Raw genomic sequence first — 50615 nt, forward strand, 5'->3', positions numbered from 1 at the left:
TCTTCACGCAAAATTTCCTTAATCCGGTCAGGAGAAAATTCTACTTCTGATGCGTACTTTTTTCAGGGGGGATTACCCGTAGACTTTTTCAAGGATCAGGGTTATCGATATATCCAGGCGATGACTTCCGACGAGATCAGCACTTGGCATGAGATGGGAATCAAAAAGAGGTGGGATTGATCACTGGAGTCCATCGCGCGTGCGGCTCAATCGAATGACTGCGTGAGCTACGCGTGGGTAAGCCACGCAGTTGACTCGGGATGGTAAGCCACTGACGTGGGCGCCATGGTTTCAGTGAGTCGAGCTTCGTCGGACACCTTTTTTTGCCGTTCTGAAAGCATGCTAAATGGCGGTGGCTGCAAGCAGGTTGCTTACACGCTGCCGTTATTTCTGAACCAGATCTTTGTATAACTCACGGGCCGCAAGGATCTGATCCCTGAGTTCCTCGGGGTCAATGCGCATGCCGCCGCGAGGCGTTACCTGAAGCGTCTTTAGGCGGTTCGCAGCTTTGATGAAATCTCGTTCTTCCGCTTGAACCCATTCAGGGCGTTTATCCTTCCAAAATGACCATGCCATTTCGCCTAGCCTCACTCCACGATGGATGGAAGCTAGTATGTGGTAGCCGCAGGGAATGTCCAAGCTAGGTGGTGACTTTGATCATCATGCAAGCGGAGCGCGCAGACCAGGAGGGTCGAAGGGCATGAGGATGGAAGCCCGGAGGGCCAAGACCTGTCGTAGACAGGGCTTGGTTAACGACAGCCGTCCCTGCTAGGGCATGCCACGACAACCGCAGTGTCGAATACTACCTCAAGGCGCGCTGTTCAAATGACCGAGGAACAACCCCCTGCGCGCAAAGATCATACGTTTTGCGCAATGCTACCTCATCGCCAGAAGACACCCTCGCGTGGGTAAAGATCGTCGACAAAAAACGCTTCCGTTCGGCATTGCCGAGTTCAGACCAGACCCTTGGCTGACCTTGTGCATCTGGCACCGCAAGACGATCAAGGAAATACTCTTCAAGGCTGTGAAGCCGTTGCTGACCATCAACCAGAATCTCGCTGTTCTCCGCCAATGCCCTGCCAGTGCTCGCTGGCTCCGACCAGTCGTTTGTAAGGTAGCTTCCCAGGTCTCCCCCTGACCACACAGAGGTAATGAAACGAGCCTGCTGGCCAACGTTCCACTTCACGCCGCGCGCCCACTTGGGTATTGGCATGCCCATGGCAAACCGCTCAGCCCACTGAGATCTATCGCGAGCGGAGGACGGGTCTACCAAATACTTTTCCCAGTGACTTACCAGAACATCAATTGGGTAATGACTGACGGTTGTAGCCAGAACCCGCTGCGGCATCTGGATGCGTAATTCAGACGGTTCGTCGTCGGCATAGCGTTGAAAAATAGAAGTCATGGTACTCACTGGTGGCTACAAATAGGTAGAGGTGCTGGAGCCAACACGGGCGCATCGCCATGCGTCGACAGTCTCGATGATCAACACATCTCGTTCGATGGAAATGTCGATCTGGTCGCTGTCGATCAGCGCATGTGCGTAGCCCTCTACATAGGCTGCTGCTTTATCAAATTCAGAAAGGGTTTCTGAAGACTTGATGACGCTGATCAGACGTTGCCAGGCACCGTGCTGGCGGTTGCCCAGGATCGTCTTGGGAAACGGAATGGAGGCACTCAAACGCTGTGCGTAATCATCGGTTGGCGGGATCAAAGCGGTTCGCTCAAAGGGAGTACATACCTATGACAAACGGTTGGTTTTGGAAAACCTTGAGCCTGATGCGAAATTTTTTGTAGGCGAGGGGCCATCCGAGCCAAAGGCTGATCACTAAAAGCAAGCGGAGCGCGCAGACGTGAGGATGGTAGCCCGGTAGGGCCAGGACGGTGGCGAGTATCGCCGGGCCTGGTTCACGACAGCCGTCCCGGTAGGGCACGCAAAAGCTGCATTCTCCACTTCGCAGGCCAACATCAGTGTCCTACGGGATAGGCTTGGAACCGTTAGCCGTCTCTCGCCACGAATCCAAGTCCTCGTCAAAGAGATCCGGCCCGTCTCGCAGCTGTTCCGGCTCTGCTTCGGGTTCCTCATCAGTTGGTGGCCCGAAGACTTTTTCAGGCGTCCAGTCATCATTAAACAGGAACATTTTGGGCGTGAACTCGAAGATTCCGATTTCGTTGTCGTCAAGAATGTCGCGAACGAACTTTCTGAAAATCCTACCCCCATCAAAGCCTAAACCTGCTGCGACATCTTTGATAAGTAGGACAGTCCAATCGTCATACATGACACCAGCAGCAATTTCTTCCCAACCGAGATGAAACAGCTCAAAACTCTCACCGACTAATACGTCGTCATACACGACGACGAGCATACCTTTGGAGGCATTCAGCAGCTTCACCGGGGAGAGGAGGTTCAAGATGATCGACTGTTCGATCAATTCGATCACCCTCGTATCAGGTTGACCCTCCCACAGCACAGCGAATTTTTGAATGCCCGTAACATCAAGTGGAACGCAGTCATGGCCGAACAATTGCTGAGTAGAAAAAATCGTAAATGCGCCCTCACCATCATCGTTGTGAGCTACCTTGATGACTACAATCAGAAGCTCATCGAGGTCTTCCAGGCCGAGGAAGAAAGCGCCTAGGCCTGCCCCGTTTAGCGGTCTAGACGGCAATCGCCGAGACAGCATAATGCGTACAGATCTGAGGGAGGGCGGGACGTGTCAGGGGTCGTTGGAAAGGTGTGAGGAGGCTTAGGCAGGACTGTTTTGCAACCAGCAGGTCTGTATGCCATCTTGTCAGCCATTGTGCTTTTCCTGCAAGCAAGTCTGGGGATTCAGGTGCTTCAGGATAATGAAATTGTAAGAATCTACTAAGGGTGAAATGAAATGGCTGGCAGCAGTTTTTTTGCGTTGTTGGATGATATCGCGGCCTTGTTAGATGACATCTCTCTAATGAGTAAGGTCGCTGCAAAAAAATCGGCCAGCGTCCTGAGTGACGATTTGGCCGTAAATGCTGAGCAAGTAACCGGCATGAAAGCAGACCGTGAACTCCCTGTTGTCTGGGCAGTGTTCAAGGGATCACTCGTTAATAAAGCGATTTTAGTGCCATGTGCGCTGTTACTTAGTGCTTTTTTACCTTGGTCAGTAAAGTGGCTGCTAATGGCAGGAGGTATCTACCTGTGCTACGAGGGATTCGAAGCCATCAAGGGTAAGCTGTTTCGAGGCAGCCATGAGCCCGACGCTAGCGATGCCAAGTCCGCACCTAAGACTAAGGAGGAATTGGCTGCTTACGAAAGGCGTAAAGTTAAGGGGGCTATCCGGACGGATTTTATATTGAGCGCGGAAATTACGATTATAACTTTGAATGTTGTATCGTCTGCCCCTTTGCTTCAGCAGATAGTCACGCTAGTTGTTATTTCAGTGGCTATGACTGTTGGTGTTTATGGTCTGGTTGCAGGAATTGTCAGGCTGGATGATGCTGGCCTCTCTTTACTCAAATCTAAGACTAAAGGCGGCATCGGAGCGGTTTTGAGAAAAATTGGCAGCGTGTTGGTAGTGTCAGCTCCAGTTCTTATGAAGGCACTGTCGTGGATTGGAACTATCGCGATGTTCTTAGTTGGTGGCACTTTTGTGGCAGAGGGTATTCATCCAGTCGAGCAGTTTATTGAAACTATCGTGAGCACGCTTGGAGGATGGGGGGGGGGCGCTAAGATGGGAGCATATGGTGTGGTTGGGGCTCTAGCTGGAATGATCGCCGCAGTTGCGATGGGCGCGATTTCGCGAGTTGCGGAAGCAGCCAAGAAAAATTAATGCCTCAGGCCGTTTGATAGCATGTCCGTCAATTTATTGAAAATCCACTGGATGCGGTGACGCTGGAGGGGGGGCTCCTCCTGCCCGGCTCTTGGGTAGTTCCTTCACGATGGAATGAGTCCGTGTTGTGCAGATTCAGGCGATGCACAAGCATAATTAGCACGGTTAGGCCAAGTGGTTCAACGCATTGTGCAAGGTAGTGGTGGTTAAAAGGTGCTCTCGGCGGAAATTATCGCAATCACCCTGGGCACCGTGGCGGACGCGCCGTTGATGCAACAAGTGGTGGTGTTGTCCGGGATTGCCATTGTGATGACGGTCGGGGTGTATGGCGTCGTGGCCGGTATCGTGAAGATGGATGACGGCGGTTTGTACCTGACCCAAAAGACCGGGGAGGGCAGTTGGCCGCGTTTTCAGCGCAGTTTCGGCCAAGGGGTGTTGAATGCCGCACCGTACATGATGAAAGCGCTGACGGTGATTGGCACGGCCGCGATGTTCATGGTCGGTGGCGGGATACTGGTGCACGGGGTGCCGCTGTTGCATCACTGGGTTGAAAGCGTGGCCCTGAGCAGTTCGCCGTTTGTAGGGCCGCTGTCGGTTATCGTGCCAACCCTGCTTAACGCCGTGGCCGGCATCCTGGCCGGCGCGGTGGTGTTGGCGGGTGTGACGGCGGCCAGTGCAGTATGGCGCGCCATCAAGGGCTGAGGATCAGTGGCTGAGGTTGTCGAGCAGGGCGCTGACGTTCAGGCTGGCGCTTTCCATGTCGTTGATCTCCAGCAGCACCTGGCTCCAGTTTTTCTCCTGAGCCGCGTGCAGGGCGTTGTGCGCGGTTTCATGCACAATCCGGTGCGGCTCGTTGAGTTGCTGGAAGTCGCGGTTGTCGCCATAGCGCGCCTGGGTTTCAGGCGCCAGGTACCATTTGCCGAGGCGGCATGTGGTGTGGGTCGACAGGTGCAGGTTCTCGTCCTGTTTGAACAGGCGCTGGTAAACCATCAATTTGAACAGCAAGTGATCGAGCTTCACCGACTCGCAGAACGAGCGCAGGGCGATGCCTTCAATCAACTGGCCCATGTGTTCGCCCAGGGTCATCATCTCGTCGAGGGTTTCGGCCGAGCGCGACACATCGCCTGACAACCGCGAGGCTTCATCCGACAGCACGCCAATGGCGTTGCTCGCGGCTTCGGTCTCCTGGTTGATGCTCGACACCAACTGGCTGATTTCCTGGGTTGCGCCGTTGGTGCGTTGGGCCAGGGCGCGCACTTCGTCAGCGACCACGGCAAAACCACGGCCCTGTTCTCCGGCGCGCGCGGCTTCAATGGCGGCATTGAGGGCCAGCAGGTTGGTCTGGTCGGAAACGGCCTTGATCAGCTCGACAATGCGGCTGATTTCCCCGACTCGTTGGCGCAGCACGCCGACGCTTTCGACGCTGCTGACACCCTGACCGGCCATATGCCCCAGCGAACTGGAAAAGCCGGCCAGCAGGGCCGAGGTTTGCGCAAACACGTTGCTGTTGTCGCGCAAATGAACGACTTCGCCTTGCAGGCTTTCGGCCTGGGCCACCACGCCATCGCGGGTTTTTTGCAAGGATTCGTCAAAACGCTCCAGCTTGCTGTGCAAGTCTTGTTGGTAGCGTTCGTAGTGTTCCAGCACTTGCTGCTGGTCGTGGTCTTGAATCACCTGTGCACGCAGGGCTTGAACCTCCTGTTCAAGGGCCTGTTTATCCTGCTCTAACGCATTGAGTTGCGTTTCAAGGTTGGCGCAGCGTTGGCGCCATCGGCGGTTGAACATCCGTTTGTACTCCCGAGGCTTGAGACAGAGCGTCTGATAAAAAAATACAGCACCCTGTTTATCGGCCGTTTGGGGGTAAACATAATAGCCACAGTAAACGCATTGTCTTTGTTGAATCGATGCGCCTGACAGCGCGCAGGCGCATCGGTGTGTATCAGGCCAGACGGGCACCCTGCGGCACGGTGCTGTTGCTGAGCAGGCGATAGCCCAACACGGCGAACACCAGCACCCCGCATCCCGCCCCCAACGACACTGCGAACCCGGCTTGCGCCCCGTAAGCGTCAATCACCCAGCCGCCGAGTACGGCCCCCAGCGCAACACCGATGCCGAGCCCGGTAATCATCCACGTCAGGCCCTCGGTGAGCTTGGCGGCAGGTACGATGTTTTCCACCAGCCCCATGGCCGTGATCAGCGTCGGGGCGAAAAACAGCCCGGCGACAAACATGGCAGCGGCCAGCGTGGCGATGCTATTCACCCACATCAGCGGCAGCACGGTGATCGCGGTGGCCAGGGCGCCGAACAGGAACTGTCTGGGCAGCGGCATCTTCAGTTTCAGTGTGCCGAAAACCAGCCCTACCACGCAGGAACCCAAGGCATACACCGAGAGCACGATACTCGCAGCGGCGGGCTGACCCTGTTGTTGGGCGAAGGCGACACTGACCACGTCCACCGTTCCGACAATGGTGCCCATGCCCAGCAGTACCATCAGCAAAATCACCACGGCGCCCTGACGCAGCACGGTGCCACGCTGTTCAGTGCTGCGTGGGTGAACCGGCGGTTCGGTGCTGCGTTGTAACACAAACGTGGTCACGCCGATGGCCAGTAGCAGGGCAGCGGCCAATGGCCCGGCCTGAGGGAATACTGCGACGCTCAGGCCAACGGAAATCGGCGGGCCAATGATGAAACTGACCTCGTCGAGCACCGACTCCAGTGAAAACGCCGTGTGCAGTTTGGGCGAACCCCGGTACAGCTCGGTCCAGCGCGCCCGCACCATGGCCGGCATGCTGGGGATGAAGCCTGCCAACGCGGCAAACACGAACAGCGTCCAGTCGGGCGTACCCAAGTGGCTGCACAGCAGCAGGGCCAGCAGCGAACTGACGCCCACCGCCGTGACGCCAGGCAACACGCGGCGTTGACCGTAGCGGTCAACCCAGCGGGAAATCTGCGGGGCGATCAATGCCATCGCCAGGGCAAACGTCGCGGCCACGGCACCCGCCAGCCAATACGATCCGCGCAGTTGCGCCAGCAACGTGATGATGCCGATCCCGGTCATGGAAATCGGCATGCGTGCGATCAGGCCCGCGGCGCAAAAGGCCAAGCTGCCGGGGGCGCGGAAAATCTCGCGATAAGGGTTAGCCATACACGCTCCGAAACAAAAGTGAGCCGCGTGTTCCTGCCCGCTGCTTGATGCAGCGGCACTGTAGACATCTGACATACGCGGCGTATGCAGAAATATACGCATACGTGACGTATGTCAATTAACATACGCGGCGTATCTAAAAATGCAGGAGGCCGACATGGCGCCCAAAGCGCGTTCACAAATGATAGAAGAAACCCGCAACAAGTTACTGGAGGCGGCACGCCAGGCCTTCGGCGCAGTGGGGTACGCGCAAACATCGATGGATGAACTGACGGCCTCGGCAGGGTTGACCCGCGGTGCGCTTTATCACCACTTTGGTGACAAAAAGGGGCTATTGCAGGCGGTTGTGCAGCAGATCGACGCTGAACTGGACGCGCAATTGGCAACAACGTATGAGCAGGCGGCCAGTCCGTGGGAAGGCTTCAGGGGGCGCTGCCGGGTGTTTCTGGAAATGGCCACGCAAATCGAGGTGCAACGCATCATGTTGCGCGATGCACCCTCGGTGCTGGGCTCGGAATACTTGCAGAGTAGCCAGTCGGCGTGCAGCGCATCGCTGGCGGCGATGTTGCGCGACCTGATGGACACCCACGTGATTCAACACACTGACCCTGAAGCGCTGGCGCGTTTGATTCAGGGTGGGTTGATGGATGCATCGTTCTGGATCGCGGCCGATCAGCAACCGCCGCAGCGCCTGACCTCGGCGCTGGACAGTCTTGACTTGATGTTGCGCGGGGTATTGCGGGCGCCTCAGCCGTGAGGGCAGGCTGAGGCCCGTGTATTAGAAGTGGTACTTGACCAACAGGCTGGCAGTGTCTTGGTTGGTTTTGAATGAACCGCTGTCTTCGATGCCGTACTTGTTCTTCCAGTAGTCGTACTCGATACCGACGTACAGCTGTTTGGCGCCCCAGTTCAACGCTTTGCCCAGGTCGTATTTGACCTGCGGGTTGAAGTGCAGGTTGGCGTGGTAGGTGCCGCGCGAATTCTGGTCGTTGTCGACCACCCAGTCCATGTAGCCGTCGATCACCACATCGGAATTGCCCAGCGGCAAGGTGTAGGACCATACCGGGGTGATCTGCCATACGCCCTTGCCGGGCCGATTGCCTTCGGGGAAGCGTTGGTAGAAGTTCAGCTGGAAATAGTCGAAGCCCGGCACATTGAGGTCGAAGCCCGGGCCGATCAGGTAAGCCTCGGTGTCGCCTTCGCCGTACTCATACGTCATGGCCAGCAAAACATCTTTGATCGGGCCGAACTCAAACTTCTGGTCGAAGATTTTGCCGAAGGACAAGCGTGGCGTGAACTCGCCGTAATAGGTGTTCGGGCCGACGTTGCCGTCTTCCTTGCCGTTATAAAAGATACGGTCGAGGAAAAAGAAGTTATCGCCGTACTTCCAGCTGTCTGCGTGTTCGAACGTCAGGGTTTGTTGAATCGACGGATTGACCTGAAAGTTCTTGCCCCACAAGTAAGTCAGGCTGTTGGTCTGCCATTGCAACAGGTCGCCGGCAACGGCCGGGGCCCCGCCCAGCAAGCTCCCCGCGAGCATCAGGCCGGTCAGTGTGCGCTTCATTCGGTTGCTCCAAAAAATAAGTGTTCCGCAGTGAATGGAACGCAGTGCTCGGTGTTGGCACTTTGGTTCCGTGTTTAAAAGTTGGCTCTTCGGTCAACTTTAATAGCCTGAGCAAGTCTTGGGCCACGCCTGACAATTGGCCAAGGAAAATCCCTCGGCTGCTATGGGCAGTTGAGTCCTAAGTTGCGTAACTACTTGATCTGACTGAATAAAGTTGGCTTTAAAGTCAGCTTCGAAACAGCGCCCATATGTGAGCGCGGCGCAGAATACTGGCTCTGCCTGCGGTACTCAAGCGTTGCGTCACCACCGTTGGGCGGACGGTGACGCAATGTGCATTGAAAAGGCGCTAGAAGTGGAACTTGATCAGGGCACTGGCGGTGTTTTGGTTGGTGTCCAGGCGGCTGCTGTTCTCAATCCCGTATTTGTTCTTCCAGTAGCTGTATTCGAGCCCGACATACAGCTGCTTCTCCCCGATATTCAGCGCTTTGCCCAGGTCGTATTTCACCTGCGGGTTGAAATGCAGGTTGGCGTGGTAGGTGCCGCGTGAATTGCGGTCATTGTCGACCACCCAGTCCATGTACCCGTCGATCAGCACGTTGGAGCGGCCGGCGGGGATGGTGTAGGAAAACGACGGCGTGATCTGCCATACGCCTGTACCCGGCCGTGGGCCTTCGGTGTGGCGCCGATAGAAGTTCAGGGTGAAATAGTTGAAGCCGGGCACGGCCAGGTCGAATCCGGGGCCGATCAGGTAGGCCTCGCTGTCGCCTTCGCCATACTCATAGGTCATGGCCAGCAACACGTCCTTGACCGGGCCGAACGCCAGCGTGCGGTCGAGGATCTTGCCGAATGACAGGCGCGGGCTGAACTCGCCGTAATAGGTGTGCGGGCCTTTGTTGCGGTCGGGTTTACCGTTGTAAAAGATGCGGTCGACGAACAGAAAGTTATCGCCGTACTTCCATTTGTCTGCGTGTTCAAAGGTCACGGTTTGCTGGATGGACGGGTTAATCGCAAAGTTCTTGCCGTAGAGGTAAGTGAGGCTGTTGGTTTGCCACAGGAACACATCCCCGGCCATGACCTGACCGGCAACCAATAACCCACCCGCGAGCGTAGCGCCCCAGTATATGCACTTCATGAGTAACTCCTTTTTTATTATTTTTGCAGAGCTCAAGCCCTTCACCCTGAGCGTCTGCGGCATAGAAACGCTCAGGGTGAAGGTGGGTACATCAATGCTGGTGCACGTGGCCACTCAAGGCAGCGCGCTCTGCGCCGCCCAGCACGTTGAACAGCAAGTTGAGGCAGACCGCGCTGACGGCGGCCATGGCGATACCGCTGTGGGTAATAGGACCCATCCACAATGGCAAGTGGGCGAAGAACTCGGGACGGACCACGGGGATCAGGCCCATGCCGATGCTCACGGCCACCAGCAACTGGTTGCGGCGGTCAGCGATGTCGGCTTCCTGAAGGATCTTGATACCCGTTGCGGCGACCATGCCGAACATGGCAATTGCCGCGCCACCCAGTACAGCAGGGGGGATCGACGCCACCAGAAAGGCTGCTTTGGGCAGCAGGCTCAAGGTAATCAGGAACGCGCCGGCCATGATGGTCACTGATCGGCAGCGCACCCCGGTCATTTGCACCAGGCCGATGTTTTGGGCGAAGGAAGAGTGGGTGAAGGTGTTGAAGAAACCGGCGATAAACGAAGCGCCCGCGTCACACAGCAAGCCGCGACGCAACATGCGCGGGGTGACTTCCTGACCGGTGATTTTGCCCAGTGCCAAAAACATCCCGGTGGACTCAACGAAGATGATCACCACCACCAGGCACATGGAGAGAATGGGTGCCAGATGAAACTCGGGCATGCCGAAATGCAGGGGCGTTACCACTTGGAACCACGGCGCGTTGCCAATACCGGTCAGGTCGACCATGCCGATAGCACCCGACAATACATAACCCAGCGCCATGCCGATCAGCACCGAGATATTGACCCAGAACCCGCGCATAAAACGGTTGATCAACAAGATCGTGCCCAGTACCAGCGCGGCGATGCACAGAAACACCGGCGAACCGAATTGCGCGGCAGCACTGCCGCCACCGGCCCAGTTCACGGCGACCGGGAACAGCGACAAACCAATCGATGTGATCACGGTGCCTGTCACCAGTGGCGGGAAGAACCGCACCACTTTGGACATGAACGGCGCGATGACCATGCCGAAGAAGCCCGCCGCAATGGTGGCCCCGAAGATGCCGGTCATGCCAATCCCCGGCATCCCCGCCATGGCCACCATACTGCCGACGGCCGCAAAACTGGCCCCCATCATCACGGGCATTCGGATGCCCATGGGGCCGATGCCCAGCGATTGAACAATGGTTGCGATCCCCGCCACCAACAGGTCGGCGTTGATCAGAAACGCAATTTCTTCACGACTCAGGCCCGCAGCTTGTCCGATGATCAGGGGCACGGCGACAGCGCCACCGTACATCAGCAACACGTGCTGCAAACCCACCAGAATCAACTGTAACAACGGCAGCCGCTGGATGGGCGGCGGGGCGGTCACGGCGGGTATGCGCGGTTCGGTTAGATCGGACATGCAACACCTCGGTCATTTTTATTGTTGTGAACTAGTGGTGTGGTTTTGTAGCCGCTACCGAAGACTGCGACAGACCCGACAGACTGCAAAACGCATCGGATCGGGCACCCGTCAAGGGCGGTCGCAGCCTTAGGTAGCGGCCACAAAGTGTGTGTATCAGTTAGTTTGGGCTCCTGTGTTAATCCAGGAACCGATGAGTTCACGCTCTTGCTGGGTCATTTGCGTAATGTTGCCCAGCGGCATGATTTGACTGGCGACAGCCTGTGCCTGAATGCGCGGTGCCATGAGCTTGATCTGTTGCGCGGTGTCAAACATCACCCCGGCAGGCGCTGCGCTGAACAGCGGGCTGGTGGGTTTGGAGGAGTGACACACGGTGCAGCGCTCTTGAATCACGGCATGCACTTGTTCGAAGTCAACTGTGGCAACCGGGGTAGCCGGGGCGGCGGGTGCAGTGACCGGTGCCGGGGTGGCGTCGGGCTTGGCACCGCTGACAGCGGTTTCCGGAATCGGTTGGTACTTGATGACCTTGGCGGTTTCGGGGGCTGTCGGCGCCGTGTTCGGGCCGGTGACATACGCCAGGCAGATCATGCCCAATGCGGCGACCGGCAAGGTCCAGGCATATTTATGGCTGTCGTGGCGGGTGTTGAAGTAGTGACGAACCAACACGGCCAGCACCGCGATACCGGCCAGAATCAACCAGTTGTACTGGCTGCCATAGGTGCTCGGGAAGTGGTTGCTGATCATGATGAACAGCACGGGCAAGGTGAAGTAGTTGTTATGACGTGAACGCAGCAAGCCTTTGGCCGGCAGGGCCGGATCGGGGGTGCGGCCTTCCTTGATCGCGGCCACCAGTGCACGTTGGGCCGGCATGATGATGCGGAACACGTTACCCACCATGATGGTGCCGATGATGGCGCCCACGTGCAGGTACGCGCCACGGCCACTGAACACCTTGCTCAGGCCGTACGCCGCCGCTACCAGCAGCACGAACAGGATGAAACCGAGCAACGCCGGGCGTTTGCCGAGGGCGGAGTCGCACAGAAAGTCGTAAACAAACCAGCCGGCAATCAACGAGCCGATACCGATGGCCACCGCTTCAGGCCCGCTCAGGGTGCTGCCGGGGGCGATCAGGTACAACGCCGGGTTGAAGTAAAACACCAGGCAAAGCAGGGCGATCCCTGACATCCAGGTGAAATAGGCTTCCCATTTAAACCAGTGCAGGTTTTCCGGCATGGAGGGTGGCGCCAGCTTGTATTTTTCGAGGTGATAGATACCGCCGCCGTGGATGGCCCATAAGTCGCCGGACAGGCCGTCCTTGGGGTTGTTGCGGTTAAGGTTGTTTTCCAGCCATACAAAGTAAAACGACGCACCGATCCAGGCCACGCCCGTAATCATATGAATCCAGCGCACGCTCAGATTCAGCCATTCCATCAAATGTGCTTCCACAGTCTTTACCTCTACCCGTCGCTCTTTTTTGAGCGTTTGGGCCTTCTCTTATTGGTGGGGGGCGAGGATCAGCAACTCATCCTCTTTAAAGAAATGCTCATCGCAGTTATTGCCTGTGCCACTGCGATCAACCACCAGGAAGTCATCCCGCTTTTCGATCGTCAGCACCGGGTGGTGCCAAACGCCGCGATGGTAATTAATGCCCTGCCTGCCGTTGGTGACGAAGGCGCGGACCAAGCCTGATACAGGTTCATCGCCAAGTGGCGCGACCACGATCAGAAAAGGGTGGCCGAGCAGCGGAATAAAAGCCTGGCTGCCCAACGGATGTCGCTCCAGCATGCGCACGGTGAACGGCATGTCCTGCGCATCGGCGCGGAAGATGCTGATGATCGCCTTGTCTTCTGGAGTGGCTGTTTCAACTTCGGCCAGACGATGAAAGCGCATGGTCGAACCGTTATTGATCATGAAGTGGTCGCTGCCGTCGGTTTCGATCACGTCACCGAACGGGGCAAAAGCTTCTTTGGTCAAGGGTTCAATCGTTAATGTGCGCATGGTCTGTCTTCTTGTTCTGGTTTCTGTGGTGTGTAGCGTGTGCCGTCGCTGCCGCGGGTGGCGGCAGCGACGGCAGGTCAAGCCTTACTTCGCGACTTTGCCCAGTACGCGCAGGCGGCTTACACCGCCGTCCGGGAACAGGTTGAGGCGAATGTGGGTGATCGGGCCGAGGTCTTTCAGTTGCTCGCTGTAAGTGTGCTCAGCGTGCATTTCCATCTTCTGGCTCGGCAGCAGCTCACGCCAGAACAGGCTCTGGGTTTCGATCTGGCTGTCGGTACCGCCTTTGACGTAGGCGCCCTGGATCGAGCAGCTGTCCGGGTAGTTGCCCTTGAAGTGCAGGGTGTCGACGATGATTTTTTCGATCTCGCCCGGATGGCCCAGCGCCACGATGACCCAGTCATTGCCCGGTGTGCGACGGCGCGCAGTTTCCCAGCCATCGCCCATGTTGATGCCGCGGCCCGGGTTGAGGATGTTGCTCATGCGGCCGAAGTGTTCATCGGAGCAAGCCAGGGCACGACCGCCGTTCAGGGCAGCAGCCAGGTCAACCTGTTCGTTGTCGCCGATCGAAGACCAGTCGCGGAACGGCACACCGTACACGCGCAGACGGGCTACACCACCGTCCGGGTAAATGTTGAAGCGCAAGTGGCTGAATGCCTGATCGTTGCTGATCTCGTGGTAGTGATGGCTGTTGCCCTGCAGCTCAACGGCGGACAGCACTTCAACCCACTGGGTGGTTTCAGTCGGCTCGCCTTCGGCCAGGAAGCAGGCTTCCAGCGAGGCAGACGGCGGGAAGTTGCCGGTGAAGAACGAAGTGTCGATGTCCACGCCTTTGATCGAGCCGGGAACGCCCAGGCGGATCACTGCGCTGTCGTAGCCTTCAAAGCGCTTGCGGCGTGACTCCCAGCCGTCCATCCACTTGCCGTTGTCATCGAAAACGCCCTCCTTCCATACGGCCGGGGTCGGCTGGAACATGCGGTTGGCGTCAGCAAACCAGTCATCGGTCACGGAGATGATTTTGGTACCCAGGCGGGCGTCGGCCAGGTTGACGAACTTCTCGAACGGTACGGCGTAAGCTTTCATTCTTCTTGTCTGCCTTTGAATAAGTGGCTGGAGATGCCTGACCGGCAAGTGCCGGTTCGGCTTAGAGCTGGAGTAATCGGAACAGGGCTATTTTGTTGATTTCTGCCAACGCGCACGTGAACTCGGCGTCTGCCTCGTTGTGGATGCGGGTTTCGAACGCGGCGAGGATCTGATGCCGGTCGCTGCCTTTTACCGCCATGATGAAGGGAAACTTGAACTTGGCCTTGTAGGCGTCGTTCAGCTCGGTGAAGCGTTGGAACTCTTCGGCCGTGCATTGGTGAATACCGGCGCCAGCCTGTTCATGGGTGCTGGCTTCGGTCAGTTGGCCCTGAACGGCAGCTTTGCCGGCCAGGTCCGGGTGAGCGTTGATCAGTGCCAGCTGACTGGCGTGATCGGCGCTCAACAAAATGTCACTCATACGCTGGTGCAGGCTTTCGATCTGATCGACGCTGGCATCCAGGCCCAGGTCGTAAGCCTTTTCAGCGACCCACGGCGAGTGCTCGTAAATATCGGCAAAGGCCTGGACGAATGCTTCGCGGCTCAGGGTTGAAGGCGTGAGGGTCTTGAAGGTGCTCATCGGGCATTCTCTGCTTTAAACGGGTGTGTGGCTTGCCAGTGGCGGGCGATGTCGACACGGCGGGTGATCCACACGTGGTCATGGCCTTTGACGTACTCAATGAAGCGCTTGAGGGCAGCCAGGCGGGCAGGGCGGCCGATCAGGCGGCAGTGCAGGCCAATGGAAAGCATTTTTGGCGACTCGGCACCTTCGGCGTAGAGCACGTCGAACGCGTCCTTGAGGTACTGAAAGAACTGCTCGCCGTTATTGAAGCCCTGCACCTGGGTGAAGCGCATGTCATTGGTATCCAACGTGTACGGGATCACCAGGTGCGGCTTGCCGGTCGGGTTGTTGGGTTCCCAGTACGGCAGGTCATCGTCATAGGTGTCGCAGTCATACAGAAAACCGCCTTCTTCCATCACCAGACGGCGCGTGTTCGGGCCGGTGCGACCGGTGTACCAGCCCAGCGGACGTTCACCGCTGATTTCAGTCAGGATGCGGATGGCTTCGAGCATGTGTTCACGCTCTTGGGCCTCATCCATGTACTGGTAGTCGATCCAGCGGTAGCCGTGGCTGCAAATCTCATGGCCGGCGGCAACCATGTCTTTGATGACTTGCGGGTGACGCTGGGCTGCCATGGCCACAGCAAACACTGTCAGCGGCAGGTCGAATTCCTTGAACAGCTTGAGAATCCGCCAGACGCCGACACGGCTGCCGTATTCATAAAGCGATTCCATGCTCATGTTGCGCTCGCCTTGCAGCGGTTGCGCAGAGACCATTTCCGAGAGGAAGGCTTCAGATTCTTTGTCACCGTGCAGGATGTTGCGCTCGCCGCCTTCTTCGTAATTGAGGACAAACGACAGGGCAATGCGGGCGTTGTTCGGCCAGTGCGGGTGGGGAGGGTTGGGACCGTAACCGATCAGGTCGCGTGGGTAATCAGCGCTCACTACAGTCTTCCTTATTATTCGTGTTGACAGTCGATCGGCCACATCTGGCTTCACTGCGATGGCCTGATTGTATACAACTTAATAAACACTTTGTAAGCCTGATTTTTTGCTTTTTTAACATGAATTGTGCTCGATGTGTACAAGCAAGAAACCTGCCTGATCGGTCATGCCGTGAATATAAAGTCGTGGAGAGGGGCGTCGTTGACAGGAAATTGCTGTGAGGCCGCGTGAACCGGGGCCTGCGTAAATGTGTGATTTTAATTGTGTACAATTTTTTTGATAAATGTCTTAATCATGGCTTCGCTGGTGCCCAATCGTGCTCCATACGGGTGCAGCGGCCCTTTTAATCAACTGACACCGGGAGGCGCGAGGCCTGCACGATCGACGATTCGGCAGGCGCGCAGAATCAATGGGACGTTTGACCACTCACGTTTTGGATGCCGCACACGGTTGCCCTGGTAGCTCGATCAAGGTCGAGTTGTTTCGGGTTGAAGGTTCACAGTTGGAACTGGTTGCCACGGCCCTGACCAACAGCGACGGTCGTTGCGACGCGCCGCTGCTGGAGGGTGATAATTACCGCTCCGGGGTCTACCAGGTGCAGTTCAGTGCCGGCGATTACTACCGCGCCCGCGGTGTGCAATTGCCACAACCGGCCTTTCTGGATGTTGTGGTACTGCGCTTCGGTATTGATGCCGAACAAGCGCACTACCACGTACCGTTGTTGATTTCCCCTTACAGCTATTCCACGTATCGCGGAAGCTAGTTTCACCCTGCGCATGTGGTTTTTTGCCCGCTCACACTGCGGGCTTTTTTTATTTCACGGCCCAATCATTCGTATGCCTTGAACACGCACCAGTACGCGTATCGGGCAGCGCCAGGCAGGGCACAGACTGTCGCGCGCTTCGAGTTGGAATTCCCCCCAGTATTCGCCCATGCGCAAAGAGCCATTGTCACTCAGGTGGTACTCCAGGGTGAAAAACAGACTGGATCCCTCAGGGCAAGGCTGGTTGTTATTCATTGGGCTTTTAGCGCACCCGCCTATAGATCTGGAGGCTCTGAGTTTAACGCTCGTTTGGGCGCCTGAAGGTCCTGTCACGCTAACGTTCAGCAAGGTGAAATTTTGCTCCTCGGCCCGATCAGTCAACTGGGTGGGGCCGACTCCCGAATTTAAGGCAACGACACCGGATTCGCTGAGTGCAGGTCGGGGAATCTTGATTTGAGCAGCGCTTAGAGAGCTGTTATCTGTGCTGAGTCGCGAGAGCACCATCAATTCTGTGGTGCTTTGATTCAACGGCTGCCATGTGCTGTTGAGCCGGGTGAAAACCACAGAGTCATTGTTACGTAATGCATAGCGAGCGCCTTCCGGGGCCACGATGTCGGCAGGCAATTGGGCGGAAGAAACCGCATGGATAACGGCATGTTCAGGCGTATTGGCCGGTAGCAGGACTTCTCGCGAATAGTGTCGATTCGACATCTTAAACGCGAGGGTTGGGTAGCGTGATGTGAGTGCGTGCACAGTATGGCGATCTGACTGGGTCGGATTCTCCACGGGGGAATGTAGTTTCCACCGCCGCAGTGCACCGTCATAGATAAAGAAAAAACAAAGGCCATTACTTAATGGCAGGTGCTCAACATTCAGGTCCAGATTGCTGCCATTGATAAGCGTGACGCGTTGGGCCGTTGACGTGATAACGATCGTGTCATTGTGTGATGCACTGCTGGAGAAGAATACTTCCCGGCACCATTGACCATCGTGGAGCACTATCGTCAGTGCCCGGTGCTCGCCGGGCATAATCCCTTTAACAAAATGACTGCTATCGGGGCTTAATTGCACCGCTGGCCTTAATGCAGCCACCTTTATCAGATTGGCATGTCGGCAATTACCCACGATGTAGCTTCTTAATGTCCAGTCCGTATTGATTATTCTAAATGTTTGAATGTAGCTGTTGATATCCTTCGAGGCGAACCATTGACCGACTTTGTCGGAGAAATCATCGGGTGTGGGTGGGAATTTATTATATTTTGCGCATTGGATGGAGCGTAATTCTCCCTCGGGTATGGTCTCCTGCGCGACGCTGTCCATGAACGTTTTCAACGCATCGGTCGAAGGGGAGAAGTCACCTTTCCAACGCTGATTGACACCCCCCCAAAATAGCGCGTCGCGCAGGCCTCTGTTATAGGCAATTACCGTATTCATGGGGCCTCTGGATTGAATCTGTTTTAGCGTAAAGGATCTGTAATGCGCAGGAATGAGCGCGTCAGTTCCCAGAGTCGTTTTAATAAGCGTAGCCAGTTCGGCATGTGCATCAGGGGTGAAATGTTCAAAGGTGTGGAAGTCCAGAATAACCAGTTCTTTGCCACCGGTGCGCTGGTGGAAACTGTTCAGTGCATCCAGAATGTCTCTTTTAATATTTCTTCCGGACCTTATGTGGTGAACCAGTAAGAAACGCTCTTGCTGCGTGCGTGCGGTCGGGTCGAACTCCACGCGCAAATCCAGAACGCGAACACCCCGGATAAGTTGGTTGAAGGGAGAATAATCTTGGCAGGTTCCGAAACTGGACGTATATAAAGCCTCACTGTCGACGCCCGAATTATGAGTGCCTGGCAATATAAGGTCTTCGATTCTTAAGTTCTGAATATCTGGCGTTTCTGAAATCCAGCGGTCCCAGCGATCAAGTTCAGTAATTTGAACACTTTGTGGTGTCATGGTTTCGCACGTCCTTGTGGAGAGAAAAACCATCATGGAAATGCGTGAGCGATTGCTCAACTGCCAATATGTAAGTTTGACGTGATTATAAGTCACAGCATATGTATTGCACGGTTAACGAAAAAAACCGTCGGGTTCAGGAAGGAGGGCACAAGCCAGACAATCTATGTTCTGGCTTGTTTGAAGTACTTAATGAATCAGCGGCTCAACAGTGACGCTGTTCCCGCGACACTGAACAGCCCTGCACTGACCCGGTTGAACCAGCTTTGGCCCTTGCCGCTGCGCAAGTACGACGCAGCCCCGTGGGCGCCCAGGCCATAGGCCAGTTTGCAAAGCAAGTCGAGTACGGTCCAGGTCGCAATCATCACCAACAACTGATTAAGGAACGGCAAGTCGGGATTGAGAAATTGCGGCAGAAAGGCGGCAAAAAACAGGATGTCTTTCGGGTTGCTCGCACCCAGCACAAACGCGCGCCCGAACAGTGCACTGAAGCGTGGCTTAGGGGCGGCTTCAGGCACAGTGGCTGCTTGTGCGGGCTGGCGCGACTGCTTCCAGCTTTGCCACGCGAGGTAGAACAGGTAGAGCGCGCCCACGATCTTAAGCGCGCTGAACAGTTGCTCCGAGGCCAGTAGCAATGCGCCCAACCCCAGCGCCGATGCGCTCAACAGGCAAATCGAGGCGAATACCCCGCCCAAAAAGGCCGGGTATGAACGGCGCAGGCCGTAGTTCAAACTGTTGCTGATCATCAATAACGACAACGGCCCCGGAATCAGGATTACCACTAATGCCGCGCTGCTGAACAGCAGCCAGGTTTCCAGACTCATCACTTCCTCCATGTCACATGCGCCCCGCACAGCGGCGGGGCAGGTTGATATCACCCCGTTTACAGGTAAATAAACTTGGCGACGAAAATGGCGCACAGCACCCACAGGCTGATAGAGATTTCACGGTACTTGCCCGTACCGGCCTTGAGTGCCACGTAGCTGATGAAGCCCAGGGCAATGCCATCCGCTACTGAAAAGGTCAAAGGCATCATGATCATCGTCACGATGGCCGGAATGCAGTCAGTCGGCTCGTCCCAATTGATGTGTTGCATGCCGCCTACCATCAGCATGGCGACGTAGATCAGCGCACCGGCTGTGGCATACGCGGGGATCATGCCTGCCAGTGGGGCGAAAAACATGGCGGCAACAAACAGCACGCCCACGGTCACGGCTGTGAGTCCGGTACGTCCGCCTGCCGCCACGCCGGCAGCACTTTCAACGTAACTGGTGACGGGGGGGACGCCCACCACGGCCCCGAAGACGCTGGAGGCGCTGTCGGCCTTGAGCGCGCGGGACAGGTTTTCGATTTTGCCGTCAGCGTTCACCAGCCCGGCGCGTTGGGCCACGCCCATCAACGTGCCCGCAGTGTCAAACATGTGCACAAACAAAAAGGCCAGCACCACGCTGATCATGCTGATATTGAACACACCCTTGAGGTCCATGGCCATCCAGGTCGGCGCCAGGCTCGGTGGGGCAGAGAGAATGCCGTTGTAATGCACCAGATCCAGCCCCCAGCCGGCCAGCGTCACGGCGATAATGCTGATCAGGATCGCGCCAAACACGCGGTGATAACTGAGCACGGCAATCATCAAGAAGCACACGGCGGCCAGTAGCGGCGCGGGGTCACGCAAGGACCCAAGTTTGATCAGGGTCGCCGGGCTGTCGACAATAATGCCCGAGGTTTTCAGGCCAATCAGGCCCAGAAACAGGCCGACGCCGGCACCCATGGCGTAGCGCAGGCTAACGGGAATGCTATTGAGCAGCCATTCGCGGACGCGCGACAGGGTCAAAATCAGAAAAAGTACCCCGGACACGAACACGGCGCCCAGCGCGGTTTCCCAGCTGTAGCCCATGGTCCCGACCACGGTGTAGGTGAAAAACGCATTCAAGCCCATCCCTGGGGCTAGGCCTACAGGCCAGTTGGCATACAGGCCCATGAGCAGGCTACCGAGTGCGGCAGCAATGCAGGTGGCGACAAAGGCCGCGCCATGGTTGATGCCAGCGTCAGCCATGATGTTGGGGTTGACGAAGATGATGTACGCCATGGTGATAAACGTGGTCAGCCCGGCGATCAATTCCGTTTTGACTGTGGTGCCATGCTGCGACAGTTTGAACAGGCGTTCTAGCCAGCCACGTTGAATGGGCGGCGATAGATCCAGGGCAGGGGCGTGCGGTTTAGGGCTGTCCACAGTGATTTCCTCAGGCTTTTATTGTTTTTGAGTGCGCTGGTTGAGGCAAATGACGCAAGAAACAACAGCTTCCTGACTGAAGGGTCAAGAAAGTGCGTGAGGTGAATTATGCTTTTGTATACAAATAAAGCAAATAATGTTTTCAAAATTGTGCGGGGGGATTGAGCGGGCAGGTGTGGGGTCGCGATGACTCAGGCCCGGGTTTGACCCAACGCATGATTGATGGCCAGCCATCCATTAACGGCGTCTTCACCCTCTTGGGCGAAGACACGCTGCAAAAGTTTGACTTGTTCGCGACGCAAATTTCTTTCAAAACGCACACCGTCCGGGGTCAGTTCCAGCAGACGTTTGCGTTTGTCGGTTTCGGGCGCGACGCTGCGGACCAGGTTCATTTCAATCAACTGACGCAATGGCGTGTTCAATGCTTGCTTGCTGACCCCTAGCAGGGTCAACAGCTCTTTGACGCTCACGCCGGGGTAATGGGCGATAAAAAACACGATGCGCTGATGCACCCGGCTCAGCCCGCGACGCGCCAGCATTTCATCCGCCTTGGCGGTAAATGCTTGATAGCCAAAGAAGAAGGCTTGCATGGCGGCACGCTGGGTGGTCGGATTTTTAAGGTCAAGCATATTGACGTATCTAGGCTGCGCGGCGTAATTTCGGTCAAGCAGTTTGACTTATTTCTAATTACTTCCGCTACCGGTGATCTGTATGGCCTTCTCCGAACGTGTTTCCCGCCTGAAAAGTTCTTTGATTCGCGAAATTCTGGCTGCGGCCCAACGTCCGGAAGTCATGTCGTTTGCAGGCGGTCTACCGGCTGAAGCAATGCTGCCCAAAGTCGACTGGGCCGACATGCCGGCCTCGATGGGTCAATACGGCATGAGCGAAGGCGAGCCGGCGCTGCGTGAAGTGCTGGCGGCCGAAGCGCGTGCCTTGGGCGTTGACTGCGACGCCAGCCAGGTCATGGTGCTCAGCGGTTCGCAGCAAGCCCTTGATCTGGCGGCCAAGCTGTACATCGACAAGGGCACTGAAATCATGCTCGAAGCGCCGACCTATCTGGCGGCCTTGCAGATCTTTCAATTGTTCGGCGCGCAGTGCCTGACCTTTCCCTTGCAGGCTGACGGCCCCGATTTGGCGGCACTGCGCAGCGAGCTGGAAAAACACACCCCCGCCTTCATCTACCTGATCCCGACGTTCCAGAACCCCTCGGCCGTGCGCTATAGCGAAGCCAAGCGCGATGCCGTAGCAGCGCTGCTGGATGAGTTCGGCGTGACATTGATTGAAGACGAACCCTACCGCGAGCTGAATTTCGACGGCGGCAGTGCCACACCGATTGTCAGCCGCTTGAAAAAGGCCAGCTGGATCTACACCGGTACGGTCTCCAAAACCCTGCTGCCGGGTCTGCGCGTGGGTTTCCTGATCGCCAGCCCAGATTTGTTCCCCCACTTGCTGCGCCTCAAGCAATCGGCGGACCTGCACACCAACCGTGTAGGGCAGTGGCAGGCGTTGCAGTGGATCGGCACTGAAAAGATGCGCAATCACTTGGCCGAACTGCGTGACTTTTACCGCGTGCGCCGCGATGGTTTTCAGTCTGCATTGCAAGAACACTTCGCGGACCTGGCCGACTGGCACGTGCCGCAGGGCGGGTTGTTCTTCTGGCTGACCCTCAAGCAGCCGCTCGACACCCGCACCTTGCTCAAACCGGCGCTGGACCAGAATGTCGCGTTCATGCCGGGGGAACCGTTCTTTGCCGAGCCTGACCAAAACATCGGTAGCTTGCGTTTGAACTTCAGCCACATCGATCCGGAGCGTTTGCACGAGGGCCTCAAGCGTCTGGCCAACGTCATTCGTCAAGCACAGGCCGCCGAGGCGGCATAGAGGGTTCGGGATGCTTAAGGTTTATGGCGATTACAACTCGGGCAACTGCTACAAAATCAAGCTGATGCTGCACCTGTTGGGGCTTGAGTACGAGTGGCAGTCAGTGGACATCCTCAATGGGGAGACTGAAACCCCGGCGTTCCTGGCGAAAAACCCCAACGGCAAAGTGCCGGTCCTTGAGCTTGAGGACGGGACGTGCCTGTGGGAATCCAACGCGATCCTCAATTACCTCGCGGACGGTAGCGAGTTTCTGCCGACAGAGCCGCGTTTGCGCACCCAAGTGTTGCAGTGGCAGTTTTTCGAGCAGTACAGCCATGAACCCTACATCGCCGTGGCGCGCTTCATTCAGTTCTATCTGGGGCTGCCTCAGGCGCGTATTGAGGAATACCGCGCATTGCAAAAGCGCGGTTATAAAGCGCTGGACGTGATGGAGCAGCAACTGGCCCGCACCCCGTATCTGGTGGGTGAGCACTACTCGATTGCCGATGTGACGCTGTATGCCTACACCCACGTCGCGCATCAGGGTGGCTTTGATCTCGCGGCTTACCCGAGCATTCAAGCCTGGTTGGCACGCGTGGCCAGTCACCCGCGCCACGTGACCATGCTGGGTTAAACAACCGCGTACAAAAAAACCGGCCCTGTGCCGGTTTTTTTGTGCTCGTCGGGAGCCGCCGGTGTTGGCGTGTTACACGTTGGCGAAACGGTTGTTGAGGTAATCAATGATGACGTTGGACTCGTACATCCAGGTGGTCTTGCCATCTTCCTCGATACGCAAGCAAGGGACTTTGATTTTGCCGCCTTGTTCCAGCAGGGTTTGACGGTCCTGCTCGTTGTTTTTTGCATCCCGCAACGCGACCGGTACATTCAGGCGGCGCAACGTGCGACGGGTCTTCACGCAAAATGGGCACGCGTGGAACTGGTACAGGGTCAGGCCTTGGGCGGCTTGGTCGACCTGCGCCTGAGCGGTGGCGGGGCGCTGTTTTTTGCTGGGGCGGGTCAGGAAATCGCCAGCGATAATCAGCTGGCCCAGGCCTACGCGGAGCGCTTTGATAAACACAGTAATAGCCTCATGGGCAAGAAAGAAGGCCCGCAGCTTACCTGAAAACCGGGTGCGAAAAAAAACCGGCGATGAGCGCCGGTTTCTTCAGGGAGCGGATTTCACTTGATCAGGCTGAGAAACTCGCTGCGCGTGGCGGCATTGTCGCGAAACTCACCGAGCATCACAGACGTGATCATCGACGAGTTCTGCTTCTCGACACCGCGCATCATCATGCACATGTGCTTGGCTTCAATCACCACGGCCACGCCGAGTGCGCCAGTGACTTGCAACACTGCATCAGCAATCTGGCGGCTCAGGTTTTCCTGAATCTGCAAGCGGCGCGCATACATGTCCACGATACGTGCGACTTTCGAAAGCCCGAGCACTTTGCCACTCGGAATGTAAGCCACATGTGCTTTGCCGATAAAAGGCAGCAAGTGGTGTTCGCACAGCGAATACAGCTCGATGTCCTTGACCAGTACCATTTCGCTGTTGTCCGAGCTGAACAGGGCACCGTTGGTGACTTCTTCCAGCGTTTGCTCGTAACCGCGGCAAAGGTACTGCATGGCCTTCGCTGCACGCTTTGGCGTGTCCAGCAGGCCTTCGCGCGAGACGTCTTCGCCAAGCTGACCGAGGATGGCGGTGTAGTTTTGTTCCAATGTCACAGGGCTATATTCCGTGCGGATTTCATCGTGGTACCTCATCGGGTTGTACCAAATTTGTACCAATCATGCTGTTGGCGAGTGTCCCGAGCTCGCTCCAGGGTGTACTGGAATTCAGCCATATTGCGGCAGTGGATCACACACTTTGTACGCGGTGGCCCAGATGATTGGCGATAAACGCAGGGTTCATGCCTGCCAGGGGGCACATGGTAGCCCAGGAGTGCGTGCAGGTGTATTGGCGGTGTGACCTGATTTTCATTTTGCGGGGGCGTGCTACGTAATCGAAGGGTGTGAATGCGTAGAGCGAGGGAGAAAAGCTTCACGCATTCAGTGCAAACCCGCTGGAGTCCACTAATCTGGTGCATCAGGCGTTGATTGCCCCTCGCGCATGTCCGGGCTGTATGGGGCCTGGAGCCGAGTGACGAGAGAATGACTCACAGGAGGATGCCCATGAAAAAACGAATAAAGGCCGGGCATATCCTTGCGCTGGTTGTGGTCGGGTTTGCTGTGTTCAGTTTTCTGATGATTAATTGGGATCAATCCCTGTAACCCTAAATGTCCAAGGTATGAGGTACGGCATGTCTGCTTGTTCTCATCTGCGCGCGGCGTGTTTCATCGAGCGTGAGGAACACCCTGTCTGCACCTGTCATTCGCCCCAGATCCAGGCATTTCATGATCGAATCATGACTGATTGTGCCCGCAAGCAAGCGTATGGCGGCACGGGTGCAAACCGCGTTCAATACCCCGCGCTGATTCCCCTGGGGCACCTCGCAGGTGCCGACGCCTCAATCAACCCCATGATCCGGCTCACCCGACTGCGCTTATTTGATGGCACGTCCACGCTTCGCGAGCACGTGGACGTCCTCATAAAGGGGGCGGCCATCGAGGCGATAGTGCCGGCAGGGACGTCGATTGAGGACGCGGTTGTCATTGATTGCCGGGGACTGGTGCTCATCCCCGGGCTGATTGACGCGCATTGGCACACCACCTTGGCAGGCATCACCCAGATGGATGCGATGACAGCCGATCCTGCTTATGTGCACCTGGTCGCTGCACGTGAGGCCGAGCGCACCTTGATGCGCGGTTTTACATCTGTACGCGACCCGGGTGGGCCTGCATTCGCATTGAAACGTGCAATCGACGAGGGGATTGTGGTGGGCCCCCGTATTTACCCTTCAGGTGCCATGATTTCGCAGACTTCGGGCCATGGCGATTTCAGGCAGCGGTCGGAAGTGCCACGCAGTGGTTTGACCCCTGTCAGCGTTGCCGAACAGATGGGCGCCGCCTCGATAGCAGATGGCGATTCAGAAGTACTCCGGCGTGTGCGTGAGCAACTCATGCTCGGCGCGTCGCAGATAAAGCTCATGGCGGGCGGCGGGGTGGCATCCTTTCACGATCCTCTGGACAGCACTCAGTTTCTGGAGTCGGAATTGCGCATGGCGGTTGAGGCCGCTGCGGACTGGGGGACGTATGTCATGGTGCATGCCTATACGCCGCGCAGTATTCAGCGCGCCATACGGGCCGGGGTTAAATCCATCGAGCACGGACAGCTCGCGGATGAGGACACCGTGCGAATGATGGCCGATCACGACATTTGGTGGAGCCTTCAGCCTTTTCTTCAGGATGAGGATGCCAATGTGTACCCCGACCCGGCGCGTCGGGAATCACAGCGGGTGGTGGCCACCGGGACACTGCGTGCTTATGAATGGGCGCAGCGGTTTAATATCAAAACGGCGTGGGGAACGGATGTGTTGTTCAATCCGCAAAATACCGTCACCCAGGGCAGGCAACTTGCAAAAATGACCCGCTTTTATGCGCCGCATGACGTGCTGAACATGGCAACGCGCGACAATGCTGCGCTGCTGGGCATGTCGGGAGCGCGTAATCCTTATCCTGGCAAGTTGGGCTGTATTGAAGTGGGTGCATTGGCCGATTTGTTAATCGTCGATGGCGATCCCACCGTGAGCCTGGATTTTTTGAAGACGCCGCAAACCAGCATCAAATTGATTATGAAAGGCGGAAAGTTATACAAAAAAGACGTTTAGGGCATCGGGCCTGGGCGCGTGGTGTGTCGCGCTTGCGGCCCTTTTGTTGAGCGCCTACTCGTCGCGGCCTTCCATCATGGTGCGCTTGAGCATGACGTAAACTGCACCTGCGCCGCCGTGTTTGGCCTGGCACGAACAAAAGCCCAGTACTTTGCTGTGCTGGCGCAACCACGTGTTGACGTGGCTTTTGATCATGGGGCGTTTGCCGTCAAGGCGCACCGCTTTGCCGTGGGTGACGCGCACGCAGCGCACTTCAAGCTGGGTCGCTTCGGCCAAAAAGGCCCACAACGTTTCGCGGGCTTTTTCGACCGTCATGCCGTGCAGGTCAAGGCTGCCTTCAAAGCTGATCTGGCCCAGTTTGAGCTTGCGCATCTGGCTTTCTTGCACGCCGTCTCGCGACCAGTGCAAGTGGTCTTCAGGCCCGACATCGATCACAAACTGATCGGACAAACCGTCAATGATCGTTTCATTGCTGCGCACAATCGCGTGTTGGCGCAACTTGGCCAGTTGCGCGCGGTCAGCTTTGGGTTTGCCTGTGTCAGCGCGATCGTGCTTGATCGGCTTAACGCCGCGGATCTCGTTTTTGAACAGGGAAAAATCGTCGTCTTGCATGTCAGCCTCCGCGAAGGGCCGCTAGTTTACCCAAGTCGACACCCTGCGTGCGGCAGATCTGGCCTAATCGTGCTTTTTCATCAAGTGTGCAGACATACTCAACCCGAGCGGTTGGCGCATGTAGCGACGGCGTCGACGCCACATCCAGGTCCCCAACCAGGTGACCAGCAGGCCCAGCCCCGTGATCAAGGCAGCGCCCGCCGGGCTGGCGTTGAGCTCACCCAGCGCCGGTGAGTGCCCGACCAGGCTTGCCATGCCGGTCAGTGCCATCAGCAAGCCACATACCGTGATCAGCGCAGCAATCGTCAGTACGACGCGAGAACGCCAGTTGCTGGGGCTTTTGGGGCGTAAACGTCGCGCATCAAAACCATCGGAGATCTTCATTCCGATCTTTCCTTAAAGAGTATCGGGCCTTCGACAGGGAGAGTCGCATCTTGTTCCTGAGTGGGATAGGAAATAGATGTTATACGTGTAGGAAAGGAGGCTTACAGATAGGCGGTCAGCATCCGCCGCCTATCAGCAGAACGTCAGATCAAATCAGATCAAGCGTGCGGGCAAGGGTGGCGAAGTTGTCATTCATGATGGCCATTTCGGTGCGTTGCACGTCGGCGGCCGGGATGATGCCGTCGCGGGTCGGCAGGTCGCGGGTGGCGCAGGCGTCCTCCACCAGCGTGCAGCGAAAGCCGTAGTCCTTGGCCGCCCGCACCGTGGTGCTGACGCTGGAATGACTCATGAAGCCGCAGACGATCACGTCCAGAGACCCCAGGTTCTCGAGCGCTTTTTGCAAACCGGTGTCGTTGAACGCATTGGGCATGCGTTTTTCGATAATGACCTCGTCACCTTGCGGCTCCAGGCCTTTGATGAATTCACCGCGCTCGCCTTGCGGGTCAAACATGCCGCCAACCGTGCCCAAATGGCGAATATGAACCACGGGGCGTTTGGCTTTGCGGGCGGCGTCCAGTAGAAGCGCGATGTTGGCGGTGGCAGCGGGCATGCCGGACAAGGCCAGCGGACCGCTCAGGTACTCGTTTTGCGCATCGATGATCAGCAGGCTGGCATTGTTCAGAGTGGCGGCGGCATAACCACGTCCAGTCAGTTGAAACATCGTTTTTAAAGCAGGCATTCGGGGCTCCTTTGAGTGGGGCTTTTGCGACATTCTCCACTGGCGGAGCGTTTATGTGAATGGCCATTCTTGAAAGCAGCGTGGTTGCTGGGCTGTAGCCAAGTCAATAGCTACATTCCCGGCCACGCAATGTGCAAAACAGGGCAAGGTTGGGTGTGGAGACGGGCAATTGCGCAAGTACGTTCGACCGCCGGGCACAACTTTGGCCGCGCCGTGTTTTGGCTGATAGAATCGTCGGTCGATTTTGAGGAGTAAGTCCGTTGATCACTTCCCGTCTGCGCACACTGCGCGACCATATTCGTTGGGCCGTCAGCCATTTTCATGGGGAAGAGCTGTTCTTCGGTCATGGCACCGATAACGCGTGGGACGAAGCCCGCCAACTGGTGCTGGGTGCGTTGAACCTGCCGTGGGAAATCGCTGACAGCTACCTGGACTGCCGTCTTGAAGACGACGAGCTGGTCAACCTGCAACATTTGTTGAAGCGTCGTATTGAAGAGCGCGTACCGACCGCTTACTTGTTGGGCGAGGCCTGGTTTTGCGGAATGTCTTTCATCGTCGACGAGCGCGTCCTGATCCCGCGCTCGCCGATTGGCGAGTTGATTGAAAAACGGTTTGAGCCATGGCTGGCAGCCGAACCTGCGCGCATTCTGGATCTGTGCACGGGCTCGGGCTGTATCGGCATCGCTTGCGCCTATGAGTTTCAAAAAGCGGAAGTGGTGCTGGCGGATCTATCGTTCGAAGCCCTTGAAGTGGCTAATCAGAACATTGAACGTCACGGCGTCGATGAGCGTGTCTACACCGTTCAGGGCGATGGCTTCGACGGCCTGCCGGGTCAGCGCTTCGACCTGATTGTGTCCAACCCGCCGTATGTGGATGCGGAAGATTTCGCTGACATGCCAGCGGAATACCAGCACGAACCCGAGCTTGGGTTGGCATGCGGAGACGATGGCCTGAATCTGGTGCGGCGCATGCTGGCCGAGGCTGCCGATCACTTGACCGAAAAAGGCCTGTTGATCGTGGAAGTGGGCAACAGCCAGGTTCACGTTGAGTCGCTGTACCCGGAAGTGGATTTTGCCTGGCTCGACTTTGAGCGCGGCGGTCACGGCGTGTTCATGCTTACTGCCGAACAGTGCCGCGATCATCAGGCGTTGTTCGCCTCGCGGGTGTAACCCGGCCCAAGGGTTGCTGGCGGCATCAGGCGGGGTGTTTCCCCGCCGATGTGGCCGGCATTCACAGGGTGTGCTCAGCGGTGTGTTGCAATCCAGATCAACAGCCCCGCCTGAAACACCGCGAAGGCCACCAGGCAGGTGATGGTGAAACGCAACCCCGTGTCTTCGCGCTGGAACTTGCTGACTTTCTCTTCTTTCTCCCGCAGTTTGACTTCCTGTTCCTGCAAGGTTTGCTCGGCCTGTTGCAGCATTTGTGCGGCTTCAAGGATTTCCACGAACTGCACTTTTTCAGTGTTCCAGTTGTTCAGCAACTCGCCCACCTGTACGTCTTCGATGCTGGCTTTCAAATGCTGGGCATCGGCATACACCACATCAAATCCATGCATGCGTAAAAAATGGTCACGACGCAGACGCGTGTCTTCGTTCAGCGCGTCTTTGCTGGCCAGCGGCATGCCGTCGACGCGGTATTTCGACCATTTTTTCTGGCTCCACAAAATGCCTTGGGCCATGAGGAAGCGGCCGATGCCGCGGTTCCACGGCTCCACTTGCAGGCCACTGTCAGGGCTGATGCTGACACGCTGGGTCTCATGGTTGACCCAGATGTCGAGCTGGTTTTGTTCTTTGCGCGCGCGTTGCCCCGGCAACAGGATGCTCATGCGTAACAGGCTGTGTTCTTTGTTATGGCGCTCGGCATAGCCGAACTGCACGAAGCGCAGCGGCCGTCCGCCGGTGTTGCGGTCCGTTTGCAGGGGGGCAAGCCGCAGCATTTTGAACTGCTCGGGTTGCACCTCTGCCCACGGCAATGGCGGCGCTTGTGGGGGCGCCGGCTCTTGAGTTTCAGCGGGTTTTTGTGGGGTGTCGGTCATAACGGCAAAATCCTGTGCAAGCCCGGTATGCCGGCAAAGCAAAGGCTGCCGACATAAACGTATCGGCCGTTATGCGCAGGACTGGAGGGCGGTCGGCTCAGCGATCGATGACTTTAGTGACAAAGCGCACAATTTTGTCACCCAGTTCGCTGGATAATCGCTGGTTGGGGTCGTTGTAAGACTGCACTTGACGCTTGATGTCCATCGGGACGATGCGCATCACATGGTTCATGCCGTCGATCAGTGCCAGATCGGCATCAGGCTTGGCCGCTTTTAGCAGGCGCGCATCGTTGACGTCGACCTGAATGTCGTGGGTGCCCTGAATAATTAACGCAGGCATTTTCAGTGCGGCGAATGCCTTGGCCGGGTCGTAGCGCAACAGGCTGATCAGGTAGGGCTGCACGCTGGGACGGAAAATCACGTGCAGGGCTTCAGGCACATTGTCGTCAGTGCGTCCGCTTTCGAGGGCGTGAATCAGTTCGAAGCTACGTTGCAGCAAGGCAGGGGGCATATTGTTGCGTTGCAATTGTTCGCGCAACACCTGGCCCACAGGCCGCGCCGTGCCGGCAATGGAGATGACCCCTGCGGCGTCCATGCCGGGTGCCGCGAGGCTGGCAATCAGTGCGCCTTCGCTGTGCCCGAGTATAAATACATCGGCAAAGCGAGGATCGGCCTTGAGCTTGTTGCCCCAGGCCACAGCGTCGGTCACGTATTGGTCAAGGTTGAGGGTGCGCTCGTCTGGGGCGGCGGGCCGGCTTTCGGCGATCCCGCGCTTGTCGAAACGCACGCTGGCAATATTGTTTTGCGCAAGGTGCCACGCCAGTTTCTTCAGGCTGTCATTGCGACCGCCCTGGGTATTGTTGCCGTTGCGGTCAGTGGGCCCCGAACCGGCAATGATCAGTACCACGGGCACCGGCTTGTCGCTTTTGGGCAAAACCAGCGAGCCATACAGCGTGCCGGTGGGCGTGTTCAGCTCGATAGGGCGCAACAGCACCGAGGGGGCAGCGGCAGTTGCCACGCCACTGAAAAGGGTGAGTACCACTAGCAGAATCCTGAGCATCATTTCGCCATCTATAACGGAGTGCCGGTTGGACAAACCCGGATGAATAAGGTTCGAGGATGAACTACTGGGGCAGCCTGCGTATACTGGCGCGCTTAGTTATCCCGGCTGAGTCCGATCGGCTGATTTTCACGGAGCGTCCTGCATGTCCGGCAATACCTACGGCAAGCTGTTCACTGTCACCACCGCTGGCGAAAGCCATGGCCCGGCGTTGGTCGCCATTGTCGATGGCTGCCCGCCAGGGCTTGAGCTGTCCCTTGAAGATTTGCAGCGTGACCTGGACCGCCGCAAGCCGGGCACCAGTCGCCACACCACGCAGCGTCAGGAAGCAGACGAAGTCGAAATCCTCTCCGGCGTTTTTGAAGGCCGCACCACCGGCTGCGCCATTGGCCTGCTGATCCGTAACACCGACCAGAAGTCCAAGGACTACTCGGCGATCAAAGACCTGTTTCGACCGGCCCATGCCGATTACACCTATCACCACAAGTATGGCGAGCGCGACTACCGTGGCGGTGGCCGCAGTTCGGCCCGCGAAACCGCCATGCGCGTGGCTGCCGGTGCTATCGCCAAGAAGTACCTGGCCACTCAGGGCATTGTGATTCGCGGCTATATGAGCCAACTGGGTCCGATTGAAATCCCGTTCAAAACCTGGGATTGCGTTGAAGAAAACGCCTTCTTCAGCCCTGACCCGGACAAGGTGCCCGAGCTCGAAGCCTATATGGATCAGTTGCGCCGCGATCAGGACTCGGTCGGGGCTAAAATCACCGTCGTGGCTGAAGGGGTAATTCCGGGCTTGGGCGAGCCGATCTTTGACCGTCTGGATGCTGAGCTGGCCCATGCATTGATGAGTATCAACGCCGTGAAGGGCATTGAAATTGGCGCCGGGTTTGCCAGCGTCGCCCAGCGTGGCACCGAACACCGCGACGAGATGACGCCTGAAGGGTTCCTCAGCAACAATGCCGGGGGCATTCTGGGCGGCATTTCCTCCGGCCAGCCCATCGTCGCGCATTTGGCCCTCAAACCGACGTCGAGCATTACCACGCCGGGCCGTTCGATTGACGTGCACGGCAACCCGGTGGATGTCATCACCAAAGGCCGTCACGACCCCTGTGTTGGCATCCGCGCCACGCCCATCGCAGAAGCAATGATGGCCATTGTGTTGATGGACCATTTGTTGCGTCATCGTGGGCAGAACGCCGACGTGCGTGTCAGCACGCCTGTGTTGGGCCAGTTGTAATGCCGGAACTGTTGAGCGCCACGGTCTGACGACGGTGGCGACACTTCCTTACTGGCGACTGTCCGGTTTCTATCTTTTCTATTTCGCGTTACTGGGCGCCACGGCGCCTTTTTTGGCGTTGTATTTCCATTACCTCGGTTTCTCCAGCGCGCGCATTGGCGAGCTGGTGGCGATCCCCATGCTGATGCGCTGCGTAGCCCCCAATCTATGGGGCTGGCTGGGGGACTACACGGGCCAGCGCCTGTTGATCGTGCGCGTGGGTGCACTCTGTACCTTGCTCAGCTTTGCACTGATTTTTGTCAGCAAGAGTTATGCCTGGCTGGCGCTGGTCATGGCCCTGCATGCGTTCTTCTGGCACGCAGTGCTGCCGCAATTTGAAGTCATCACCTTTGCTCATCTGCGTGAGCAACCCGAGCGCTATAGCCAGATCCGCTTGTGGGGGTCAGTGGGTTTCATCCTGACGGTGGTGATTCTGGGGCGGGTGTTTGAAGGCCTAAGCCTGGATGTGTACCCGGTGACGCTGATCGTGGTGATGGCCGGGATTGTGCTGTGCAGCCTCTGGGTACCCAATGCGCAACCGTCCAGCGCCGGCCGCACGCCGTTGGCTGGCGGTTTTTTGAAGCAGTTGCGCAGCCCCGGGGTACTGGCCTTTTATGCCTGTGTGGCGCTGATGCAATTAAGCCATGGCCCGTATTACACCTTCCTGACCCTGCACCTTGAGTCGCTGGGCTACAGCCGTGGAATTATCGGGCTGCTGTGGGCGCTGGGTGTCGTGGCCGAAGTGCTGATGTTCATGGCCATGCGCCGGATCCTGTTGCGTTTTTCGGTACGCCGTGTGCTGCTGTTCAGTTTTTTGCTGGCTGGCGCACGCTGGCTGTTGCTGGGCTCGTTTGCGCAATACCTTTGGTTGCTGTTGCTCGCGCAGGTTCTGCATGCCGCGACCTTCGGCAGTTTTCATGCGGCGGCCATGACCTTTGTGCAGCGCAGTTTCGGGCCGGGCCAGCAAGGGCAGGGGCAGGCACTCTACGCGACGCTGGCCGGTATCGGAGGGGCCGCAGGCGCGCTCTACGCCGGGTACAGCTGGAACAGCCTCGGCTCGACTATCACCTTTAGTATGGCCAGCGTCGCAGCGCTGGCCGCAGCCGTTATCATTGCCACTCGACTGCAAGAGGACAGGCCATGAGCCTTACCCGTGAACACCTGAGCCTGGAAATCATCGAAGCCGGGCGCTTTTTATATGGCCGCGGTTGGTCCCCAGCCACCAGCAGCAACTATTCCACCCGGCTCTCGGCAAGCGAAGCGCTGCTGACCGTATCAGGTAAACACAAAGGCCAGTTGGGCCTTGACGATGTACTGGCGACAGATATGGCGGGCAACAGCCTCGAACCCGGTAAAAAACCGTCTGCCGAAACCTTGCTGCACACTCAGTTGTATAACTGGCGACCGGAGATTGGTGCGGTGCTGCATACCCACTCGGTGAATGCGACCGTGCTCTCGCGCTTGACGCCCGGCGGCAGCATCACGTTTGAAGATTACGAACTGCAAAAGGCGTTCAGTGGGGTTTCGACTCACGCTTCACGTGTGCGGGTGCCGATCTTCGAAAACGATCAGGACATTCCCCGCCTGGCCGGTAACGTTCAGCCTTGGCTGGATGCGCATCCGGACTGTGTGGGTTACCTGATTCGCGGGCATGGGCTCTACACCTGGGGGCCTTGCATGAGCGACGCCCTGCGCCAGATCGAAGCCTTTGAGTTTTTATTTGAATGTGAACTGAAAACCCGCGCCGTGCTCCACCGTTGATGCGACGTCGCCCATTAGCGCCGTCCCCCAGATTTGAACGGCACGCCGAACGGTTTGTAAAAGCTGTGCGCGTGCCGCAGCCGAGGAATTACACCCTATGAGCAGTCTGTCCGTTTATCACGTTTCAAGCCCTGAGCTGCCGAACAAAGTGTTGACCCACTTTGATGACATCGCCGCCACGCTCGCCGAGCAGGGCGTGCGATTCGACCGCTGGAAAGCGGCGGCGCCTATTCAGCCGGGTGCCAGTCAGGACGAGGTGATCAGCGCCTATCGTCCGCAGATCGATCAGTTGATGAGCGAGCGGGGGTACATCACCGTCGATGTGATCAGCCTCAACAGCGATCATCCGCAAAAAGCAGAACTGCGCGCAAAATTCCTCGATGAGCACCGCCATGCTGAAGATGAGGTTCGCTTTTTCGTTGCCGGACGTGGCCTGTTTACCCTGCACATCAATGACTATGTGTACGCGGTGTTGTGCGAAAAGAATGACCTGATTTCGGTCCCGGCAGGCACGCCGCACTGGTTCGACATGGGTGAACACCCGCATTTTGTCGCGATCCGCCTGTTCAATAACCCCGAAGGCTGGGTTGCGAACTTTACCGGTGAAGACATCGCCAGCCGCTTTCCGCGCCTCGAAGATTAAGGAGTTCGCATGCCCATCAAAGCCATCCTGACCGATATTGAAGGCACCACCAGCGCAGTGAGTTTCGTCTTCGACGTGTTGTTTCCCTACGCGGCCAAACACCTGCCTGCCTTCATTCGCGAGCACGCAGAAGACCCGGATGTCGCGATGCAGCTGGGGGCTGTGCGCCTGGACAGCGGGGAGCCCGAGGCCGACGTGGAACGGGTGATTGAAATCCTGCAGCAGTGGATCGCCGAGGATCGCAAGGCCACGCCGCTTAAAGCGTTGCAAGGGATGATCTGGAAGCAGGGCTATGAAGCGGGCGAGCTGAAGGGGCACGTTTACCCTGACGCCGTAGCGGCGCTCAAGGCCTGGCACGATCAGGGGTACGCGCTGTACGTCTATTCGTCGGGTTCGATTCAGGCGCAGAAATTAATTTTTGGCTGCTCGGAGGCGGGCGACCTGACCCCGCTGTTCAGCGGGTATTTCGACACCACGTCGGGGCCCAAACGTGAGGCGCAATCGTATCGCCACATTACCGAAGCCATTGGCTGCCCGGCGGGGAAAATTCTGTTTCTCTCCGACATCGTCGAAGAGTTGAATGCCGCGCAAGAGGCAGGCATGCAAACGTGCGGCCTGGCGCGTGACGGTGGCGAGCTGACGGGACATAAAACAGTGCGTAGTTTTGCCGAGATCGACCCGCCAAAGGTCTGAAGACGAGCGGGGCAATAAAAGCGAGGCAATAAAAAGCCAGCAGGCGCTTTGTTAGCGTGTGCTGGCTTTTTAAGTTCTGAGGGGGACTCAGGCGTTGTGGTACGTCGGCAGAGCAAAGCGGTTCTGGCTTTGCAACAGCGAAATCGTTGGCAATTCACTGGCCTGGCCCGCGAGGTCACGGCGAATCGCGCTGATCACCCACGTCAGTTGCTCGGCTGTGTGCAGTTGAGCGTAAGAAATAGAGCGCTGGGTCTGCTTGCCATCACTGTCACACAGCGTCAGCAACACACCACCATCCGGGCGGGCTTTGGTGGTGACGGTGTAGTTCGAGAACAGCGATGCGAATTTTTCTTGAATCATGCTCATGTCTTTCAGCTCCATTAGCTCATGAAGGGCTTGCATGGAGTAGGTATTGCAGTGATTGTGCCACTATCGATATTTTATAAATTCCTTATAAATCAATAGGTTGTGATTGTGTCAAAAACTGCTCGTCGTGCATTCTGCATGAATGGCCATCGTGCATCCTGCATTTTGCCCAATTTCTGAAGGGGTAACCCGATTCAGATTTTTGCTGAAGGGAAAATGACGGCTGATAATTTTTGCCTATCGCTGCTTTGCGTAAAAAAGGGATGACACACCCGGCACGTCTCAGGAAACTACATTCTTTTTGTAGCGCATCTGGAGCCTCAAATGTCAGACACCACCCCAGCAGATCAACCCCGGCAGATGACCCCGGAAGAAGCAGCCGATTTTGCCGAACAGGTGTTCAATAAAGCCCGCGAAGGGGATGCGGCCATGCTGGCGGCACTGCTGAGCAAAGGCTTGCCGGCGAACCTGCGCAATCACAAGGGCGACACCTTGCTGATGCTCGCCAGTTACCACGGGCATGTGGATGCAGTGAAAGTGCTGCTCGAACACAAGGCCGATCCTGAAATTCGCAACGACAATGGTCAGAGCCCGATTGCCGGTGCTGCGTTCAAAGGCAATCTGGAGATGGTCAAAACATTGGTCGAAAACGGTGCTGACATTGAAGGTGCTTCGTTCGACGGACGTACTGCGCTAATGATGGCGGCGATGTTCAACCGCACCGAAATCATTCAGTACCTGATCGGTAAAGGTGCAGATCCAAAAGCCAAGGACGCCAATGGCATCACCGCGCTGGATGCGGCCAAAACCATGGGCGCGACCGATTCGGCTGCCCAACTTGAAAAGCTGTTGGGCTGATGCCCTGCCTTGAGGGCCGCAATTGATATATCCTGCGCGCCCTCAAATTTCCCTGCGACAGGCCGTGCCCATGAAAACCACACTCGTTGAACTCATCAGCAAAATCAGCTCGGGGTGTATGGGCGAGGACGAAATCATCAAGATCGCCGACGAAGCGGCTCAGGCTTACGCCGACCCTGAGGCGTTTCTGGCTGCTAATCCGGATATCAACTACGACGACACCTTCCCGATTCCGCTGGGTGAATGGGTGGTGATTGGCAGCCTGCCAGAGACTGTTTTGTTTCAGGCTGACACCTACATGGATTTGTTCGCACAGATCGTGGCGTCTTTTGGCCCTGGCGTGGCGTTCAACATCAAGCCCAAGCAGTTGGCTAAGACTGAAGCGTTGACGGCCTTGAATCGTATTCAAATACAAATGGGCAGCATGAATCCGGAAAACGGCGGCTATGTGCTGATGAACCTCAGTCAGTTGCTGGATGACGAAATTCAGGTGGTGCTGGTCTACGGCAATGATGTGCCACGCGTACTCGCCTTGTGTGCCGAAATCGGTATCCATGCCGAGCCGTCGCTCGAAGCACTGAAAGTGGCGGTTCACGTTTAAGCCCTGAGAGGGAATAAATAACGGAACCCTGGCCAAGCCTGACTATCCTAAGTGAACAAGCCCTTCACTCAGGAGCGTCATCATGGGTTCCACGTTCAACGGCCTGATTGGCCTGATCATTCTGGCTCTGGATATTTGGGCCATCATCAACGTGCTGAAAAGTGGCGCTGAGACCGGGATGAAAATTCTCTGGGTGTTGCTGATCATCTTCCTGCCGGTGCTGGGGCTGGTGATTTGGGCCATTGCCGGTCCGCGTGGCAATGTCAGGATTTAACCCTGGCTGAGTGAGCTGTCGCACAAAAATGCGGCAGTTCACTGCGTTTGTCCGCGTCAAGGTTCGACCTGTCATCTTCCCCGAAGTAGAATGCGCGCCTTTCTTGGGCAATTGAACGTGTGTGCCGCAGTGCGGCGTGCAGTTTGACTGTCGATCATGGGCGGGTGACCGTCCGTTGCCACCAGCATTCAAGGGGACTTCCCATGACCGAAGTTAAAAACGACTATCTCGAAACGCTGTACGAAGGCTATGGTCAGCGTTTCCGTATGGACAAGTTGCTGCACGAAGTGCGCACTGAACACCAGCATTTGGTGATCTTCGAAAATCCGGTTATGGGCCGCGTGATGGCCCTGGACGGCGTCATTCAGACCACTGAAGCGGATGAATTCATCTACCACGAAATGCTCACCCACGTGCCGATCTTGGCCCACGGTACGGTCAAGCGCGTGCTGATCATTGGTGGCGGTGACGGCGGCATGTTGCGTGAAGTGACCAAACATCGCGGCATTGAACACATCACCATGGTCGAGATCGACGGCACGGTCGTGGACATGTGCAAAGCGTTTTTGCCTAACCACTCCAAAGGCGCCTATGACGATCCTCGCCTCAATCTGGTGATCGACGACGGCATGCGTTTTGTGGCCACCACTGAAGAAAAATTTGACGTGATTATCTCGGACTCCACCGACCCGATCGGTCCGGGTGAAGTGTTGTTCTCGGAGAATTTTTACCAGGCTTGCCATCGCTGCCTGAACGAAGGCGGTGTTCTGGTCACGCAAAACGGAACGCCCTTCATGCAATTGGATGAAGTGAAAACCACAGCCGGGCGCATGCGCAGCCTGTTTGCTGACTGGCACTTTTATCAGGCCGCCGTACCAACCTACATTGGTGGGGCGATGACGTTCGCGTGGGGCTCCACCGACAGCGCGTACCGCAAGCTCCCGCTTGAAACCCTGCGTCAGCGTTTCGCAGGCAGCGGCATCGTGACGCGTTACTACAATCCCGAGGTCCACATGGGCGCATTTGCCATGCCGCAGTACGTGTTGCAGGCCATCAACAAGCCCAGTAACGATTAAACATCTGAAACACAAGAAAGGGCCTTAAGGCCCTTTCTTGTGTTTCAAAATATGCTTTAAACGAAATTTTCACGTTTCATTTAAGAGAATCCGCGCCAGTATTGCCGCGCCTAAATTTGCTTGCAGGGCTCTGGGTCGGTGCTTTTGCACCGCGACGGAGCCGGATTCTGCGCTGCTCCCGCACCTCTCCAGTGGTAAACCACCGGGGATCGTGCAACATTTGCCCACCGCGCATGACCACTCCACGGCACTGCCTCGCGGCAGCGTTGCCATGGGGCAAGATGCGCACTCGATGTCACACCAACCGAATCAATGGGTCCTAAAACGACATGGCAAACCCGGACGCCCTAAGACAACCCAACGCTGGCATGCGTGTGTTGCAACCGACCGTCAAATCGCATCTGGCTTTTACGCTGTTATGCGCGTTGGTCATGATGGTGATGTTTACCCTGCTGAGGGTTGCATTGCTGGTTTATAACCGTGAAATGATCCTCGACACACCCGCGTCGACTTTCCTGGAAGCGTTCGCTAACGGCTTGCGTTTTGACCTGCGAATCGTGGTGTACCTCAGCATTCCGCTGCTGTTGGCTTTGCTCAGCGTGAAAGCGATGGCCCTGCGCGGTGTGATGCGCTTCTGGTTGACGGCGGCGTCAAGCCTGGCGCTGTTTTTGGGCCTGATGGAGATGGACTTCTACCGTGAATTCCACCAACGGCTTAACGGTCTGGTATTCCAGTATGTGAAGGAAGACCCCAAAACCGTGATGAGTATGCTTTGGTATGGCTTCCCGGTAGTGCGTTATTTGCTTGCGTGGGCGGTGGGCACTTGGGTGCTGTACGTTGCATTCCGTGGTGTGGACCGCGTGACGCGTCCGCCAATGCCTGCCGCGGGTACAGGCGCGGTTCGCGCTGCCGCCCCTTGGTATGCGCGCATTGCTGTGTTCGTTGTGGTGCTGTTGGTGTGCGTGGTCGCAGCACGCGGCACGTTGCGTCAAGGTCCTCCGCTGCGTTGGGGAGATGCCTACACCACGGATTCCAACTTCGCTAACCAGTTGGGTCTCAACGGTTCGTTGTCATTGATTGCCGCAGCCAAAAGCCGGTTCTCAGACGAGCGCACCAACATCTGGAAGGCCACGCTTGAAGACCCCGTCGCGGTAGGCACAGTGCGTGACATGCTGCTGACCGAACACGACAAGCTGGTCGATCCCGATACCGCCCCTGTGCGTCGCGACACCACGCCACCGGCAGAGCAAACGCTGCCGATCAAGAACGTGGTGGTGATCCTGATGGAAAGTTTTGCAGGCCATTCGGTCGGTGCGCTGGGTCGTCCGGGCAATATCACGCCTTACTTCGACGCGCTGTCGAAAGAGGGGCTGCTGTTTGAGCGCTTTTTCTCCAACGGTACGCACACCCATCAGGGCATGTTTGCCACGATGGCGTGCTTCCCGAACCTGCCGGGTTTTGAATACCTGATGCAGACCCCTGAGGGTAGCCACAAGCTGTCGGGCTTGCCGGAGCTGCTGGGCGCCCGTAACTTTGATGACGTGTATGTCTATAACGGCGACTTTGCCTGGGACAACCAGTCCGGTTTCTTCAGCAACCAGGGTATGACGACCTTCGTTGGGAGGAACGATTTCGTTGATCCAGTGTTCTCTGATCCTACATGGGGGGTGTCCGATCAGGACATGTTCAACCGTGGGCTTGAAGAGCTGAAAAAACGTGAAGGCAAAGCGCCTTTCTATGCACTGCTGCAAACATTGTCCAACCACACGCCTTATGCGCTGCCAACCCCCTTGCCGGTTGAGCCCGTTACTGATCGCGGGTCGCTGAACGAGCATTTGACGGCCATGCGCTACTCGGACTGGGCGTTGGGCCAGTTCTTTGAGAAGGCCCGCAAGGAACCGTACTTCAAGGAAACCCTGTTCGTGATCGTAGGCGACCACGGCTTTGGTAATGAGCAGCAAATTTCCGAAATGGATTTGGGTCGCTTCAACGTGCCGCTGCTGTTCATTGGCCCGGGCATTCAGGAGAAATTCGGTCCGCGTAGCGATATCGTCGGTACTCAGGTCGACATCGTGCCGACCATCATGGGGCGTCTGGGCGGCGAGTTCCGCCAGCAATGCTGGGGACGTGACCTGCTGACCCTGCCGGCGGGCGACAAGGGCAGTGGTGTGATCAAACCTTCGGGTAGCGATCAGACGGTCGCCATCATTAGCGATGACCATCTGCTGGTTCAGCCCAAAGACATGCCGGCCAAGGTGTGGCAATACACGCTGGGTGCCAATCCTGAGGCCAAGGTAGTGACGGACTCTGCACAGGAAGCCGCGCTCAAGCAAAAGCTCGAATCATTCTTGCAGACAGCAACCAAAAGTTTGCTGGATAACACTGCTGGCGTAGCAGATCCCAAGTAAACGATGACGCAATAAAAAAGAGGCCCAAGGGCCTCTTTTTTATTGCGCGTGTCGCAGGGTGAAGCGCTAGATCTTGCCCAGTAACAACAGAATCAAAAGCACGACCAGTACGGCACCAATAATCCCTGAAGGTCCATAACCCCAACTTTTCGAGTGAGGAAACACGGGCAGACCGCCTACCAACAGCAGAATCAGGACGATGAGAAGAATCGTGGTCATGATGAATTCCTTATTAATGTGATCAAGCAACATGCAAGGTTCAAAGGGCGCTGCTTGAGAAACAAGGTTGTGCAGTGCTTATAACGTCCGACTGTGGCGATGGTGGATTAATTCAAACTTATTTAAGTTGATTCAAAAGAAACGGGTATTGCCCAGGCCCGGGCGCGCAGGTAGGGTGGCGCGCCTGCCCATCGACAGAGGTTGCATATGCTTAATTACGTCTGGTTTTTTTTGGCCGCGCTGTTTGAGATTGCCGGTTGTTATGGCTTCTGGATGTGGCTGCGGCAGGGTAAGAGTGCGTGGTGGATTGTGCCTGCGGTGTTGAGCCTGACGCTGTTCGCCTTGTTACTGACCAAGGTGGAAGCGTCGTATGCAGGCCGCGCTTACGCCGCTTATGGCGGTATTTACATCATCACGTCCATCGCCTGGTTGGCAGTGATAGAAAAAGCCAGGCCGCTGACCACCGATTGGGTCGGGGTAGGGCTGTGCGTAATCGGTGCGACCGTCATTTTGCTGGGGCCGCGTTTCACCAGCGCTTGAGCGGACGTTCAGGTGGGTGCTTTACGAGCCGGTGTGTAGGTCTTTGGGTTTTTCTAGGTAGGAATTGTTCGGTGTAGAAGTAGGGCGCGGATGTTTTTTGTTGTAGGGATTGAAGCGTGTTTTTGCGCGATGCAGTCTTGATGGCCACCCATCAAGCAGAGATGAGCGCCATGCTGATTTTGAGCCGTTCAGTCGGCGAATACATTTCGATCAACCAAGACATCACGGTCCGGATTGTTGCCGTCAATGGCAATCATGTGCGCTTGGGTATAGAAGCGCCTAAAGACGTGAATGTGCATCGGTCCGAGGTCTATGAACGTATTCGTCAACAGCAGGATGGTGGGGTATCCAGTCACCCACCGCACAAAGGTTAATCAAAGAACTCTTTGGGCACGGCATGCTTGACCATTAACTGGCATTGCTGGCTTTCAAGGTCAAAAAAAATCACCGCCTGACCTTTGTTCAAAGCTTGTCGAACGCGCAGCACGCGGGTTTCTTGAGGGGTATCGTCGCCATTGTCAGTGCCATCGCGGCTGACGAAATCTTCGATAAGGTGGGTCAGTGTGTCGGGTTCAAGCTGGTCGTAAGGGATAAGCATGAGGTGTTCTCTTGATCAATGCGCAGATGCTACTGGCACCCGCCGCCCGGTGCCAGTATTGAAACGTGCTTAGGCGCTAGCGAGTAAAAATTCCGCTTCCCTTCAAGTGCTCACGGTCGTGGGCTGCGGTAATACCCAGATCTGGCCCTTTGGGGATGATTCCTGTGGGGTTAATCGTGCGGTGGCTGGCGTAGTAATGACCTTTAATGTGAGTGAAATTAACGGTTTCACTGATACCGGGCCATTGGTACAGCTCGCGCAGCCAATTGGACAGGTTGAGGTAATCGTCGATTCTGCGCTCATTGCATTTGAAGTGGCTGTAATAGACCGCGTCGAATCGGATAAGGGTGGTGAACAGACGGATGTCTGCTTCCGTCAGGTATTCACCGACCAAATAGCGATGTTCTGCCAGGTGCCGTTCGACGTGGTTGAGTTCGCTGAACACATCGTCGAATGCGGTTTCATACGCCGCTTGGGACGTGGCAAAACCGGCGCGATATACGCCGTTATTGAGAGCCGGGTAGATACGTTCATTCCAGCCATCGACGTCGGTAGCCATTGAGATCGGGTATAGGTCCAGCCGGTTGCCCGTCAGGTGGTCAAAGGCGTTGTTGAACATGCGAATGATGTCCGCCGATTCGTTGCTGACGATGCGCTTTAGATGGGTGTCCCAAAGCACCGGTACGGTTACGCGGCCCGTGTAATCGGGGGTATCCCGGGTGTACAACTGATGCAGGAAGTCAGCGTTGTACAAGGGGTCGCCGCTGGAACCGAACGCAGGATCAAACGTCCAGCCATTTTCCAGCATCAGCCAGCTGACGACCGACACGCCGATCAATGATTCGAGGCCCTTAAGTGTGCGGGTTATCAGCGTGCGATGAGCCCATGGGCAAGCCAGGGAGACATAGAGATGATAGCGACCTGCTTCGGGTATGAAACCGCCAGTCCCAGTTGGGCCGGGCGCACCATCAGGCGTGATCCAGTTTCTGCGCTGTGCCTGCTCTCGTTGGAACGCGCCGTCTTTGCTGCTCTCATACCATTGGTCATGCCAACGGCCATCGATCAATAAGCCCATGTGAAGCTCCTGGCGGTTTGGCTTTGGCGTTCAGTCTAAAGGTCTGAGTTCGAGCGAATAGCGCAAAACCTGGGCTTTACCTATCGATTAAATCGATTTGTTGCGGTTTTCCCAGTACGTGTTGGCTGTCACAAAAGCCTGTTCTCGGGGCATACCAAGGCCGCGCAACGCCAGAGCCATGGTCGATAACAGTGCCTTTTTCGCATAGCTGTCTTCTAGGTCGCCGCGCCAAAACGCGTTGAGCTGTCGGGTGTCCAGAAAGGCGGGTTTTACGTGTCGCTGTGCCGACAACGCTGGCCATTCTTCGTCCCAGTGGACGCCCGACTCCGTGCCGTAAAGGTGGCTGATGGCGTCGGGGTTAATCTCGATTTCACCGCCATCGCCTTTAACCACAATGCAGGTATCCCCTAGCAGCGCGCTGGCTTCCCGATGCACGCTTTGATAGCCCGGATGGAAAATGCTTTGCAGTCCACAGCGGGCCTCGAGGGGATTCAGCAGGCGCGCCAATGAGTGGATTGGCGAGCGAAGGCCTAGCGTGTTGCGCAAGTCGATCATGTGTTGCAACTGCGGTGCCCAGTCCTGCAAAGGGAAAAAGGCCAGATTGCACTGCTGCAACGCGTCCTGCACCTGTGCCCAGTCACGGCACAACGGGATGTTCAATTCGTCGAGCAGCTGCTCGCTGTAAAGTCGGCCGGCCGTGTGAGCGCCACCGCCATGCATCAGGATGCGCACACCGTTTTGTGCCAGGCATTTGGCGCAAAGCAGGTACCAAGGTAGGTGACGTTTTTTGCCCGCGTAGGTGGGCCAGTCGATATCGACATGAATTTTCGGCGCGCAAAGCCGCTCGCGCACAGCGTCCACAAAGCCAGCCAGCTCTTGAGGGCTTTCTTCCTTATGCCTGAGCAGCATCAGGAAGGCGCCCAACTGTGTCTCTTCGGTTTTCTTGTCGAGTAGCATCCCCATGGCTTCACGCGCTTCATCGCGGGTCAGGTTGCGCGCGCCGCGTTTGCCTTTGCCCAAAATGCGTACGAATTGAGCGAAAGGGTGTTCGGCGGGCGTGGTGAGCGTCAGCGGAGCAAGTATGTTCATAGGCAATTGGTCGGTTTGGGCAGGCCCGCCAGTTTTGCGGCGAGTTTGGCAGGGGTGCCATTGAACAGGCGATTGAGGTGCAAACTGTTGCCTTTTTCAGCACCCAGTTTGAGCGCGGTGTATTTGATTAAAGGCCGCGTGGCGGGCGAGAGCTGAAACTCTTGGTAGAAGTTGCGCAGCAGCTGCAGAATTTCCCAGTGTTCCGGGGTCAACTCGATGTCATTTTGCACCGCCAGTGCCGTGGCAACCTCGGGCGACCAGTCATTCAAATCGGCCAGATAACCGTCCTTGTCCAGCTCAATGGTTCTGTTATCGAGAGTGAGGACCGTCATAGCCAGGTGTTGACCTTGTCATAGTGAAGGGACAGCGCGACAAATGCCGGGTAGTCGATGCGGGTGACCCACTCCGGGTGCAGGAGGTTGCGCGCTTGAAGGTCTTCATCGAGCACGTACAGCTTGAGCGCCGGGCTCATTTTATCGAGCGTCTCGCGTGGAAGGGTGCCCGGTTGCAGGGCATATACCGCATCGCCGCAGAGCAAAAGGCCGTCATTAGCCGAGAGTAGGCGCAGGCAACTTCCGAGACGCGTATCAGAAAAGGGAGATTGGCTCAAAACGTGTAAGGTCGACATCAAAGGGTTATCACCTGGTCATGACGGGCGATGAGATCGCTGATTTGTGTCGGGGACAGCGTCTGCACGCCCTCCACAGCCAACGTTGTGTTTACGAGTCCGCGCTCGTTCAGGCTGGAATCGCATGCGAACAATTCGTCAACGCCGAACATCGACAAAGCCTGCAAATTGGCCGTCAGGTTCTTTTGCTCAAGGGCGGTGGGGTGTTGCCTGGGCAACAGTTGAAACACGCCGTCGTCGAGAAATAGAAGTCCAATAGGGAGGTCGAAGGCGCCGCCCGCAAGCGCGATGTCCAAAGCTTCGCGCGCTCCCAGACCAGACCACGGGGCTTGTCGGCTGATAATCAGTAAAGACTTGGGCATTTTAATCCCCTCCGAAGCAAATCAGTCGATCCGCGGTCTGAATGGCATCGTGCAATTGCCCCAGGCCGGACAAATCCCAAGGCGCTTTCAAGTTCACTGCAGAGCGCTGATAGCGGGTGGCCTCTGCATCATTCAACACACCTCGACGCAAGGCGGCGGCAATGCAGACCACGCCATCCAGTTGGTGCCGAGTCACAAAAGCGGCCCATTGCTGTGCGAGATCAGGCTCATCTTGGGGTGTCACGATGTTGCTCGACGCGCTGTGCACCCCGTCCTGATAGAAGAAAAGACGCACAATTTCATGCCCACCCGCCACAACGGCTTCGGCAAAGCGCAGGGCTCGACGGGAAGATGGGGCATGGGCCGCAGCATATAGGGCGATAGCAAATTTCATGGGTGGCTCTCTGCAAAACTCGCACAATGATAAAGCCCCAAAGCTAAACATGCTTGCACAAGGCAACAAAAAGCCCGCCGAAGCGGGCTTTTGCCAAACGTTGGTTCAATCAGTCGTCGCGGCTCATGATGCCGAAAATTTGCAGCAAGCTGATGAACAGGTTGTAGATCGAAACATACAGGCTAATGGTCGCCATGATGTAGTTACGCTCGCCGCCATTAATGATGGCGCTGGTCTGGAACAAAATGCAGACCGAAGAGAACAGAACAAACCCGGCGCTGATAGCCAACTGCAAGCCGCTAATCTGAAAGAAGAAGCTTGCCAGCGTTGCGCCCAGCAGAACAAAGAAACCGGCAGTGATGAAGCCGCCCAGGAAGCTCATGTCTTTACGGGTGATTAATACGTAAGCAGACAGACCGCCGAAAACCAGTGCCGTCATCGCAAAGGCAGAAGCTACAACCTCAGCGCCGCCTTGCATGCCCAGGTAACGGTTAAGGATCGGACCGAGCAGGAAACCCATAAAACCGGTCAGTGCAAACGTCGACACCAAACCCCATACCGAGTCACGCAGCTTGTTGGTGAGAAAGAAAAGGCCATAAAAGCCGATCAATACAACGAAAATGTTTGGGTAGCCGACGCGCATCTGCTGCGCTACGAACGCCATCACACCGCTGAAAGCCAGGGTCAAAGCCAGTAAACCATAAGTGTTGCGCAGGACGCGGCTAACCTCTAGCTGCTCGGCCTGCACGCTGTTATTAACTGCGTAATCCTGTTCGCGCATGGCGATACTCCTGTGTATTGAAATGTTAAGTAGCAAAGATCATAGCAGAGGCTCTGCAACAAGCGATCAAGAGAGTTTGACAACGTGTTTCGTTCAGGTATTATGGCGCCCGCAACAACGTTAGGAGGTGTGGCCGAGTGGTTTAAGGCAACGGTCTTGAAAACCGTCGACTGTAACAGGTCCATGAGTTCGAATCCCATCGCCTCCGCCATATTGCTACACCGACAGAGCCCGCCCTTGGCGGGCTTTGTCGTTTCTGGGGTTTGGGGAAGACGGCGCCGGACTGCTAGGCGTTCCGAAACTAGCGCTATTTTGAAGGCTTCGCGGTAGTACCAAGCCGCCTGTAAACCCGTTTTGTAATGTCGCTTTTTGTGTGTCCCAAGAGCATGCTGGCGTCTTCAATATTCTTGATTTCAGAGGCAGCTTTAGGGCGTATGTCCCGGAAATGGAAAGCAGCAATCCTGCCGGCAAGCAATAGATCCTCTCTCTCAATCGCAGCTTTCTTGGCTTGCTCTCTCGCTTCATCCCATCGCTTACGCAACATGGCTGCGGTCATGCGCTTGCCATGCTTGCTCACTACAAGGTAGCTCGAGCTGTGCTAAGCATTGCGCTCAGCAATCACGCGAAGTAGGGCTCCCAGACTATTCTCCATCCCGTCATCCCTCCGCATCATGAGTACGTCATCAGGCCTTTGCCCTGTGAGGTAAGCCAGATCCATCGCTTCCTTCAGTGCTGGCGGCGCTTTTTTTATACACCGCGTCCCACACAGCATCGTTGGCATAATAGTCGCGCGGTTTCTCGCGGTTCTTGCGCACGCCTTGGCACGGATTTTCTTTGGTGGTGATGCCCCACTCTCAGGCCATGTTGAACACGTGGGACAAAGTGGCGATCTCGCGGTTGGTCCGAACCTTGGCAGTCCGGGCGTCCCGGTATCCGGCAATTGTCGCCGGCGTGATCGAGTCGATCGGGGCATCATCGAACAGCTCGCGCAGCTTTTTCAGTTCTGCCAAGTTGTCCTTCTGCGTTCGGGGAGCCTTCTTCAGATTGATGTCGCGGGTGCAGACGCTGTTAGCGTTGGCGGTTCGATGCCCAGCTTCATGCGGGTGAACATCCTGCCCACCAATGGCCGGCCACCACGGCTTTCTAAGAACACCCAGCCGCGACCTTTCAACCATTAGCGCTAATAGCCCCGAGTTTTATAGCCTGTCAGCTCGGCCAACTCTTTCTCGGACAGGAATTCAGTTTCCATCGAAGCCCCTTGGACGCCGGACTGTGAAAAAAGACTGATCGTTGCGAGAACGCATAATCTCGGGAGCGTGCCCATACCCCACCACAAGCTGCGCGAGCGGGCGGTTTTGAGTGTTTAGCGTTGCATCAACACGCGCTGCCCGGCGCCGCGTTACGTGGGGTATAAGCACTCTCGCAGTGGCGCGAAGGGCTTTAATAACGCCGGTGATGACAATAAGGAAGGCGGCAAGGGCTCCTAGGTCCTGGCCCTCGCTGAGATCGGGTTGAAAGTGTTCGGCGGTAAAAAGGACGGTGATGACGATAACGAGCAAGGCGGCAGCGAAGACTCGGGGCCGTAAAAGGTGTTTGTGGTCAACGCCGCCGCCATGGCCTACATGGAACATCTGCAGTCGGGGTTGAAGTACCTGACTACAGCGGGGGAAACCGGGCGTCGTAGCCTGGACGGCATGCTTGGGCCGGTGAACGGCGCCATTGACGAAATCACCGGCGCCGGCTCCGAACTGAGCGACTTGCCGTTCATTGGCCCTGCGGTCGGGGCCAAGGTCGGCGCGGTGGTGGCCACCTACAATAAAGCCACACGGGCGGCCTCGCAAATTGAGGAGCGCCTCGGCGTGCTGAAAGAGCAGGTGGGCAAGGCCGCGACTGCGATCAACAAAATCGCAGGCAAAGTCAGCCCGTCACTGAATAACAACCTACCCACCGGCGCGCTGGGCGCAGACGCGACCCCGGGCGCCGAGGCGGTGAAGCCATTCCCGCACCTGCTGATCATGCAACCGCTCAAGCCCGGGTCGACACCGTTCTACTTCAACCTGGACACCGCCGCGTTCGACGAACTCAAGCGCTCCAGCGAATACCGCTGGGCTTCACAAGAGCGCCTGAACCGTCGCCCGGCACAGCAAGCGGTGGGCATGGGCGAAGAACGCATCACCCTGACGGGCGCGATTTTTGGCGGGTTCAAAGGCGGCATCCAACAACTCGACACCCTGCGCAGCATTGCCGCCCAGCTTCAACCACTGGGCCTGACCACCGGCTATGGCGACGACCTGCAGAACGGCTGGCGGCGACGTACTCGACACCCTCTGCCAGAACTACTACGGCCACCTCAATGGCTCGGTCGAGACCGTGCTCAATGCCAATCAGGGGCTGGCCGAGGAGGTGCAGCCGTTCAAGGCCGGGCTGGTGATTCACTTGCCGGATTTGCCCGCGCCGAGTAATGAGGGGTGATGTTGTGGGGGTAGGTTAAAACGGGTGCTGGTAGATTCAGACTGTTCCTACAAAGTGCGTCTAACCCTGCGTAGTAACATCCGCAGATGACTCAAGCGCTGAGGGAATATGTGTTTAATGAAAAGCACTGCTCGCGGGGCCAGTGATGCAGAGCCGTCACACTCTGCCGAGAGCACTGTTAGAAAAATGCTGGAGGGCAATCGGTCAAACCTCGAAGGGCTGGATGAACTCTTGCGGGAGCATTACACCATCAACAGTAATCAGGACATTCTCAATGCCGTCAGAAACGGTGATTGGGTGCTGGTTAGAAACAGTTCCAATGCGGCGGGGGGCGGCGTTTTTTTCTGCCCCATACCTGAGCCAGATCCTGTTTACATGTTGAAAGAGGAATGGCCAGCCCCCAAAAAACGGACTGATCTTACCTTCGCCAAGTCCATCAGCACGGCCCCTTGGGGTACCACCCACGCCGGTACCGGCAGTGAGCCCGCGACGAACTTCGGCAAAACCATGATTATGGCTTCCTCCGCGACCGAGGTCGGGTTGGGGAGAGTCGCGGGAGAACTCATTCTAAGAAGTTTCGTCTGGTCACTTGAAATGGCGGGGATGGCGCTTAAAACCGCGGCGGGGCCTGTAGGGCGCATGCTGATAATGGCCATGACCCCGACAATGCTCGGGGACGATTCTTTCTATACAGAAGAACAATTGCGCGACATGCGTACTGCCACGACGCGAGTTCGCTTCCAGTTTCGCAATGACACTAATGGGGCATTGCAGGTCTACGGTATCCACACCAGCGCCCAGTCAGGTCAAGACTCGGTACCGGTGATCAAGGCCAAATGGAACGCCGATAAAAGTGCTATGGAAGCCCATCTCGGCTCGATCACTATCATCTGGACGCCGAACAAAGGAGCCGTGGTAACGGCACCCACCAGTTACCCAGGCGTGACCGATGAACTGGCGAACATTTTGGTTCACCCGATCAGTGAAGGGGGCGACAGCAAAATCCAGGGCTCGCCTATTGATGAGTTCACAGTCGAGGACTGCATCATCACTTTCCCGGCGGACTCCGGGATCAAGTCGCTGTACCTTGTTTTTGCAAAGCCGATGGTCAATCCTCTGGAGGTCGGCCCAGCTAATGACCTTTCCAGTCGGAGTGCAAAGGACGGTCTCGACATCGATCACATGCCGTCGCAAAGAGCTTTAAGGGAGTATGTGGTTGCAATCGATCCACGCATACTTCCAGATGACCTGAAAAAAATCCTGAAAAATGCGCCAAGTATTGCTATTCCACGTGAGGCGCACCAAAAGTACAGTGAGACATATGGCGGTAGAAATACCAAAGCTAAGGAATCTCCGAACAAGTTTTCAAATGTGCTGAAATACGCCTGACCACCTGATCCGAGCCGCCTATGAGCCAGATGAG

59 protein-coding genes, 1 tRNA gene and 3 pseudogenes are annotated in these 50615 nt (G+C 56.7%); 25 read left to right on the forward strand and 38 right to left on the reverse strand.

The window, feature by feature from the left end; all coding sequences use genetic code 11:
- On the forward strand, positions 1-180 hold a 180-nt coding region (locus CJF39_RS23190; protein ID WP_212555988.1), incomplete at its 5' end, for a hypothetical protein.
- Between the two features lie 204 nt (positions 181-384).
- On the opposite strand, the gene CJF39_RS17725 is transcribed toward CJF39_RS23190, so the two are convergent.
- The 4 genes from CJF39_RS17725 to CJF39_RS17740 form a co-directional block, all read right to left on the reverse strand.
- Positions 385-576, reverse strand: a complete 192-nt coding sequence (locus CJF39_RS17725) for a hypothetical protein (protein WP_094994612.1) — start codon at positions 574-576, stop codon at positions 385-387.
- Between the two features lie 226 nt (positions 577-802).
- Positions 803-1405, reverse strand: coding sequence for a DUF262 domain-containing protein (locus tag CJF39_RS17730; RefSeq protein WP_094994613.1), 603 nt, complete (start codon positions 1403-1405; stop codon positions 803-805).
- A gap of 15 nt (positions 1406-1420) precedes the next feature.
- Positions 1421-1714, reverse strand: a complete 294-nt coding sequence (locus tag CJF39_RS17735; RefSeq protein WP_094994614.1) for a hypothetical protein — start codon at positions 1712-1714, stop codon at positions 1421-1423.
- A 262-nt stretch (positions 1715-1976) separates the two neighbouring features.
- The gene (locus tag CJF39_RS17740; protein ID WP_094994661.1) at positions 1977-2597 is read right to left on the reverse strand and encodes a hypothetical protein; all 621 of its coding nucleotides are present in this window, start codon (positions 2595-2597) and stop codon (positions 1977-1979) included.
- A gap of 285 nt (positions 2598-2882) precedes the next feature.
- Here CJF39_RS17740 and CJF39_RS17745 point away from each other — a divergent pair, with 285 nt between their 5' ends.
- Together CJF39_RS17745 and CJF39_RS17750 are read left to right on the forward strand one after the other, a co-directional pair.
- Complete coding sequence (locus tag CJF39_RS17745; RefSeq protein WP_094994615.1) at positions 2883-3806, forward strand: DUF808 domain-containing protein; 924 nt, start codon at positions 2883-2885, stop codon at positions 3804-3806.
- A gap of 213 nt (positions 3807-4019) precedes the next feature.
- Positions 4020-4508, forward strand: a pseudogene (locus tag CJF39_RS17750) (DUF808 family protein); the annotation flags it as partial.
- Positions 4509-4511: 3 nt separating this feature from the next.
- Here CJF39_RS17750 and CJF39_RS23745 read toward each other — a convergent pair.
- The 3 genes and pseudogenes from CJF39_RS23745 to CJF39_RS17760 all read right to left on the reverse strand — a co-directional run bounded on the left by CJF39_RS23745 (position 4512) and on the right by CJF39_RS17760 (position 6951).
- Complete coding sequence (locus CJF39_RS23745; protein ID WP_432760254.1) at positions 4512-4895, reverse strand: CZB domain-containing protein; 384 nt, start codon at positions 4893-4895, stop codon at positions 4512-4514.
- A 9-nt stretch (positions 4896-4904) separates the two neighbouring features.
- A pseudogene (locus CJF39_RS23750) lies at positions 4905-5183 on the reverse strand (methyl-accepting chemotaxis protein); the annotation flags it as partial.
- Positions 5184-5745: 562 nt separating this feature from the next.
- Positions 5746-6951 carry an MFS transporter gene (locus tag CJF39_RS17760; protein ID WP_094994617.1) on the reverse strand — a complete coding sequence of 402 codons (1206 nt, stop codon included), beginning with the start codon at positions 6949-6951 and terminating at the stop codon, positions 5746-5748.
- 157 nt (positions 6952-7108) lie between these two features.
- Here CJF39_RS17760 and CJF39_RS17765 point away from each other — a divergent pair, with 157 nt between their 5' ends.
- The gene (locus CJF39_RS17765; protein WP_094994618.1) at positions 7109-7708 is read left to right on the forward strand and encodes a TetR/AcrR family transcriptional regulator; all 600 of its coding nucleotides are present in this window, start codon (positions 7109-7111) and stop codon (positions 7706-7708) included.
- 21 nt (positions 7709-7729) lie between these two features.
- Here CJF39_RS17765 and CJF39_RS17770 read toward each other — a convergent pair whose 3' ends face one another.
- From CJF39_RS17770 to puuE, 8 genes are all read right to left on the reverse strand, one after another.
- Positions 7730-8515, reverse strand: a complete 786-nt coding sequence (locus CJF39_RS17770; protein ID WP_094994619.1) for an outer membrane protein OmpK — start codon at positions 8513-8515, stop codon at positions 7730-7732.
- Positions 8516-8861: 346 nt separating this feature from the next.
- Positions 8862-9647 (reverse strand): outer membrane protein OmpK, encoded by a 786-nt coding sequence (locus tag CJF39_RS17775; protein ID WP_094994620.1) that lies wholly within the window; start codon positions 9645-9647, stop codon positions 8862-8864.
- Between the two features lie 91 nt (positions 9648-9738).
- A complete protein-coding gene (locus tag CJF39_RS17780) occupies positions 9739-11103 on the reverse strand; it encodes a nucleobase:cation symporter-2 family protein (RefSeq protein WP_094994621.1) in 1365 nt (454 codons plus the stop codon).
- 156 nt (positions 11104-11259) lie between these two features.
- Positions 11260-12549, reverse strand: coding sequence for a urate hydroxylase PuuD (locus CJF39_RS17785; RefSeq protein WP_094994622.1), 1290 nt, complete (start codon positions 12547-12549; stop codon positions 11260-11262).
- A gap of 48 nt (positions 12550-12597) precedes the next feature.
- A complete protein-coding gene (locus tag CJF39_RS17790) occupies positions 12598-13101 on the reverse strand; it encodes an ureidoglycolate lyase (RefSeq protein ID WP_094994623.1) in 504 nt (167 codons plus the stop codon).
- Between the two features lie 84 nt (positions 13102-13185).
- Positions 13186-14181, reverse strand: coding sequence for an allantoicase (gene alc / locus CJF39_RS17795; protein ID WP_094994624.1), 996 nt, complete (start codon positions 14179-14181; stop codon positions 13186-13188).
- Positions 14182-14242: 61 nt separating this feature from the next.
- Positions 14243-14758, reverse strand: a complete 516-nt coding sequence (uraD, locus tag CJF39_RS17800; protein WP_094994625.1) for a 2-oxo-4-hydroxy-4-carboxy-5-ureidoimidazoline decarboxylase — start codon at positions 14756-14758, stop codon at positions 14243-14245.
- Complete coding sequence (puuE, locus tag CJF39_RS17805; RefSeq protein WP_094994626.1) at positions 14755-15684, reverse strand: allantoinase PuuE; 930 nt, start codon at positions 15682-15684, stop codon at positions 14755-14757. Before puuE ends, uraD begins: the two co-directional genes overlap by 4 nt.
- 409 nt (positions 15685-16093) lie before the next feature.
- Here puuE and uraH point away from each other — a divergent pair, with 409 nt between their 5' ends.
- Positions 16094-16447 (forward strand): hydroxyisourate hydrolase, encoded by a 354-nt coding sequence (gene uraH / locus CJF39_RS17810; RefSeq protein WP_094994627.1) that lies wholly within the window; start codon positions 16094-16096, stop codon positions 16445-16447.
- A gap of 54 nt (positions 16448-16501) precedes the next feature.
- Here uraH and CJF39_RS17815 read toward each other — a convergent pair whose 3' ends face one another.
- The 4 genes from CJF39_RS17815 to CJF39_RS17830 form a co-directional block, all read right to left on the reverse strand.
- Positions 16502-18391, reverse strand: a complete 1890-nt coding sequence (locus tag CJF39_RS17815; RefSeq protein WP_094994628.1) for a hypothetical protein — start codon at positions 18389-18391, stop codon at positions 16502-16504.
- 197 nt (positions 18392-18588) lie between these two features.
- A complete protein-coding gene (locus tag CJF39_RS17820; protein ID WP_094994629.1) occupies positions 18589-19215 on the reverse strand; it encodes a LysE family translocator in 627 nt (208 codons plus the stop codon).
- 59 nt (positions 19216-19274) lie between these two features.
- Positions 19275-20624, reverse strand: a complete 1350-nt coding sequence (locus CJF39_RS17825) for an NCS2 family permease (RefSeq protein WP_094994630.1) — start codon at positions 20622-20624, stop codon at positions 19275-19277.
- 191 nt (positions 20625-20815) lie between these two features.
- Entirely contained in the window at positions 20816-21253 is a 438-nt protein-coding gene (locus CJF39_RS17830; RefSeq protein ID WP_094994631.1) for a MarR family winged helix-turn-helix transcriptional regulator, read from the reverse strand.
- An 82-nt stretch (positions 21254-21335) separates the two neighbouring features.
- Here CJF39_RS17830 and CJF39_RS17835 point away from each other — a divergent pair, with 82 nt between their 5' ends.
- Both CJF39_RS17835 and CJF39_RS17840 read left to right on the forward strand, forming a co-directional pair.
- Positions 21336-22502 carry a PLP-dependent aminotransferase family protein gene (locus CJF39_RS17835; protein WP_094994632.1) on the forward strand — a complete coding sequence of 389 codons (1167 nt, stop codon included), beginning with the start codon at positions 21336-21338 and terminating at the stop codon, positions 22500-22502.
- Between the two features lie 10 nt (positions 22503-22512).
- Entirely contained in the window at positions 22513-23115 is a 603-nt protein-coding gene (locus CJF39_RS17840; protein WP_094994633.1) for a glutathione S-transferase family protein, read from the forward strand.
- A 72-nt stretch (positions 23116-23187) separates the two neighbouring features.
- On the opposite strand, the gene CJF39_RS17845 is transcribed toward CJF39_RS17840, so the two are convergent.
- Together CJF39_RS17845 and folE are read right to left on the reverse strand one after the other, a co-directional pair.
- A complete protein-coding gene (locus CJF39_RS17845; protein WP_094994634.1) occupies positions 23188-23559 on the reverse strand; it encodes a glutathione S-transferase N-terminal domain-containing protein in 372 nt (123 codons plus the stop codon).
- A gap of 101 nt (positions 23560-23660) precedes the next feature.
- Positions 23661-24206, reverse strand: a complete 546-nt coding sequence (gene folE, locus CJF39_RS17850; protein ID WP_047276193.1) for a GTP cyclohydrolase I FolE — start codon at positions 24204-24206, stop codon at positions 23661-23663.
- A 563-nt stretch (positions 24207-24769) separates the two neighbouring features.
- On the opposite strand from folE, the gene CJF39_RS17860 reads away from it, so the two are divergent.
- The gene (locus CJF39_RS17860; RefSeq protein ID WP_249275394.1) at positions 24770-26248 is read left to right on the forward strand and encodes a metal-dependent hydrolase family protein; all 1479 of its coding nucleotides are present in this window, start codon (positions 24770-24772) and stop codon (positions 26246-26248) included.
- A 54-nt stretch (positions 26249-26302) separates the two neighbouring features.
- Here the strand turns inward: CJF39_RS17860 and CJF39_RS17865 are convergent, their stop codons facing one another.
- From CJF39_RS17865 to CJF39_RS17875, 3 genes are all read right to left on the reverse strand, one after another.
- Positions 26303-26860 carry a Smr/MutS family protein gene (locus CJF39_RS17865; protein ID WP_094994636.1) on the reverse strand — a complete coding sequence of 186 codons (558 nt, stop codon included), beginning with the start codon at positions 26858-26860 and terminating at the stop codon, positions 26303-26305.
- A 63-nt stretch (positions 26861-26923) separates the two neighbouring features.
- Entirely contained in the window at positions 26924-27244 is a 321-nt protein-coding gene (locus CJF39_RS17870; RefSeq protein WP_094994637.1) for a hypothetical protein, read from the reverse strand.
- 148 nt (positions 27245-27392) lie between these two features.
- Entirely contained in the window at positions 27393-27983 is a 591-nt protein-coding gene (locus CJF39_RS17875; protein WP_094994638.1) for a cysteine hydrolase family protein, read from the reverse strand.
- A 260-nt stretch (positions 27984-28243) separates the two neighbouring features.
- Here CJF39_RS17875 and prmB point away from each other — a divergent pair, with 260 nt between their 5' ends.
- The gene (gene prmB, locus CJF39_RS17880) at positions 28244-29152 is read left to right on the forward strand and encodes a 50S ribosomal protein L3 N(5)-glutamine methyltransferase (protein WP_094994639.1); all 909 of its coding nucleotides are present in this window, start codon (positions 28244-28246) and stop codon (positions 29150-29152) included.
- A 74-nt stretch (positions 29153-29226) separates the two neighbouring features.
- Here prmB and CJF39_RS17885 read toward each other — a convergent pair whose 3' ends face one another.
- Both CJF39_RS17885 and CJF39_RS17890 read right to left on the reverse strand, forming a co-directional pair.
- Positions 29227-30018, reverse strand: coding sequence for a hypothetical protein (locus CJF39_RS17885; RefSeq protein WP_094994640.1), 792 nt, complete (start codon positions 30016-30018; stop codon positions 29227-29229).
- Between the two features lie 97 nt (positions 30019-30115).
- The gene (locus CJF39_RS17890) at positions 30116-31081 is read right to left on the reverse strand and encodes an alpha/beta hydrolase (protein ID WP_094994641.1); all 966 of its coding nucleotides are present in this window, start codon (positions 31079-31081) and stop codon (positions 30116-30118) included.
- Positions 31082-31223: 142 nt separating this feature from the next.
- On the opposite strand from CJF39_RS17890, the gene aroC reads away from it, so the two are divergent.
- The 5 genes from aroC to mtnC all read left to right on the forward strand — a co-directional run bounded on the left by aroC (position 31224) and on the right by mtnC (position 35451).
- Positions 31224-32315, forward strand: a complete 1092-nt coding sequence (gene aroC / locus CJF39_RS17895) for a chorismate synthase (protein WP_094994642.1) — start codon at positions 31224-31226, stop codon at positions 32313-32315.
- Positions 32316-32349: 34 nt separating this feature from the next.
- A complete protein-coding gene (locus CJF39_RS17900; protein WP_094994643.1) occupies positions 32350-33498 on the forward strand; it encodes an MFS transporter in 1149 nt (382 codons plus the stop codon).
- The gene (locus CJF39_RS17905; protein ID WP_094994644.1) at positions 33495-34115 is read left to right on the forward strand and encodes a methylthioribulose 1-phosphate dehydratase; all 621 of its coding nucleotides are present in this window, start codon (positions 33495-33497) and stop codon (positions 34113-34115) included. The genes CJF39_RS17900 and CJF39_RS17905 overlap by 4 nt, the downstream gene beginning before the upstream one ends.
- Positions 34116-34212: 97 nt before the next feature.
- Positions 34213-34758, forward strand: a complete 546-nt coding sequence (locus tag CJF39_RS17910; protein ID WP_094994645.1) for a 1,2-dihydroxy-3-keto-5-methylthiopentene dioxygenase — start codon at positions 34213-34215, stop codon at positions 34756-34758.
- 9 nt (positions 34759-34767) lie between these two features.
- Positions 34768-35451: an acireductone synthase gene (mtnC, locus tag CJF39_RS17915; protein ID WP_094994646.1), complete on the forward strand. Its 684-nt coding sequence runs from the start codon at positions 34768-34770 to the stop codon at positions 35449-35451.
- Between the two features lie 87 nt (positions 35452-35538).
- Here mtnC and CJF39_RS17920 read toward each other — a convergent pair whose 3' ends face one another.
- A complete protein-coding gene (locus CJF39_RS17920) occupies positions 35539-35817 on the reverse strand; it encodes a DUF3509 domain-containing protein (protein ID WP_047276189.1) in 279 nt (92 codons plus the stop codon).
- Between the two features lie 324 nt (positions 35818-36141).
- Here CJF39_RS17920 and CJF39_RS17925 point away from each other — a divergent pair, with 324 nt between their 5' ends.
- The 5 genes from CJF39_RS17925 (at position 36142) to CJF39_RS17945 (ending at position 41034) form a co-directional block, all read left to right on the forward strand.
- Positions 36142-36675 carry an ankyrin repeat domain-containing protein gene (locus CJF39_RS17925; protein WP_094994647.1) on the forward strand — a complete coding sequence of 178 codons (534 nt, stop codon included), beginning with the start codon at positions 36142-36144 and terminating at the stop codon, positions 36673-36675.
- Positions 36676-36745: 70 nt separating this feature from the next.
- Positions 36746-37276 carry a hypothetical protein gene (locus CJF39_RS17930; protein WP_094994648.1) on the forward strand — a complete coding sequence of 177 codons (531 nt, stop codon included), beginning with the start codon at positions 36746-36748 and terminating at the stop codon, positions 37274-37276.
- Positions 37277-37358: 82 nt separating this feature from the next.
- A complete protein-coding gene (locus CJF39_RS17935) occupies positions 37359-37550 on the forward strand; it encodes a PLDc N-terminal domain-containing protein (protein WP_048366153.1) in 192 nt (63 codons plus the stop codon).
- A 203-nt stretch (positions 37551-37753) separates the two neighbouring features.
- The gene (speE, locus tag CJF39_RS17940) at positions 37754-38626 is read left to right on the forward strand and encodes a polyamine aminopropyltransferase (RefSeq protein ID WP_094994649.1); all 873 of its coding nucleotides are present in this window, start codon (positions 37754-37756) and stop codon (positions 38624-38626) included.
- Positions 38627-38955: 329 nt separating this feature from the next.
- Complete coding sequence (locus CJF39_RS17945; protein WP_094994650.1) at positions 38956-41034, forward strand: LTA synthase family protein; 2079 nt, start codon at positions 38956-38958, stop codon at positions 41032-41034.
- Positions 41035-41100: 66 nt separating this feature from the next.
- On the opposite strand, the gene CJF39_RS17950 is transcribed toward CJF39_RS17945, so the two are convergent.
- Positions 41101-41253 (reverse strand): DUF3309 family protein, encoded by a 153-nt coding sequence (locus CJF39_RS17950; RefSeq protein WP_047294031.1) that lies wholly within the window; start codon positions 41251-41253, stop codon positions 41101-41103.
- Between the two features lie 207 nt (positions 41254-41460).
- On the opposite strand from CJF39_RS17950, the gene CJF39_RS17955 reads away from it, so the two are divergent.
- Entirely contained in the window at positions 41461-41793 is a 333-nt protein-coding gene (locus CJF39_RS17955; protein WP_094994651.1) for a YnfA family protein, read from the forward strand.
- 170 nt (positions 41794-41963) lie between these two features.
- A complete protein-coding gene (gene csrA / locus CJF39_RS17960) occupies positions 41964-42167 on the forward strand; it encodes a carbon storage regulator CsrA (RefSeq protein WP_094994662.1) in 204 nt (67 codons plus the stop codon).
- On the opposite strand, the gene CJF39_RS17965 is transcribed toward csrA, so the two are convergent.
- The 8 genes from CJF39_RS17965 to CJF39_RS18000 all read right to left on the reverse strand — a co-directional run bounded on the left by CJF39_RS17965 (position 42164) and on the right by CJF39_RS18000 (position 46720).
- The gene (locus tag CJF39_RS17965; RefSeq protein WP_094994652.1) at positions 42164-42391 is read right to left on the reverse strand and encodes a YheU family protein; all 228 of its coding nucleotides are present in this window, start codon (positions 42389-42391) and stop codon (positions 42164-42166) included. The two genes, csrA and CJF39_RS17965, sit on opposite strands and share 4 nt — an antisense overlap.
- A gap of 76 nt (positions 42392-42467) precedes the next feature.
- Positions 42468-43466 carry a glutathione S-transferase family protein gene (locus CJF39_RS17970; RefSeq protein WP_094994653.1) on the reverse strand — a complete coding sequence of 333 codons (999 nt, stop codon included), beginning with the start codon at positions 43464-43466 and terminating at the stop codon, positions 42468-42470.
- A gap of 87 nt (positions 43467-43553) precedes the next feature.
- Positions 43554-44555: a glycosyl transferase family protein gene (locus CJF39_RS17975; protein ID WP_094994654.1), complete on the reverse strand. Its 1002-nt coding sequence runs from the start codon at positions 44553-44555 to the stop codon at positions 43554-43556.
- Positions 44552-44887, reverse strand: a complete 336-nt coding sequence (locus CJF39_RS17980) for a TusE/DsrC/DsvC family sulfur relay protein (RefSeq protein ID WP_094994655.1) — start codon at positions 44885-44887, stop codon at positions 44552-44554. Before CJF39_RS17980 ends, CJF39_RS17975 begins: the two co-directional genes overlap by 4 nt.
- Positions 44884-45183, reverse strand: a complete 300-nt coding sequence (gene tusB, locus CJF39_RS17985; protein WP_094994656.1) for a sulfurtransferase complex subunit TusB — start codon at positions 45181-45183, stop codon at positions 44884-44886. The genes CJF39_RS17980 and tusB overlap by 4 nt, the downstream gene beginning before the upstream one ends.
- Entirely contained in the window at positions 45183-45545 is a 363-nt protein-coding gene (gene tusC, locus CJF39_RS17990; protein WP_094994657.1) for a sulfurtransferase complex subunit TusC, read from the reverse strand. Before tusC ends, tusB begins: the two co-directional genes overlap by 1 nt.
- A gap of 1 nt (position 45546) precedes the next feature.
- Positions 45547-45939, reverse strand: a complete 393-nt coding sequence (tusD, locus tag CJF39_RS17995; RefSeq protein ID WP_094994658.1) for a sulfurtransferase complex subunit TusD — start codon at positions 45937-45939, stop codon at positions 45547-45549.
- Between the two features lie 109 nt (positions 45940-46048).
- Positions 46049-46720 carry a Bax inhibitor-1/YccA family protein gene (locus tag CJF39_RS18000; RefSeq protein ID WP_047276250.1) on the reverse strand — a complete coding sequence of 224 codons (672 nt, stop codon included), beginning with the start codon at positions 46718-46720 and terminating at the stop codon, positions 46049-46051.
- 123 nt (positions 46721-46843) lie between these two features.
- Here CJF39_RS18000 and CJF39_RS18005 point away from each other — a divergent pair.
- A tRNA-Ser gene (locus CJF39_RS18005) sits at positions 46844-46931 on the forward strand.
- A 96-nt stretch (positions 46932-47027) separates the two neighbouring features.
- On the opposite strand, the gene CJF39_RS23755 is transcribed toward CJF39_RS18005, so the two are convergent.
- Together CJF39_RS23755 and CJF39_RS23760 are read right to left on the reverse strand one after the other, a co-directional pair.
- Positions 47028-47276, reverse strand: a complete 249-nt coding sequence (locus tag CJF39_RS23755) for a hypothetical protein (RefSeq protein ID WP_432760252.1) — start codon at positions 47274-47276, stop codon at positions 47028-47030.
- Positions 47277-47574: 298 nt separating this feature from the next.
- Positions 47575-47895, reverse strand: a complete 321-nt coding sequence (locus tag CJF39_RS23760) for a hypothetical protein (protein WP_432760253.1) — start codon at positions 47893-47895, stop codon at positions 47575-47577.
- 438 nt (positions 47896-48333) lie between these two features.
- Here CJF39_RS23760 and CJF39_RS18020 point away from each other — a divergent pair.
- From CJF39_RS18020 to CJF39_RS18030, 3 genes and pseudogenes are all read left to right on the forward strand, one after another.
- A pseudogene (locus CJF39_RS18020) lies at positions 48334-49014 on the forward strand (phage tail protein); the annotation flags it as partial.
- A complete protein-coding gene (locus CJF39_RS23405) occupies positions 49001-49192 on the forward strand; it encodes a tail protein X (protein WP_094994659.1) in 192 nt (63 codons plus the stop codon). The pseudogene CJF39_RS18020 and the gene CJF39_RS23405, both read left to right, overlap by 14 nt.
- A 117-nt stretch (positions 49193-49309) precedes the next feature.
- Entirely contained in the window at positions 49310-50581 is a 1272-nt protein-coding gene (locus CJF39_RS18030; protein WP_249275395.1) for an S-type pyocin domain-containing protein, read from the forward strand.
- Positions 50582-50615: the final 34 nt, after the last annotated feature.

It is taken from the genome of Pseudomonas lundensis (genome assembly GCF_002269125.1).
In the GTDB taxonomy this organism is placed as follows: Bacteria; Pseudomonadota; Gammaproteobacteria; order Pseudomonadales; family Pseudomonadaceae; genus Aquipseudomonas; species Aquipseudomonas lundensis_A.

Coding starts and splice junctions, on each gene's coding strand:
- CJF39_RS17725 (WP_094994612.1), bottom strand. CDS start 576: ATGGCATGGTCATTTTGGAAGGATAAACGCCCTGAATGGGTTCAAGCG.
- CJF39_RS17730 (WP_094994613.1), bottom strand. CDS start 1,405: ATGACTTCTATTTTTCAACGCTATGCCGACGACGAACCGTCTGAATTA.
- CJF39_RS17745 (WP_094994615.1), top strand. CDS start 2,883: ATGGCTGGCAGCAGTTTTTTTGCGTTGTTGGATGATATCGCGGCCTTG.
- CJF39_RS23745 (WP_432760254.1), bottom strand. CDS start 4,895: ATGATGACCCTGGGCGAACACATGGGCCAGTTGATTGAAGGCATCGCC.
- CJF39_RS17760 (WP_094994617.1), bottom strand. CDS start 6,951: ATGGCTAACCCTTATCGCGAGATTTTCCGCGCCCCCGGCAGCTTGGCC.
- CJF39_RS17765 (WP_094994618.1), top strand. CDS start 7,109: ATGGCGCCCAAAGCGCGTTCACAAATGATAGAAGAAACCCGCAACAAG.
- CJF39_RS17770 (WP_094994619.1), bottom strand. CDS start 8,515: ATGAAGCGCACACTGACCGGCCTGATGCTCGCGGGGAGCTTGCTGGGC.
- CJF39_RS17775 (WP_094994620.1), bottom strand. CDS start 9,647: ATGAAGTGCATATACTGGGGCGCTACGCTCGCGGGTGGGTTATTGGTT.
- CJF39_RS17780 (WP_094994621.1), bottom strand. CDS start 11,103: ATGTCCGATCTAACCGAACCGCGCATACCCGCCGTGACCGCCCCGCCG.
- CJF39_RS17790 (WP_094994623.1), bottom strand. CDS start 13,101: ATGCGCACATTAACGATTGAACCCTTGACCAAAGAAGCTTTTGCCCCG.
- alc (WP_094994624.1), bottom strand. CDS start 14,181: ATGAAAGCTTACGCCGTACCGTTCGAGAAGTTCGTCAACCTGGCCGAC.
- uraD (WP_094994625.1), bottom strand. CDS start 14,758: ATGAGCACCTTCAAGACCCTCACGCCTTCAACCCTGAGCCGCGAAGCA.
- uraH (WP_094994627.1), top strand. CDS start 16,094: ATGGGACGTTTGACCACTCACGTTTTGGATGCCGCACACGGTTGCCCT.
- CJF39_RS17815 (WP_094994628.1), bottom strand. CDS start 18,391: ATGACACCACAAAGTGTTCAAATTACTGAACTTGATCGCTGGGACCGC.
- CJF39_RS17820 (WP_094994629.1), bottom strand. CDS start 19,215: ATGAGTCTGGAAACCTGGCTGCTGTTCAGCAGCGCGGCATTAGTGGTA.
- CJF39_RS17830 (WP_094994631.1), bottom strand. CDS start 21,253: ATGCTTGACCTTAAAAATCCGACCACCCAGCGTGCCGCCATGCAAGCC.
- CJF39_RS17835 (WP_094994632.1), top strand. CDS start 21,336: ATGGCCTTCTCCGAACGTGTTTCCCGCCTGAAAAGTTCTTTGATTCGC.
- CJF39_RS17840 (WP_094994633.1), top strand. CDS start 22,513: ATGCTTAAGGTTTATGGCGATTACAACTCGGGCAACTGCTACAAAATC.
- CJF39_RS17860 (WP_249275394.1), top strand. CDS start 24,770: ATGAGGTACGGCATGTCTGCTTGTTCTCATCTGCGCGCGGCGTGTTTC.
- CJF39_RS17865 (WP_094994636.1), bottom strand. CDS start 26,860: ATGCAAGACGACGATTTTTCCCTGTTCAAAAACGAGATCCGCGGCGTT.
- CJF39_RS17870 (WP_094994637.1), bottom strand. CDS start 27,244: ATGAAGATCTCCGATGGTTTTGATGCGCGACGTTTACGCCCCAAAAGC.
- CJF39_RS17875 (WP_094994638.1), bottom strand. CDS start 27,983: ATGCCTGCTTTAAAAACGATGTTTCAACTGACTGGACGTGGTTATGCC.
- CJF39_RS17885 (WP_094994640.1), bottom strand. CDS start 30,018: ATGACCGACACCCCACAAAAACCCGCTGAAACTCAAGAGCCGGCGCCC.
- CJF39_RS17890 (WP_094994641.1), bottom strand. CDS start 31,081: ATGATGCTCAGGATTCTGCTAGTGGTACTCACCCTTTTCAGTGGCGTG.
- aroC (WP_094994642.1), top strand. CDS start 31,224: ATGTCCGGCAATACCTACGGCAAGCTGTTCACTGTCACCACCGCTGGC.
- CJF39_RS17905 (WP_094994644.1), top strand. CDS start 33,495: ATGAGCCTTACCCGTGAACACCTGAGCCTGGAAATCATCGAAGCCGGG.
- CJF39_RS17910 (WP_094994645.1), top strand. CDS start 34,213: ATGAGCAGTCTGTCCGTTTATCACGTTTCAAGCCCTGAGCTGCCGAAC.
- mtnC (WP_094994646.1), top strand. CDS start 34,768: ATGCCCATCAAAGCCATCCTGACCGATATTGAAGGCACCACCAGCGCA.
- CJF39_RS17920 (WP_047276189.1), bottom strand. CDS start 35,817: ATGAGCATGATTCAAGAAAAATTCGCATCGCTGTTCTCGAACTACACC.
- CJF39_RS17925 (WP_094994647.1), top strand. CDS start 36,142: ATGTCAGACACCACCCCAGCAGATCAACCCCGGCAGATGACCCCGGAA.
- CJF39_RS17930 (WP_094994648.1), top strand. CDS start 36,746: ATGAAAACCACACTCGTTGAACTCATCAGCAAAATCAGCTCGGGGTGT.
- CJF39_RS17935 (WP_048366153.1), top strand. CDS start 37,359: ATGGGTTCCACGTTCAACGGCCTGATTGGCCTGATCATTCTGGCTCTG.
- speE (WP_094994649.1), top strand. CDS start 37,754: ATGACCGAAGTTAAAAACGACTATCTCGAAACGCTGTACGAAGGCTAT.
- CJF39_RS17945 (WP_094994650.1), top strand. CDS start 38,956: ATGGCAAACCCGGACGCCCTAAGACAACCCAACGCTGGCATGCGTGTG.
- CJF39_RS17950 (WP_047294031.1), bottom strand. CDS start 41,253: ATGACCACGATTCTTCTCATCGTCCTGATTCTGCTGTTGGTAGGCGGT.
- CJF39_RS17955 (WP_094994651.1), top strand. CDS start 41,461: ATGCTTAATTACGTCTGGTTTTTTTTGGCCGCGCTGTTTGAGATTGCC.
- csrA (WP_094994662.1), top strand. CDS start 41,964: ATGCTGATTTTGAGCCGTTCAGTCGGCGAATACATTTCGATCAACCAA.
- CJF39_RS17965 (WP_094994652.1), bottom strand. CDS start 42,391: ATGCTTATCCCTTACGACCAGCTTGAACCCGACACACTGACCCACCTT.
- CJF39_RS17970 (WP_094994653.1), bottom strand. CDS start 43,466: ATGGGCTTATTGATCGATGGCCGTTGGCATGACCAATGGTATGAGAGC.
- CJF39_RS17975 (WP_094994654.1), bottom strand. CDS start 44,555: ATGAACATACTTGCTCCGCTGACGCTCACCACGCCCGCCGAACACCCT.
- CJF39_RS17980 (WP_094994655.1), bottom strand. CDS start 44,887: ATGACGGTCCTCACTCTCGATAACAGAACCATTGAGCTGGACAAGGAC.
- tusB (WP_094994656.1), bottom strand. CDS start 45,183: ATGTCGACCTTACACGTTTTGAGCCAATCTCCCTTTTCTGATACGCGT.
- tusC (WP_094994657.1), bottom strand. CDS start 45,545: ATGCCCAAGTCTTTACTGATTATCAGCCGACAAGCCCCGTGGTCTGGT.
- tusD (WP_094994658.1), bottom strand. CDS start 45,939: ATGAAATTTGCTATCGCCCTATATGCTGCGGCCCATGCCCCATCTTCC.
- CJF39_RS18000 (WP_047276250.1), bottom strand. CDS start 46,720: ATGCGCGAACAGGATTACGCAGTTAATAACAGCGTGCAGGCCGAGCAG.
- CJF39_RS23755 (WP_432760252.1), bottom strand. CDS start 47,276: ATGACCGCAGCCATGTTGCGTAAGCGATGGGATGAAGCGAGAGAGCAA.
- CJF39_RS23760 (WP_432760253.1), bottom strand. CDS start 47,895: ATGGTTGAAAGGTCGCGGCTGGGTGTTCTTAGAAAGCCGTGGTGGCCG.
- CJF39_RS23405 (WP_094994659.1), top strand. CDS start 49,001: ATGGCGACGACCTGCAGAACGGCTGGCGGCGACGTACTCGACACCCTC.
- CJF39_RS18030 (WP_249275395.1), top strand. CDS start 49,310: ATGAAAAGCACTGCTCGCGGGGCCAGTGATGCAGAGCCGTCACACTCT.